Origin of the sequence: Actinospica sp., from assembly GCF_035552695.1 — a bacterium.
Taxonomy (GTDB): domain Bacteria; phylum Actinomycetota; class Actinomycetes; order Streptomycetales; family Catenulisporaceae; genus Actinospica.
On record NZ_DASZKT010000027.1, the window covers coordinates 1 to 43,420 of the forward strand.

43 protein-coding genes and 3 pseudogenes are annotated in these 43,420 nt (G+C 71.5%); 29 read left to right on the plus strand and 17 right to left on the minus strand.

Annotated elements, in window-relative coordinates:
* Positions 1-163: pseudogene (locus VG296_RS32710) on the plus strand (response regulator transcription factor); the annotation flags it as partial.
* A gap of 191 nt (positions 164-354) precedes the next feature.
* Here VG296_RS32710 and VG296_RS04365 read toward each other — a convergent pair.
* A pseudogene (locus tag VG296_RS04365) lies at positions 355-1,400 on the minus strand (MFS transporter); the annotation flags it as partial.
* A gap of 46 nt (positions 1,401-1,446) precedes the next feature.
* On the opposite strand from VG296_RS04365, the gene VG296_RS04375 reads away from it, so the two are divergent.
* Positions 1,447-2,226 carry a DUF2252 family protein gene (locus VG296_RS04375; RefSeq protein WP_325563305.1) on the plus strand — a complete coding sequence of 260 codons (780 nt, stop codon included), beginning with the start codon at positions 1,447-1,449 and terminating at the stop codon, positions 2,224-2,226.
* A gap of 68 nt (positions 2,227-2,294) precedes the next feature.
* Here VG296_RS04375 and VG296_RS04380 read toward each other — a convergent pair whose 3' ends face one another.
* Positions 2,295-2,852: a potassium channel family protein gene (locus VG296_RS04380; RefSeq protein ID WP_325563307.1), complete on the minus strand. Its 558-nt coding sequence runs from the start codon at positions 2,850-2,852 to the stop codon at positions 2,295-2,297.
* Between the two features lie 276 nt (positions 2,853-3,128).
* Here VG296_RS04380 and VG296_RS04385 point away from each other — a divergent pair, with 276 nt between their 5' ends.
* The 3 genes from VG296_RS04385 (at position 3,129) to VG296_RS04395 (ending at position 4,688) form a co-directional block, all read left to right on the plus strand.
* Entirely contained in the window at positions 3,129-3,386 is a 258-nt protein-coding gene (locus VG296_RS04385; protein ID WP_325563309.1) for a hypothetical protein, read from the plus strand.
* A 238-nt stretch (positions 3,387-3,624) separates the two neighbouring features.
* Complete coding sequence (locus VG296_RS04390) at positions 3,625-3,942, plus strand: histidine kinase dimerization/phospho-acceptor domain-containing protein (protein WP_325563313.1); 318 nt, start codon at positions 3,625-3,627, stop codon at positions 3,940-3,942.
* A gap of 8 nt (positions 3,943-3,950) precedes the next feature.
* Positions 3,951-4,688 carry a response regulator transcription factor gene (locus tag VG296_RS04395; RefSeq protein ID WP_325563315.1) on the plus strand — a complete coding sequence of 246 codons (738 nt, stop codon included), beginning with the start codon at positions 3,951-3,953 and terminating at the stop codon, positions 4,686-4,688.
* A gap of 102 nt (positions 4,689-4,790) precedes the next feature.
* Here the strand turns inward: VG296_RS04395 and VG296_RS04400 are convergent, their stop codons facing one another.
* Together VG296_RS04400 and VG296_RS04405 are read right to left on the minus strand one after the other, a co-directional pair.
* Positions 4,791-5,681 carry a glycosyltransferase family 2 protein gene (locus tag VG296_RS04400; RefSeq protein WP_325563317.1) on the minus strand — a complete coding sequence of 297 codons (891 nt, stop codon included), beginning with the start codon at positions 5,679-5,681 and terminating at the stop codon, positions 4,791-4,793.
* Positions 5,682-5,798: 117 nt separating this feature from the next.
* Positions 5,799-6,203 carry an Hpt domain-containing protein gene (locus VG296_RS04405; protein ID WP_325563319.1) on the minus strand — a complete coding sequence of 135 codons (405 nt, stop codon included), beginning with the start codon at positions 6,201-6,203 and terminating at the stop codon, positions 5,799-5,801.
* A 154-nt stretch (positions 6,204-6,357) separates the two neighbouring features.
* On the opposite strand from VG296_RS04405, the gene VG296_RS04410 reads away from it, so the two are divergent.
* From VG296_RS04410 to VG296_RS04450, 9 genes are all read left to right on the plus strand, one after another.
* Positions 6,358-7,692 (plus strand): hypothetical protein, encoded by a 1,335-nt coding sequence (locus VG296_RS04410; RefSeq protein ID WP_325563321.1) that lies wholly within the window; start codon positions 6,358-6,360, stop codon positions 7,690-7,692.
* A gap of 72 nt (positions 7,693-7,764) precedes the next feature.
* Positions 7,765-9,189, plus strand: coding sequence for a sensor histidine kinase (locus tag VG296_RS04415; RefSeq protein WP_325563323.1), 1,425 nt, complete (start codon positions 7,765-7,767; stop codon positions 9,187-9,189).
* Positions 9,186-9,623 carry a response regulator gene (locus VG296_RS04420; RefSeq protein WP_325563325.1) on the plus strand — a complete coding sequence of 146 codons (438 nt, stop codon included), beginning with the start codon at positions 9,186-9,188 and terminating at the stop codon, positions 9,621-9,623. The genes VG296_RS04415 and VG296_RS04420 overlap by 4 nt, the downstream gene beginning before the upstream one ends.
* Positions 9,620-11,146 carry a response regulator gene (locus VG296_RS04425; protein WP_325563327.1) on the plus strand — a complete coding sequence of 509 codons (1,527 nt, stop codon included), beginning with the start codon at positions 9,620-9,622 and terminating at the stop codon, positions 11,144-11,146. Before VG296_RS04420 ends, VG296_RS04425 begins: the two co-directional genes overlap by 4 nt.
* Positions 11,147-11,185: 39 nt before the next feature.
* Complete coding sequence (locus tag VG296_RS04430) at positions 11,186-12,238, plus strand: tyrosine-type recombinase/integrase (RefSeq protein ID WP_325563329.1); 1,053 nt, start codon at positions 11,186-11,188, stop codon at positions 12,236-12,238.
* A gap of 211 nt (positions 12,239-12,449) precedes the next feature.
* Entirely contained in the window at positions 12,450-13,433 is a 984-nt protein-coding gene (locus tag VG296_RS04435) for a GNAT family N-acetyltransferase (protein WP_325563331.1), read from the plus strand.
* 224 nt (positions 13,434-13,657) lie between these two features.
* Positions 13,658-14,875 (plus strand): MFS transporter, encoded by a 1,218-nt coding sequence (locus VG296_RS04440; protein WP_325563332.1) that lies wholly within the window; start codon positions 13,658-13,660, stop codon positions 14,873-14,875.
* A 174-nt stretch (positions 14,876-15,049) separates the two neighbouring features.
* Positions 15,050-16,450: an NAD(P)/FAD-dependent oxidoreductase gene (locus VG296_RS04445; RefSeq protein ID WP_325563334.1), complete on the plus strand. Its 1,401-nt coding sequence runs from the start codon at positions 15,050-15,052 to the stop codon at positions 16,448-16,450.
* A 52-nt stretch (positions 16,451-16,502) separates the two neighbouring features.
* Positions 16,503-17,873, plus strand: coding sequence for an MATE family efflux transporter (locus VG296_RS04450; RefSeq protein WP_325563336.1), 1,371 nt, complete (start codon positions 16,503-16,505; stop codon positions 17,871-17,873).
* A 31-nt stretch (positions 17,874-17,904) separates the two neighbouring features.
* Here VG296_RS04450 and VG296_RS04455 read toward each other — a convergent pair whose 3' ends face one another.
* Positions 17,905-18,351, minus strand: a complete 447-nt coding sequence (locus VG296_RS04455) for an RpiB/LacA/LacB family sugar-phosphate isomerase (RefSeq protein ID WP_325563337.1) — start codon at positions 18,349-18,351, stop codon at positions 17,905-17,907.
* Between the two features lie 71 nt (positions 18,352-18,422).
* Here VG296_RS04455 and VG296_RS04460 point away from each other — a divergent pair, with 71 nt between their 5' ends.
* Positions 18,423-19,424 carry an asparaginase gene (locus tag VG296_RS04460; RefSeq protein WP_325563338.1) on the plus strand — a complete coding sequence of 334 codons (1,002 nt, stop codon included), beginning with the start codon at positions 18,423-18,425 and terminating at the stop codon, positions 19,422-19,424.
* 29 nt (positions 19,425-19,453) lie between these two features.
* On the opposite strand, the gene VG296_RS04465 is transcribed toward VG296_RS04460, so the two are convergent.
* Genes VG296_RS04465 through VG296_RS04480 form a run of 4 tightly spaced genes read right to left on the minus strand, consistent with a single transcriptional unit; the run spans position 19,454 to position 22,493 of the window.
* Entirely contained in the window at positions 19,454-20,647 is a 1,194-nt protein-coding gene (locus VG296_RS04465; protein WP_325563339.1) for a pyridoxal phosphate-dependent aminotransferase, read from the minus strand.
* Between the two features lie 34 nt (positions 20,648-20,681).
* Positions 20,682-21,194: a GNAT family N-acetyltransferase gene (locus VG296_RS04470; RefSeq protein ID WP_325563341.1), complete on the minus strand. Its 513-nt coding sequence runs from the start codon at positions 21,192-21,194 to the stop codon at positions 20,682-20,684.
* Between the two features lie 45 nt (positions 21,195-21,239).
* Entirely contained in the window at positions 21,240-22,028 is a 789-nt protein-coding gene (locus VG296_RS04475) for a class III extradiol ring-cleavage dioxygenase (RefSeq protein WP_325563343.1), read from the minus strand.
* Positions 22,029-22,085: 57 nt separating this feature from the next.
* Positions 22,086-22,493 (minus strand): RNA-binding S4 domain-containing protein, encoded by a 408-nt coding sequence (locus VG296_RS04480; protein ID WP_325563344.1) that lies wholly within the window; start codon positions 22,491-22,493, stop codon positions 22,086-22,088.
* 56 nt (positions 22,494-22,549) lie between these two features.
* Between VG296_RS04480 and VG296_RS04485 the strand changes: the two genes are divergently transcribed.
* On the plus strand, positions 22,550-23,203 hold the full coding sequence (locus VG296_RS04485; protein WP_325563345.1) for an SAM-dependent methyltransferase: 654 nt from the start codon (positions 22,550-22,552) through the stop codon (positions 23,201-23,203).
* 43 nt (positions 23,204-23,246) lie between these two features.
* On the opposite strand, the gene VG296_RS04490 is transcribed toward VG296_RS04485, so the two are convergent.
* The 4 genes from VG296_RS04490 to VG296_RS04505 form a co-directional block, all read right to left on the minus strand.
* Complete coding sequence (locus tag VG296_RS04490) at positions 23,247-24,140, minus strand: arylamine N-acetyltransferase family protein (RefSeq protein WP_325563347.1); 894 nt, start codon at positions 24,138-24,140, stop codon at positions 23,247-23,249.
* On the minus strand, positions 24,137-25,270 hold the full coding sequence (locus VG296_RS04495) for a GH12 family glycosyl hydrolase domain-containing protein (protein ID WP_325563349.1): 1,134 nt from the start codon (positions 25,268-25,270) through the stop codon (positions 24,137-24,139). Before VG296_RS04495 ends, VG296_RS04490 begins: the two co-directional genes overlap by 4 nt.
* Positions 25,271-25,399: 129 nt before the next feature.
* Entirely contained in the window at positions 25,400-26,785 is a 1,386-nt protein-coding gene (locus VG296_RS04500; protein WP_325563351.1) for an MFS transporter, read from the minus strand.
* A gap of 85 nt (positions 26,786-26,870) precedes the next feature.
* Positions 26,871-27,515, minus strand: coding sequence for a DinB family protein (locus VG296_RS04505; RefSeq protein ID WP_325563353.1), 645 nt, complete (start codon positions 27,513-27,515; stop codon positions 26,871-26,873).
* 128 nt (positions 27,516-27,643) lie between these two features.
* Here VG296_RS04505 and VG296_RS04510 point away from each other — a divergent pair, with 128 nt between their 5' ends.
* The 3 genes from VG296_RS04510 to VG296_RS04520 are packed head-to-tail and all read left to right on the plus strand — an operon-like array spanning position 27,644 to position 29,746.
* Positions 27,644-28,141: a pyridoxamine 5'-phosphate oxidase family protein gene (locus tag VG296_RS04510; protein WP_325563355.1), complete on the plus strand. Its 498-nt coding sequence runs from the start codon at positions 27,644-27,646 to the stop codon at positions 28,139-28,141.
* A gap of 52 nt (positions 28,142-28,193) precedes the next feature.
* Complete coding sequence (locus VG296_RS04515; protein ID WP_325563358.1) at positions 28,194-28,604, plus strand: YciI family protein; 411 nt, start codon at positions 28,194-28,196, stop codon at positions 28,602-28,604.
* Complete coding sequence (locus VG296_RS04520) at positions 28,601-29,746, plus strand: RNA polymerase sigma factor (RefSeq protein WP_325563360.1); 1,146 nt, start codon at positions 28,601-28,603, stop codon at positions 29,744-29,746. Before VG296_RS04515 ends, VG296_RS04520 begins: the two co-directional genes overlap by 4 nt.
* Before the next feature lie 296 nt (positions 29,747-30,042).
* Here the strand turns inward: VG296_RS04520 and VG296_RS04525 are convergent, their stop codons facing one another.
* Positions 30,043-30,528, minus strand: coding sequence for a DUF3592 domain-containing protein (locus tag VG296_RS04525; RefSeq protein WP_325563362.1), 486 nt, complete (start codon positions 30,526-30,528; stop codon positions 30,043-30,045).
* Between the two features lie 369 nt (positions 30,529-30,897).
* On the opposite strand from VG296_RS04525, the gene VG296_RS04530 reads away from it, so the two are divergent.
* The 6 genes from VG296_RS04530 (at position 30,898) to VG296_RS04555 (ending at position 37,560) form a co-directional block, all read left to right on the plus strand.
* Positions 30,898-31,488 (plus strand): hypothetical protein, encoded by a 591-nt coding sequence (locus VG296_RS04530; RefSeq protein ID WP_325563363.1) that lies wholly within the window; start codon positions 30,898-30,900, stop codon positions 31,486-31,488.
* Between the two features lie 276 nt (positions 31,489-31,764).
* Complete coding sequence (locus tag VG296_RS04535; protein ID WP_325563365.1) at positions 31,765-33,234, plus strand: APC family permease; 1,470 nt, start codon at positions 31,765-31,767, stop codon at positions 33,232-33,234.
* A gap of 34 nt (positions 33,235-33,268) precedes the next feature.
* On the plus strand, positions 33,269-34,024 hold the full coding sequence (locus VG296_RS04540; protein WP_325563367.1) for a DeoR/GlpR family DNA-binding transcription regulator: 756 nt from the start codon (positions 33,269-33,271) through the stop codon (positions 34,022-34,024).
* 31 nt (positions 34,025-34,055) lie between these two features.
* Positions 34,056-35,576, plus strand: coding sequence for a GMC family oxidoreductase (locus tag VG296_RS04545; protein WP_325563369.1), 1,521 nt, complete (start codon positions 34,056-34,058; stop codon positions 35,574-35,576).
* A gap of 38 nt (positions 35,577-35,614) precedes the next feature.
* The gene (locus VG296_RS04550) at positions 35,615-36,628 is read left to right on the plus strand and encodes an SIS domain-containing protein (protein ID WP_325563371.1); all 1,014 of its coding nucleotides are present in this window, start codon (positions 35,615-35,617) and stop codon (positions 36,626-36,628) included.
* Complete coding sequence (locus VG296_RS04555; protein WP_325563372.1) at positions 36,625-37,560, plus strand: ROK family protein; 936 nt, start codon at positions 36,625-36,627, stop codon at positions 37,558-37,560. The genes VG296_RS04550 and VG296_RS04555 overlap by 4 nt, the downstream gene beginning before the upstream one ends.
* Before the next feature lie 249 nt (positions 37,561-37,809).
* Here the strand turns inward: VG296_RS04555 and VG296_RS32715 are convergent, their stop codons facing one another.
* Positions 37,810-37,947 carry an MGMT family protein gene (locus tag VG296_RS32715; protein WP_414641050.1) on the minus strand — a complete coding sequence of 46 codons (138 nt, stop codon included), beginning with the start codon at positions 37,945-37,947 and terminating at the stop codon, positions 37,810-37,812.
* A 702-nt stretch (positions 37,948-38,649) separates the two neighbouring features.
* Positions 38,650-38,961, minus strand: a complete 312-nt coding sequence (locus VG296_RS04560; protein WP_325563373.1) for an EthD family reductase — start codon at positions 38,959-38,961, stop codon at positions 38,650-38,652.
* Between the two features lie 164 nt (positions 38,962-39,125).
* Between VG296_RS04560 and VG296_RS04565 the strand changes: the two are divergent.
* Positions 39,126-39,481, plus strand: a pseudogene (locus tag VG296_RS04565) (transposase); the annotation flags it as partial.
* 26 nt (positions 39,482-39,507) lie between these two features.
* On the opposite strand, the gene VG296_RS04570 reads toward VG296_RS04565, so the two are convergent.
* Entirely contained in the window at positions 39,508-39,948 is a 441-nt protein-coding gene (locus tag VG296_RS04570; protein ID WP_325563375.1) for a hypothetical protein, read from the minus strand.
* Positions 39,949-40,221: 273 nt separating this feature from the next.
* On the opposite strand from VG296_RS04570, the gene VG296_RS04575 reads away from it, so the two are divergent.
* From VG296_RS04575 to VG296_RS04585, 3 genes are all read left to right on the plus strand, one after another.
* Positions 40,222-40,572 (plus strand): hypothetical protein, encoded by a 351-nt coding sequence (locus VG296_RS04575; RefSeq protein ID WP_325563376.1) that lies wholly within the window; start codon positions 40,222-40,224, stop codon positions 40,570-40,572.
* A gap of 144 nt (positions 40,573-40,716) precedes the next feature.
* Entirely contained in the window at positions 40,717-42,174 is a 1,458-nt protein-coding gene (locus VG296_RS04580; RefSeq protein ID WP_325563378.1) for an MFS transporter, read from the plus strand.
* Between the two features lie 75 nt (positions 42,175-42,249).
* Positions 42,250-42,696 carry a nuclear transport factor 2 family protein gene (locus VG296_RS04585; RefSeq protein ID WP_325563380.1) on the plus strand — a complete coding sequence of 149 codons (447 nt, stop codon included), beginning with the start codon at positions 42,250-42,252 and terminating at the stop codon, positions 42,694-42,696.
* Positions 42,697-43,420: the final 724 nt, after the last annotated feature.

Below are 43,420 nucleotides of genomic sequence, written 5' to 3' on the forward strand. Positions count from 1 at the left end.
GAGCGCACGCGAGCACGACGTGCTGGCTCGCGCGGCGGAGCCGATGTCGGCCGAGGAGATCGCGGCAGACCTTTACCTCTCGGTGAACACGGTGAAAACGCATCTGAAGAGCATCAACCGCAAGCTCGTGGCCAGCCGCCGCGGCGAGGCCGGGCGCCGGGCGCCGGGCTGCACCTGCTCTGAGCCCGGATCAGCTGGCGCCGGACCCGCGGGGTCAGTCCGGCAGTTGGCGGATCTCGGTGACGCGCAGCCCGAGCGCCTGGAAGCGGTTGAGCAGTCCGTAAAGGTGCGCGTCGTCGATGATCTGGCCGAAGAGTATGGTCTGGTTCGGCACGAAGACGCCGTCCAGCTCCGGGAACGCTCGCCGTGCCGCTCCTCCGGGAAGGCCGACTGCACCAGGTTGACCGACGGCGTCAGCATCAACCCGACCCCTACTCCGATCAGCAGCAGCCCCGGCGCGAACGCCCAGGGGCTCGGGAAACCGCTCACCATGCCGATGAGCACGCCGATTCCGGCCACCGCAACGGTGAAGCCCGCCATGATGAGGCCGCGTTGCGACCAGCGCCGGGAGAGCGGCTCGGCACGCAGCGACGATGCCAGAAGGCCGACGGTCGCCGTCGTGAAGATCACGCCGGTCTGGATGGCATCGTAGCCGCGCACCACCTGCAGGTAGGCGGCCACGGTGAACGAGCCTCCCATGAGGATCAGCCACTGGAGGTTCTGCGTGATCAGGCCGAGGTTGGAGGCGTGGACGCGGAACAGGGAACTGGAGATCAGCGGCTCCTTGCCGGCGCGTTCCTGGGCGCGCACCCGCAGCATGAACCACGCCAGCACGGCCGCTCCTCCCAGCATCAGGCCGAGAGTCAGCCAGAGGTTGGTGCTCGCGGCCAGGATCCCCATGACGACGAGGATGAGGCCGACCGCCGACAGCGCGGCGCCCCCGAGGTCGAACGAGTGGCGCGGATCGGGCGGGAGCGGGTCGGAGATCCGCAGGCTCAGCAGGATGATCAGGGCGATCACCAGGGCCTGGAAGCCGAAGGCCGCCCGCCAGCTGAGCGCCGAGGTGATGAGCCCGCCGATCAGCGGCCCGGCCGCGGCCCCCAGGCCGCCCATCGCCATGATGACGCCGAACGCCTTCGCCGGGACGTGACGTCCCTGCACAGCACCGTTGTCAGGATGTAGACCGGCGGGATGAGCAGCGCCGTGCCGACCCCCTCCAGGATCGAGTTGCCGACGGTCAGCACCCCGAGTCCGGGTGCGACCGCGCTCAGTGCGGCTCCGACGCCGTAGACCACCAGCCCGGCCATGAAGCAGCGCTTGCGGCCGTAGCGGTCGGTCAGCGTGCCGCACGGGATCATCAGCGCGGCCATGACCAGCAGGAAGAGCGTGATGAACAGCTGCCTCTAGTACGCGGCCGCCGACGCCGGCCAGCTGTCCGCGGACCTCGTGGCGCAGTTGAGGAAGCGCAGCAGGAAGACGCTCGACCGGACGCTGGCCAAGGCCCGCACCCGTGACCGATACCGGTCCTTCAACAAGCTGACGGCGATCGTGGACGATCTGCTGCCCGATGCGGCGCTGGAGCAGTTCGAGCTGCAGCTGCGCGGGCTGCTGGCCCGCTGCCAGCACACGCTCCAGCCCGACCTGCGGGTGCTGGTGCAGGCGTTCGAGTTCGTGGACATGGCGCGCAAGGTGGTCGGCATCGGCAGCGTGGGCACCCGGTGCTGGATCGTGCTGATGCGCGGAAGCGATGACGACGATCCGCTCTTCCTCCAGGTCAAGGAGGCTCAGCGGTCGGTGCTCGCCGAGTACGGCGGAATCAGCGCCTCGCGCTTCGGGAACGAGGGCGAACGCGTGGTGGCCGGGCAGCGCCTGATGCAGGCGGCCGGCGACATCTTCCTGGGCTGGGAGTCGGCGGAGGGGATCGACGGGAAGACCCGCGACTTCCACGTGTGCCAGCTCGCGGACTGGAAGGGGTCCTTCGAGCTCGATGGCGCGATACCGTCCGGAGTGGCCCAGTACGGCCAGATGTGCGGCTGGACGCTCGCCCGCGCCCAGGCACGCTCCGGCGACCGCGTGGCCATCGCCGCCTACCTCGGCCAGGACACCACGTTCGCGCACGCGATCGCCGGCTTCTCCGCGGCCTACGCGGACCAGAACGAGCGCGACTACGCCGAGCTCAAGAACGCCGAACGCGACGGCCGGATCACCGTGCAGTCCGGACTCTGACGCAGGTCAGACGCATGTCTGACGCGACTCGGATCGGCCTTGGGCGGAGCCGCGGCGCCGCGACGGGCTCATCCGCCGGAATCTCCGCGGCCCTCGAGCCGCCGTCCGGCGCCGCGCCGAAGACTGCCCGCCACCCCGCCGACCAGGACCAGATCGAACAGGATCTGGACGGTGACCACGATCCTCGGTCCCTGGCCGACCGGGTGGATGTCGCCGTACCCGACCGTGGACAGCGTCGTGATCGTGAAGTACAGCGAATCCGTCTTCGTCGACAGGCCCGCGAACGCGCCGGGGCCGCGCGCCGCCACGAAGTAGATCGCCGAGAAGACCACGAGCACCAGGCAGACGGCCACCGGCAGGCCGAAGCCCATCGCCCAGGGAACGCCCCGTGCGGCGGAGACCGCCTGGGTCACCGTCAGGGCCGCCACCAGGAGCAGCGCCGTGACCAGGAAGAACCACCCGAGGACCGGTCGCTTGCCCTGGAAGTGCGCGAACGGCATGACGTAGTACACCGTGATGAGCGCGGTGCTGGTGAGCACGCCGGCCACCCACGGCCTGGAGGGGATCAGGTGATGCAGCAGCCTGCGAAGCGTGCTCGCCGATTCGGAGCGGGAGGGTCTGGCCATAGCCGGGGCTCCTCGTCGACGGGACCACGTCATTCAGCAGATCCCATCGCCGCGGCCACCGCGACCAGGGCTAGCCCTGAAGGGTGACACCGGTGAGACACAGGCCTCGGTCCGCCCCGAGAGCAGGTGAATCCGGTGGGACCGGTGGGAACCGATCGCGGAAGCGGCCCCTCCTGGCCTGGCGAGAGCACGAATCCGCCTGATGCAGGAGTCCGTCGTGAATCTGCCCGAAATACCCGGCGTCGTCCTCGCTTCGTCGATCTTCCCGCGCGCGGAGTGCGCCTCAAGGCCGAGGCCCGGGGACTGTTCGGCAACCGGGGCGCGTTCCACGTCGTGCTCGAGCCCGGCTGGTGCCTGATGCAGAGCCGCCTGGTCGTCGGCGGGATGGCCGCGGCGCCGGACGGCGAGGCCACGAGGTTCGCCGCGCGCGGCGGACTGCGCTTCCCCGGCGGCCGACTCCTCGGCAAGGCCGTGGGCACCCGCGGCCCCGGGCGCGTCATCACCAGACTGCGCGCCCGCCTATCAGACGTTTGATCAAGCCATGGTCGTCAATATTCGAGGAGCTGTGAACAGGGTGGGAACCGGCGTTGCCCTCGCGGGCGCTCTCCCGGCGGCGGCGGTGCTCGGCAGCGCGCCGGCCCAGGCGCCACCGCGACCCGGCCCGGATCAGCGCTTCGGCGGCGCGGGCCGTTCGCGGTGCTCCCCTCGCATCTCGCCGTGATCTTTTCGCATTCGGCTGGCTGGGTTGCCCACGGGGAACTAGCCTGGTCGAGTGGTGGGAGATGATCGGCGGGGCGAGGCCGGCGCGGGCCTCACCGCCAACAGTGTCGAGTCGCGGGCGACGGTGGCCTTGGTGGAGGCCCTCAGCCCGCTCGATGCGCGCATGGCCGGGCTGCTGAGTGCCCTCTCGCACCAGCTGCGCAACCCGTTGACGACGGTGCTCGGCTACCTGGAGTTGGTGACGGACGGCTCGCTCGGGCCGCTGACCGTCGAGCAGCAGCGCGTGCTGCGCATCGTGGCCGCCGGGATGACGCGGCTGACAGAGTTCGTCGAGGACCTGGAGCCGGGAGCCTCGGCGGGTCGGGGGTGAGATAGCGGATGGACGCAGGGACGGAGCCGCGGCCGCGTACCGCGCTCGTGATCGAGGACGCGCCGGACATCTGCCTGCTGGTGTGCGACACGCTGCGGCAGGCGGGGTTCGAGGCGACCGGGGCCGGGAGCGGGGCGCGCGGGCTCGAACTGGCCAAGCAGCTCTCCCCCGACCTGGTGACCCTGGATCTGACGCTGCCGGACATCGACGGGATCGAGGTGTGCCGGCAGCTGCGGGCGGTCACGAACGCGTACGTGATCGTGCTCAGCGCGCGGGACGAGGAGACCGACCGGCTGATCGGGCTCGAGGTCGGTGCCGACGACTACATGGTCAAGCCGTTCTCGCCGCGGGAGCTGCGGGCGCGGGTCGGCGCGCTGTTCCGGCGGCCGCGGCTGGAGGATCCGGGGGCGGAGCCGCACGCCGGGTCCGTGATGCGGATCGGCGAGCTGCGGGTGGACCGGGAGAGCCGCGAGGTGACGCTCGACGGGGCGCCGGTCGGGCTGACCCGCACCGAGTTCGATCTGCTGGCGGCGTTGATGAGCCGACCGCACCGGGTGTGGGAGCGCGACACGCTGGCGCGGGTCGTGCAGCACACGGACTGGCCGGGCGACGACCACGTGATCGACGTGCACATCGCGAACCTGCGGCACAAGCTCGGCGACACGGGTCGCAGCAGCCGCTGGGTGCAGACCGTGCGCGGCGTCGGTTACCGGTTCGGCAACGGCGAAGGGACCGCCGCCGGGTAGCGGCGCGTGATCCGGGTGAACGGCTCCGCGCCCCGGGTCGGCTGCCCTGCCCTGCGGCCGGCCGGGGGCGCGTTCAATGATGGTTCGGAGCGGTGCTCGCCGTCACAGATTCTCGGCGGACTCCTGGGCCGTGACGAGCGTCTCGAGCGGCTGGGGTCGTTCGTTCGCGTGCCGCCGCTCGCGCAGGATCGCCTTCAGTACCCTGCGGCCGTCGCGCCAGGTGCGCAGATTGCTCTCGCCGTAGCGGCGGACGCGCTCGAAGGAGGCGACCTCGGCCACGCTCAACCGGGCCGTGCAGGCGTGCGCGGCGAGCAGCGTCTCGATTTCGAAGCCGTCGCCGAAGGTCGGTTCGGCCGCGGCGATCCGCGCCAGGTCGAGGGAGTCGACGCAGCGGGTCCAGAAGGCGTTGTAGCCGTAGCACAGGTCGCTGAATCCGGTGCGGTAGACGCGGTTCATCAGGAACACGAGCGCGGCGTTTCCGGCGCGGCGCAGCAGCGTCAGGTCCGTGCTGCCGCCGCCGGGCAGGAACCTGCTGCCCTTGACGTAGTCGGCTCCGTCGACGAGCACTGCGACGAAGTCGGTGATCTCGGCGGGGTCGGCGGACCCGTCCGCGTCGAGGGTGACGACGATGTCGCCGGTGGCGGCGAGGATTCCGCAGGCGAGCGCGTTGCCCTTGCCCGTGCCGGTCTGTCTGAGGACTCTGATGTCGGGGCGGACGCGGCGGGCGGTGCGGATGGTGCCGTCCACGGAGGCGCCGTCGACGAGGATGACCTCGTACAGGCCGATGGGCAGTTCGGAGAGCACGATCGGGAGGTTGCGCGCCTCGTTGCGGGCGGGTATCACGACACTGACGCGTGGTGCCGTCGCCGGCAGCGGGCGGGTGACGCCGGGGTGGTCGTGGTGTGCCAGCTCGCGGATGGGGAGCGTGGCGGCCGGGGACGGCGCGAACATCGGTGTTGCCGCTGTGACCGTAGCGGCCCTTCGTAGATACATGATTTTCCTTCCCGCCCGTCGGCAGCTCACCGGGGCTTTACCAGCGGTTAACTGAGCCTTTACGGAGAGCTTGCGTTTCGAACGTCCAGCGGCTTTCAAGCGTTGATCAGGGTTTCGTCAATCCGACCGCTGGCCGAGGCTGTTGCCGAACAGCCGGCGCAGCGCGGCGGCCACGGCGTCGGCCTCGGAGCGCAGCACGGCCAGTTGCGCGGGCGCGATCGGCAGGCCGACACCGAGCGTCGTCTCCAGCGTGGAGAGCAGCGACGGCAGCCGGCGGGCGCCGAGCATCGCGCTCGCGGCTCGCAGGTCGAACATGACGCGATTGGCCTCGGCGCTGTCCGCGGCGGCGACCGCCAGGTCGATGCGGTCCAGTCTGCCGGGCAGCAGTTCCAGGTAGGCGCTGACGTAGTGGCGCAGCGAGGCCTCGCCGACGTCCTCCCGCACCCGGGCCAGCTGGGCCCGGCTGACGGCCCCGACCTCGGGATCAGGGTCGGGTCTCGGACGGCGCGCGGGTCCGGTCATTGGCGCACGCCCTTTCCGTTCTCATGTTCGCAAGGGGCTACCCGCCCAGCGTCGGGCGGCAGTGCGAAGGGGAAGTCTGCGCCGGATCATCTTCTGCTCAAGAACCGCCCGGGTGTCACCATGGACATCTAGGTGTCTTGGGAAGGCTCCCCCAATGGCCGGCTGGGAACGCTGGAACGCATGGACGCTCGCGGATCTGCCGCGCCTGAATCGCGCGGTGCTCGCCGGCGCCGCGGCGCCGGACGAGTTGAGCGGTGCGTTCACCCGCGAGGTCCTCGACCAACTCCCCCGGCCCGAGGACTTCGAGGCGGTCGAGGCGCGGCGCGTGCTGGTGCTGCTCGGCCTGGCCGGGGCGTCGGTGGCCCGGCATTATCAGGAGCCGGATGCGGCGCGCAAGGCGCGGCCGGAGGAGTCTTTCCGGCGGTTGCGGGCGGGGCCGGAGGCGGCTCCGTTCGTCGAGTACTTCACCCGATTGGCCTACGTCACCGGTACCGGTCATCCGCCGCGCGACAGTTACGCGTCGCTCGTGCGGTGGAACGCGCCGACCACGCTCGTCGAGCACGACGGGGTGACCCTCGCCGAACTGCCGGGCGCGTTCCCGGACGCGCGGATCCGCACCTACACCGACGACCCGGGCGAGGTGACGTTCTTCGAGCTGCTGAAGAAGTCCGAGGCGTTGGAAGCCGCCGTGAACCGGGCGCTCGACCCGGTCGCCGACGGCGCGATCGACCCGATGAGCCCCGAGGGAGCGGCCCGGGCGCTGGATGCCACGAGGCTGATGTACGCGCTGATCGGGTTCAACCGGGACTTCGCCGTGCGCGATCCCGAGCACGGCGGGCTGCGCACCGAGCACTTCATGGACGTCTTCCGCCAGTTCGCCGTGCACTGGGCGATCGGCGACGTGCCGCCCACCGGCGCGCAGGATCCGGAGTTCCTGCGCCGCGACTTCCTGCTCGGCATCGACTTCCCCGACTACGGCCGGCACGTGCGCCACGTGTTCCCCGGCCTGCTCGGCGACGAGCGCGACGCGCTGGAACGCGACATGCTGCGCGAGCCGGTGCCCCGCAGCGTGCTGCGCGCGCTCGGCGCGGACGCGGCGGGCCTGGCCGGGCTGACCGGCGATCAGATGCGCGGCCTGCTCGGCGAGACCCCGGCGCTCGCCGCCTGGTACCTGCTGCTCGCGGCGAACGCCGTGTTCGGCGGCGTGCACCTGCGGCTGACCGAGAAGTACCTGTTCAAGCCGCAGCGTGCGCGGGACGATGCCGGGATCGGCGACCGCGAGCTGGTCTCCAACCGGCGCGGGACGACGGGGATGGAGGAACCGCTGCTCGTGCGGCTCGCCAGGGCCCGGCGCGAGCACGTGCTGCGGGCGGTCGGGAAGCTGCCGGAGCGGGAGGTGGCCGCGTACTGCGGGGTCGACCCGGATGCGTTCGCCGAACAACTGCCCACCGTCCGGTTCGCCGGCGAGGACCGGCAGTTTCGGCATTGAGGTTGCCGTGCGGCGATCGACGGAAGAGAGTGGATACGTTCCCTCCATCTCACGAGATGAGGCGACGCAGCCATGCGCCAGCGTCCCGGCACGACCGGAGCGCGGGCCGGCCTCCGCTCGGCGCTCACACCGACGGCGTTGGTCGTCGCCGCGGTCGTGGTCGTGTGCCTGCTCGACCTGGCCCTGGCGATCCGCGCGCACGACGACGCGTCGCACCGCTCCCCGCTGCTTTCGCTGCCGCCGTTCGCCGAGGCGCTGGCGCTCGGCGCGATCTGCCTGCTCGCCCTCGGCGCGGCCGCGCGCAGCCGCATGGCGCTGCTGCGCTCGGAGACCGCCCGGGTGAGCGCGGACGAGGACGCGAAACGCCTGCTCCAGGTCATCGACAACTCGTCCGCGGTGATCTACATGCGCGACGCCGACGGCCGCTACCTGCTGGTCAACAGCCGCTTCGAGCAGCTGTTCGGGGTCAAGCGCGAGGAGATCGTCGGGATGACCGACTTCGACATCTTCCCGCCGGAGGTCGCCGCCGACTTCCGCGCCAACGACCTCAAGGCGCTGGCCAGCGGCGGCGCGATCCAGGCCGAGGAGACCGCCCCGCAGAGCGACGGGCCGCACACGTACATCACCGTCAAATACCCGATCACCGACCCCTCAGGACGCCACTACGCGATCTGCGGGATCTCCACGGACATCACCGACCTCAAGCGGGTCGAGGAGGAGGCCCGCAGCCTGAACACGGGTCTGGAGACGCGGGTGCGCGAGCGCACGGCCGAGCTCGAGGCCTCCACCCGGGAACTCGACGCGTTCGCGTACTCCGTCTCGCACGACCTGCGCGCCCCGCTGCGCGCCGTGGCCGGATTCAGCGAACTGCTGCTGGAGGACTACGGCCGCGGGCTGGATCCGACCGGCCGCGACTACCTCGGCCGCGTCGTGGCGGCCACCTCCCGGATGAGCAGGCTCATCGACGACCTGCTCACCCTCTCCCGCGCCACCCGGGCCGAGCTGAGCTGGCGGCCGGTGGACCTGACCGCGATCGCCCAGCGCATCCTGACCGATCTGCGCGCCGCGGACACCGATCCGGACCGGCCGATGGAGCTGATCGTCGAGGACGGGCTGCGCGCCACGGGAGACCCGGCGCTGCTGGAGCTGGTCCTGCAGAACCTGATCTCGAACGCGTGGAAGTTCACCGCGAAGCAGGACAAGGCGCTGATCCACGTCGGCGCCGAGCGGCTGCCCGACGGCGCGTGCTCCTTCTTCGTGCGCGACAGCGGCGCCGGCTTCGACATGCGCTACGCCGACAAGCTGTTCGTGCCGTTCCAGCGCCTGCACTCGAACGAGGACTTCGCCGGAAGCGGCATCGGCCTGGCGATCGTCGGGCGCATCATCAACCGGCACGGCGGACGGATCTGGGCCGAGGGGCATCCGGAACGCGGCGCGGTGTTCCGGTTCGTGCTCCCCGAACGCCCGCCCGGGTCGGCGGAAGGCGGTCCGCGATGAACGACGCCCCGATCCTGCTGGCCGAGGACAACCCCGACGACGTGCTGCTCACCCGCCGCGCGTTCAGCAAGAACGGCTTCGACAACCCGATCATCGCCGTGCCGGACGGAGAGGCCTGCCTCGACGCGCTGCTGCCGGCGGACGGGCCCGCGATCCATCCCGCGCTCGTGCTGCTCGACATCAACCTGCCGAAGGTCGGCGGCCTCGAAGTGCTCTACCGGCTGCGCGCCGACCCGCGCACCCGCACCGTGCCGGTCGTCATCCTCACCACCTCGCGCGAGCAGCGCGACGTGCTCGAGGGCTATCGGCTGGGGGCGAACAGCTACGTGTGCAAACCCGTGTCGTTCACCACGTTCGTCGCCGTCGTACGGACGCTGGCGACCTATTGGCTGCGGGTCAACGAACCGCGTCCGCACACCGGCGCCGCGCCGTGACCACAGGGCCGCGTATCCGGGTACTGATCTGCGAGGACAGCGACGACGACGCACTGCTGATCGCGACCCAGCTGCGGCGCGGCGGCCTGGAGGTGGAATACGAGCGCGCCGAGCGCGCCGAACAGGTCGCCGAGGCGCTGCGCCAGCGCACCCCCGATCTGATGATCAGCGACTACCACATGCCGGGTTTCGGCGCCGAGCACGCGCTGGAACTGCTGCGGCAAAGCGGCTACGACCTGCCGTTCATCCTGGTCAGCGGCCGTATCGGCGAGGAACAGGCCGCGACGTTGGTGCGCGCGGGCGCCCACGACTTCGTCCTGAAGGACCGGATGACCCGGCTCGTGCCCGTCGTCGGGCGCGAACTGCAGCAGGCGCACGAACGCCGGGAGCACCGCGCCCTGCAGCAGCAGCTGCGGCAGGCCGAACGGCTCGACTCGCTCGGACGCCTCGCCGGCGGCATCGCGCACGACTTCAACAACCTGCTCACGGTCATCCTCGGCCAGACCGACCTCGCGCTGGCCGACATGGCCGACGACGACCCGCACCGCGAGGGGCTGACCGTGATCCGCGCCCTCGCCGAACGCGGCGCGAAACTGACTCGGCACCTGCTCGTCTTCAGCCGCCAGGAACCCCTCGATCCCGAGACCCTTGACGCGAACGAGGTCGTCGCCGACACCGAGCGCGTGCTGCGCGGCGCGATCGGCGAGGACGTCGAGTTCACCTCGCGCCTCGCGGACGGCCTGTGGCCGGTGCACATCGACCGCAGCGAACTGGAACGGCTGCTGCTGAACCTCGTCTCCAACTCCCGGCGCGCGATGCCGCACGGCGGCCGGCTCACCATCCAGACCGCGAACGTGCCCGGTGACGCGGCGATGGTGCGCATCTGCGTGGCCGACACCGGCGGCGGGATGTCCGAGGAGGTCAAGGGCCACGCGTTCGAGCCGTTCTACACCACGGACAAGGCCGCCGGCACCGGCCTCGGCCTGTCGACCGCGTACGGCGTGGTCACCGCGGCGGGCGGCGACATCGCGCTCTACTCCCGGCCCGGCGGCGGCACCACCGTGCGCATCGACCTGCCCGCCCACCGGGTTCCGGCCGGCGACCGCGAGGCGGCCGAATCCGGACCCGAACCAGGCCACGGCGAGCACCTGCTCGTCGTCGAGGACGACGACGCCGTGCGCGACCTCGTCGGCGTGATGGTGCGCCGCGGCGGCTACGAGGCGGTGTGCATGCCCACCCCCGTCGCCGCGCTGGAGCTGATCCGGCAGCGGGACGGGCGGCCGTTCGACGCCCTGGTCACCGACATGGTGATGGCCGGGATGAGCGGTATCGAACTCGCCCGCGCCGCCCGCACCCACATTCCCGACCTGCCGGTGCTGATCATGTCCGGGTACACCGCCGGGACGCTGCCGGACGGCGTGGCACTTCCCGAGGGGATGGCCCTGATCCGCAAGCCGTTCACGAAGGACGCGCTGATGCACGCCGTCGCCCAAGTGCTCGGCGGCGCGCCTGACATCGCGTGAGACACGCCGCCGGATCACGCTTGTTGGCACAATCGAGGCATGGAGTCCACGTCGGAGAGCAGGCTGTCGTTGGCCGAGGCGGTCGAGGAGTTCCTGCGTTCGCGCGCGGCCCTCAAACAGTCCGCGAACACGATCGCCGCCTACCGCCGCGACCTCGCCGGCATCGGCGCGCTGCTCGCGAAGCAGGCCGGCCGCGATGAGCCGGAGAACCTGGAGCTGGCGGCCGTGACCGGCCGGACGCTGCGGGCCGCGTTCGCCGCGTACGCCGAGCCGCGCGCCGCGTCCTCCATCGGCCGCGCCTGGTCGGTGTGGAACCAGTTCTTCACCTTCCTCGTCGCCGACGAACTCGCCCCCGGCAACCCGATGGGCTCGGTCGGGCGCCCCAAGGCCCCGCACCGCTACCCCAAGCCGCTGCGCGGCGAGGACACCCCCGAACGGATCCTGGCCTCCGCCGCCGCGCCCGCCGACCACACCCGCCGCCGCACGCCGTGGCCCGAACGCGACTTCGCCGTCCTGGCGGTGCTGCTGTGCGCGGGCCTGCGGTCCACCGAACTGCTGGAGCTCACGGTCTCCTCGGTCGGCGGACGGACCGGCGAGCGGATCCTGACCGTGCGCGGCAAGGGCGGCAAGGAGCGCGCCGTCCCGGTCGAACCGGAACTCGAGGCCGTCATCGACGAGTACCTGGCCTCCCGCGCCACCCGCTTCGGCGGCCGGGAACCCGGCCGGTCCGACCCCCTGTTCGTCGGCGGCGACGGCGCCCGGATGGGGCGAGGCGCCCTGCAGTACCTCGTGTCGAGGTCGTACCGCGAGGCGGGAGTGTCCGGCCAGGTCCCACGCGGCGCTTCCGTGCACGCCCTGCGCCACACCTTCGCGACACGGCTCGCCGAAGACGGCGCCTCCGCCGTCGAGATCATGCGGCTGCTCGGCCACGCCTCCCTGACGACCAGCCAGAACTACATCGACGCCACCGCACGCGAACAGCGCAACGCGATCCGCGCGTCGAGAACCTCCCGCGCGCTGCGCCGGGCCACGGGCACGGACTCGGCTGAGGGTGACGGCTTGTCAGCGCAGTCCTCGACGCAATTGCGTTGACCGCGATCCGTCCGGCCTCCTATCGTTGCCCGCGTCCGATACGACGCGGCCCGTGGTGGCACGGCCGCCCGAAGGAAGGAGGCCCGAGATGACGACACTTCTCCCGGCGCCTCCCTCCGCATCCGCGGCTCTTCCAGGAGTCCGCTAGCCACCGGACCGGAACGGCAGCGCCTCCCGCATCGCACCAAAGCACCGTGCCCCGGAGGCGACCTTGCATTCCCAGCATTCCCGCAGCATCACGTTCCGCCCGAGCGTCGAAGCCGACCTCGACCGGATCCTCCCGTTCGTCCAGCGCGACGCGGCGTGCCCGCTCACCGCGGACCGCTATCAGAGCTACCTCGCAGACGGCCAGTACAGCCACGCCCGCACGTGGATCGCCGCCGACGCTGCGGGCGCTGTGCTCGCCGTCGCCGTCTGGTGGGCCATGCCCGGGTCCGCGGAACCGGCCGCGCTCGACGCCGTCTACGTCCACGAATCCCTCGGGACCGGTGCGGAACGCGTCGCCCTCGCCGCGAACCTGCTCGCCGCCGGGCACCAGGCCTTCGCCGACGAATTCGGCCAGGCCGAGCCGCCCGAGCACCACGTCTTCATCCCCAGCGACTGGCGCGACCAGCCCGACGTCCTCAACGCCCTGACCTGGCGCCGCGAGGCCGTCGAACGAGCCGGCCTCGGCACGATGCTCGAGCGGCTGCGCTTCGAATGGACGACCGCGGACGGCCTCATCGAGCCGGTCACAGACCTGGAGTTCCGCCCGGAACCGGACGACGCCGTGTTCGTCGACCTGTTCACCCGCGCACTGACCGGATCTCTCGACACCACCTCCACCCGCGAAGCCGCACACATCGGCGCCGCGGAGCAGGCCCGCCAAGACCTCGTCCACCTGCGCGACAAGATGCTCGGCGAACGCTCGTGGTGGCGCGTCGCGGTCAACCGGGACGGCGAATTGGTCGGCTTCGGCGTCCCGTCGCGCAACCCGGTCCTCCCGGTCGTCGGCTACCTCGGCGTCCTGCCCGAGCACCGCGGCCGCGGCTACGTCCACGCCATCCTCGCCGAGATCACCCGCATCCTCGTCGCCGAAGCCGACGCCACCACCATCCGCGCCGACACCGACCTGGTGAACAAGCCGATGGCCGACGCGTTCCTGCTCGTCGGATACCGCAACCACGCCCGCCGCCTGGTGTTCTCGGCGAGCTGATATCCCGTAGCGCCACCGGCGCGGCGCGCACTACGTTGCCTGCGGAACACCGGACAGGGAACGGGAGTGGGCATGCGCCTCGGCACGGACACGGTCACCGCCTCGCCGCGGGAGCTTCGGGCGCGCTGACCGCGCCCGCCGCAGACCTCTGAGCTGCGTCACAGCTCTCTCGGCGAGACGGACACGGATGCAATCCGACCGTTCTCTCCACCGAGGAGCCATCTTTGCACGCCCGAAACTCCGCGCCGCTCGGCGCGGGATTCCGCACGCTGTGGACCGCATCAGCCATATCCACGATCGGCGACGGCATCACCCTGGCCGCCGGCCCGATGCTCGTCGCCTCCCTCACCCGCGACCCGGTGCCCGTCGCCATCGCAGTGTTCTGCCAGCAGGCGCCCTGGCTGCTGTTCGGCCTGATCAGCGGCGTCTACGTCGACCGGGTCGACCGGCGGCGACTGATCGTCGCCGTCAACCTCGCGCGTGCGGCCGCGCTCGCCGCCCTCGCGGCCGCCGCGGCGTCGAACGCCGTGAACCTCCTGCTGATCTACGCGGTCTTCTTCACCCTCGGGACCGCCGACACCCTCGCCGACAACGCCGGCGGCGCCCTGATACCGGCCATCGTCGCCAAGGACCGGCTCGCCGAGGCCAACGCGCGGCTGTCGCTCACCTTCAACATCGGCAACCAGTTCCTGGCCAAGCCGCTCGGCGCCTGGCTTTTCGCCCTGGCCGTCGGAGCACCGTTCGCCACCGACGCCCTGACCTTCGCCGTCGCCGCCGCGCTGATCGCGACGCTGCGGCCGATCCAGGCGACGGCGAAACCGGCCGTGGCCGCGGTGCGCACCAGACTGCGCACGGACGTGACGACCGGGGCGCGCTGGCTCGCGCATCACCGCGTGCTGCTCACGCTCTCGCTGAGCATGGGCATCGGCAACATCGCGTTCTGCGCCGCGTTCGCCGTGTTCGTGCTCTACGTCCGCGGACGCCTCGGGGTGACCGGCCTTGGGTACGGCGTGCTGCTGACGACGTTCGCGATCGGCGGCACCCTCGGCACCGTCTCGGTCCGCCACCTCAAACAGCGCGTGCGCGCTTCCACGCTGCTGCGTGTGGGCCTGTTCATCGAGGCGTTCACGCACGCCGCGCTCGCCGCGACGACCCACGTGTGGATCGCCGCCTGCGTGCTGGTCCTCTTCGGCATCCACACGATGGTGTGGGGTTCGGTCGCCTCGACGCTCTACCAGCAACGGGTCCCCGACGAGTTGCGCGGCCGGGTCGGCAGCGTCCGCTTGCTCCTCGACCTCGGCGGCGCCGCCATCGGAACGCTCGCCGGCGGATTGATCGCCCAGAGCGTCGGGCTGACCACCCCGTTCTGGATCGCGGCGGCGGTCATGCTCGTCGTCGCGGTCTGCGCCTGGAAGCCGCTCGGGCCCGCCAGGATCCAATAGCCGCCACCGGTCGGTCACCGCGCCCGCCCGCTCGACCGCACGACCGTCGAACGCAGTTACTCCCCCGTCGGGCGCAGCCCGGGGTGCGCGGCGGGGCCGAACGGGCGAGGCTGAAGCAAGCACGACGCGTGCGACGGCAGCGGGCGCGGTGACGGACTGGAGGCGGCGAGGGCGATGACGCAGACGCAGGCGGCGGGAGTGCCGCGGATCGTCGTGGTGGGGGCCGGGTTCGCGGGGCTGGCGTGCGTGCGGCGGCTGGAGAAGCGGCTGCCGCCGGACAAGGCGCACATCCTGCTCGTCGACCCGACCTCGGGCTCGCTCTACCTGCCGCTGCTGCCGCAGGTCGCCTCCGGGGTGCTCGCCGCGTCCTCGGTGGCGGTGCCGCTGGCGCGGCTGCTCAAGCACACGGTCCGGGTGCCCGGCGGCGCGCTCGGGGTGGATCTGGCCGCGAAGACGCTGTACGTGAAGAAGATCACCGGGGAGGACGAGGCGGTCAAGTACGACTATCTCGTGCTGGCGCCCGGCTCGGTCACGCGCACGTTCGACATCCCGGGGCTCGCGGAGCACGGGCGCGGGATGAAGACGCTCAAGCAGGCGCTGAACCTGCGCGACCACGTGATCGCGCAGCTCGAGCTCGCCGCCGCGGCCAACACCGAGGAGGAGAAGCGGCGGCGCTGCTCGTTCCTGGTGGTCGGCGGCGGCTACGCGGGCACCGAGACCTGCGCGTGCCTGCTGGAGCTGACCACGAACGCGGCGCGGCGGCTGACGGGCCTGGAGCCCGAGATGATCTCGTGGACGCTCGCGGACCTGGCCGACAAGCTCATGCCGGAGCTCGGCGAGGACCTCGGCGGCGTGGCGATGCGGATGCTCGCCAAGCGCGGTGTCACCTTCAAGCTCGGCACCTCGGTCGCGGCCGTGACCGACACCGAGGTGAAGCTGACGGACGGCACGACGATCCCGACCGAGACGCTCGTGTGGACGGCCGGGGTCGCGGCCTCGCCGCTGGTGCGCGGGCTCGGCGAGACCTTGCACGGCCGGCTCGTGGTCGGCGCGGACATGGGGCTGCCCGGCTGGGACGGGGTGTTCGCGCTCGGCGACTGCGCGGCCGTGCCGGACCTCGCCAAGCAGCGCGACGGCGTGCAGGGCGCGGTCTGCCCGCCCACCGCGCAGCACGCCATGCGGCAGGGGAAGGTCGCGGCGGACAACGTGGTCGCCGCGATCGGCGGCCGCCCGCTGCGCGAGTACTTCCACAAGGACCTCGGGCTCGTCGTCGACCTCGGCGGGCCGCGCGCCGTGGCCAGGCCGCTCGGCATCCCGCTCTCCGGGATCCCCGCGCAGATCGCCACCCGCGGCTACCACATCATGGCGATGCACTCGCTGCGCTCCCGGCTGCGCGTGCTCGGCAACTGGGTCAGCCACGGCGTCGCCGGAGACGACCTGCTGCGCGTGGACATGGGCATGGACCGGCCGCGCACCCTCGCGGGCTACGAGTTCACCGACATGTACCCGGACCCGGAGCACATCGCCGGGATCATCGAGGGCCTGGAGTCGGACGGCCGCGAACAGGTCGAGTAATAGCCGCCGGCGGTCTTCACTACTGTCGGCGGCGCCTGGCATCATCCATGGCATGGAAGCCGCCACCGACTCCGATCCCGACTCCGCCGAGACGGATGCCGTCGTCGACGCGTCGCACGTGACCGGGCGGCAGATCCTCGCCCTGGCGATACCCGCGCTCGGGGCGCTGCTGGCCGAGCCGCTGTTCGTGCTCGCCGACAGCGCGATCGTCGGCCACCTCGGCCCGGCGCAGCTCGCCGGTCTCGGCACCGCGGGCGCCGCGCTGAACACGCTCGTGAACGTGTGCATCTTCCTGGCGTACAGCACCACCGCGCAGGTCTCCCGGCTCATCGGCGCCGGGCGGCGCACGGAGGGCCTGGCGCGCGGGGTGGACGGACTGTACCTGGCGGCCGGGCTCGGGCTGCTGCTCGCGATCGTCGGGGTGATCGGCGCGGACCCGATCGTGCGCTGGCTGGGCGCCGGAGCCCAGGCCGCACCGTACGCGGCGACCTACCTGCGCGTCAGCGGGCTGGGACTGCCGGGCATGCTGCTCGTGCTCGCCGCCACCGGGCTGCTGCGCGGCCTGCTCGACATGCGCACCCCGCTGCTGGTCGCGGCCGTCGCCGCGGTCGCCAACACGCTGCTGAACTGGATCCTCGTCTACCCGTGCGGGCTCGGCATCGCCGGTTCCGCGGCCGGGACCGCGTCCGTGCAGACGGCGATGGCCGCCGCGTACGCGTACATCGTCGTCAAGGCGTGCCGCGCCGAGGGCGTCTCCCCGCGCCCGAACACGCGCGCCATCCGCGCGTCGCTCTCGGCGAACTTCGCGCTGTTCGTGCGCACGATCGGCCTGCGTGTCTACCTGCTCGCCGCCGTGTGGGGCGCGGGACGGCTCGGCACGGTCGCGCTCGCGGCGAACACCATCGCCTCGAACCTCTGGTTCACCCTCGCACTCGCCCTCGACGCCCTCGCGATCGCGGCGCAGGCCTTGGTCGGGCACGAGCTGGGCGCCGGACGCATAGAGCAGACCAGGCAGGTCGTGGCGCGGATGAACCGATGGGGGCTCGGATTCGGGATCATCACCGGCCTGGGCCTGGCCGCGCTCAGCCCGGTCCTGGCGGGGGTCTTCACCAGCGATCAGGCGATCGCGCACGCGCTGATGCCGGTGCTGATCGTCGCCGCGATCTTCCAGCCCGCGGCCGGAGTCGTGTTCGTGCTCGACGGGGTGCTGATCGGTGCGGGCGACGCGGTGTACCTGGCGTGGGCGTCACTCGCGTGCACCGCGCTGTTCCTCGTCGCGCTCGGACTCGTACTTGGCGGCGGTGGGGACCTGACCTGGCTGTGGCTCGCGGTCGGCCTGTTCACCCTCACTCGGCTCGGGTTCCTGTGGTCGCGTGCGCGCGGCGCGGCCTGGATGCGCGTCGGCGCGCACGTTCAGAGCTAGGGCAGTCGGTCGAGTCCCGGCCGGCATCGGGTCAGGGTTCGACGAGGCTGATCGCGGCGATGTCCCCGGTCTCCGGGCTCGGGTCCGTGTCGAACCAGGCCTCGAAGATCTCCGCCAGCACCTGCTCCGAGGTCAGGCGCAGGCTCAGGGCCAGCACGTTCGCGTCGTTCCAGCGCCTGGCCCCGGCCGCCGTCGCCGCGTCCGTGCACAGCGCGGCCCGGATCCCCGCGACCTTGTTCGCCGCGATCGAGACGCCGGTCCCCGTCCAGCAGGCCACCACGGCCTGGTCAGCGCGCCCCTCGGCCACATCGAGCGCGGCGGCCCGCGCGCAGGCGGACCAGACGGCCGCCGGGTCGGTCTCGGACGCGCCCCCGGCGAGCGCGCCGTGCGCGGTCACCGCGTGCCCGAGCGCGGCCAGTGCGCCGGGGATCGAACCTGCCACGCCGTCCAGGCTGTCGGCCGCCACCGAGATGCGCATACCGGTGAGCGTAACGCGCCGTGCGCTTCGGTAGGGTGTCCGACGTTCATGTTCAACGGAAAGGCACTGCCATGGCGGACGAGGTCGTCCTCTACACCCTCGGCGGAACGATCTCCATCGCGGGGACCGTGGGCGACGGCAGCGGGGTGGGCCTGGTGGCCCGGCTCGGCGGCGCCGACCTCGCCTCCGACGTCCCCGGCCTGGCGGAAACCGGCGTCCCGCTCAAGGTCGAGGACATCGAGCGCGTCCCCAGCGCGGACCTGACCTTCGCGCAGGTCCTCGACCTCGTGCAGCGCGCCTCCGCGGCGGTGCGGGCCGGGGCGGGCGGCATCGTCGTCACCCAGGGCACCGACACGCTGGAGGAGAGCGCGTACCTCGCCGACCTCGTCTGGCCGCACCCCGAACCGCTGATCTTCACCGGCGCCATGCGCAACCCGACCCTCGCCGGACCCGACGGCCCCGCGAACCTGCTCGCCGCCGTACTCGCCGCCGCCGAACCCAAGGCGCGCGGGCTCGGCGTGCTCGTCGCGTTCAACGACGAGCTGCACGCCGCGCGCTGGGTCCGCAAGGCGCACGCCACCAGCACCGCCACGTTCGCCTCCCCCGACGCCGGACCGATCGGACGGCTCGAGGAGGAGCGCGTCCGGATCCTGACCGTCCCGCCGCGCCGCACGCCGCTGCCGATTCCGTCCGCCGAACAGCTCGACCGGGTCCGCGTGGGGCTGCACACGGCCGTCCTGGACGAGCAGGGCGACGAGCTCGACGGGATCCGCGAGCGCTGCCAGGGCCTGATCGTGGCCGGGCTCGGCGCCGGGCACGTGACCCGGCGCCTGGTGCCCGCGCTCACCGACCTCGCCGCCCGGATGCCGGTCGTGCTCACCTCGCGCGCCGGCGCCGGACCCGTGCTGCGGCACACCTACAGCGCGCCCGGCTCCGAGATCGACCTGCAGAACAGAGGCCTGATCAACGCCGGCCTGCTGCACCCGTACAAGGCGCGCGTACTGCTGCGGCTGCTGCTCGCCGCGGGCGCGACAGGCGAGGAGATCGCCCGCGCGTTCGCAGAGCACAGCTGACGCGCGACGAACGCGGCTGCCGTGTTCGGCTAGCGCGCGGCGAGGGCCTTGAGACGGGACGCGGCGTCGGTGAGCACCTCGGGCCGCTTGCAGAACGCGAAGCGCACGTACGGCGCGCCCTGCTCGCGGTGGTCGTAGAAGACCTGGCTCGGGATCGCCACCACCCCGGCGCGGTGCGGCAGCGCGCGGCAGAACGCCGCGCCGTCCGCGCCCTGCTGCCCGGTAAAGCCGAGCGGCCTGATGTCCGCGGTGATGAAGTACGTGCCCTGCGTGCGCATCACCCCGAACCCGGCGTCCGCGAGCGCGGCGCCCAGCAGGTCCCGCTTGGCCTGCAGGTCCGCGGTGAACGACGCGAAATACTCCGGCGGCAGGGCGAGGGCCTCGGCGACCGCGTACTGGAACGGACCCGAGCTGACGTACGTGAGGAACTGCTTCGCGGCGCGCACCGCCGAGGTCAGCTCCGGGCTCGCGCACACCCAGCCGACCTTCCAGCCGGTCACCGAGAACGTCTTGCCCGCCGACGAGATCGACACCGTACGCTCCCGCATCCCCGGGAACGTCGCCAGCGGCAGGTGCGCGCCGCCGTCGAACACCAGGTGCTCGTAGACCTCGTCGGTGACCGCGTACAGGTCCCGCTCCACGCACAGCTCCGCGATCGCGGCCAGCTGCTCGCGCCCGAGCACCGTGCCGGTCGGGTTGTGCGGCGTGTTGAGCAGGATCAGCCGCGTCCGGTCGGTCACCGCGGCACGCAGTTCGTCCAGGTCCAGGCCGAAGCGGTCGCCGTCCGGGCGCAGGGTGACCGGCACGCGGCGCGCGCCGGCCATCGCGATGCACGCCGCGTACGAGTCGTAGTACGGCTCGAGCGCGATCACCTCGTCGCCCGGTTCGAGCAGCCCGAACAGAGCCGCCGCGATCGCCTCGGTGGCCCCGGCCGTCACCAGCACCTCGCGGTCCGGGTCGTAGTCGAGCCCGTAGTTGCGGGCGCGGTGCTCGGCGACCGCGCGGCGCAGCTCCGGGATGCCCGGGCCCGGCGGGTACTGGTTGCCGCGGCCCTGCGCGATCGCCCGCTGCGCCGCTTCGAGGATCGAGGCGGGCCCGTCGGTGTCCGGGAAGCCCTGGCCCAGGTTGATCGACCCGGTCTCGACCGCGAGCTGCGACATCTCGGCGAAGATCGTGGTGCCGAACTCGGCGAGGCTCCGGTTGAGCGGCGGACGGGCGGTCATCGGGCGGCTCCCTCATATCACCGTGAAGATTCCGTCACACTGTAGTAGGCGGGACGGTGAAGGAGATCCACACGTCGGCCGGGACCTCCGGCCTGTCCGGGACCGGCCGGTGCTCCAGCTTCCAGCCGTCCCCGCCCGCCGCCCGGGCCACCCGAGGCCAGAACGCCACGGCCGCGGTGTTCGCGTCCTGGTACGCCACCTCCCAGTCGCCGGGATGGCGGCGGACCACCTCGAGCGCCGCCGGAAGGCCGTGACCCTGCCGGCGTGCGGCGTTGACCAGGAAGTACGAGTTGAGCACGATCGGGCCGGGGCCGGTGAGGTTGCGCACGAGCGCGAACCCGGCCGGGTGCCCGTGCAGCCGGAACAGGTACGCGGCCCAGTCGGGCTCGGTGAACGCCGCGCGCAGCCGCTCGGAGCGGAACGTGCCGTCCGGGCGCGGGAGTTGGCGCGAGTAGGCGGACATGTCGTGCCGGAACAGCTGCCAGAGGCGTTCGAGCAGGGCCCGGTCGTCGTCGGATTCGGCGTGGCGCACGCTGAAAACAGTCATGGCGTCAGCCTATTGACACGAAATGGGAGGGGGTGTCCGAGAGGGTCATCCGACCTGGATGGAGCGCTTGGCCAGGCCGTTCCAGAACCCGTCGATGACGCTGCGCTGGGTGGAAAGCTCGGCCTCGCCGGCGCCGAGGGTGACGAACAGCGGCGCGAAGTGCTCGGTGCGCGGGTGGGCGGCGTGCGCGGCCGGAGCCTTGTGCTCGAAGTCTAGCAGGGCGTCGACGTCCCCGGCCGCGAGGGTCTCCCTGCCCCACGCGTCGAACTCGCTCATCACGGACGCGACCGATCCGTCGCGGCTCAGCGCCCTGAGGTTGTGGGTGAAGAAGCCGCTGCCGACGATCAGCACGCCCTCCTCGCGCAGCGGCGCGAGCCGGCGCCCGATCTCGTACAGCTCGGCCGGGTCGAGGCTCGGCAGCGAGATCTGCAGCACCGGCACGTCGGCCTCCGGGTACATCTCGACCAGCGGCACATACGCGCCGTGGTCCAGGCCGCGGTCCGGCACGTCCTGCACCGGGCGTCCGGCGGCCGTGAGCAGCTTGCGGACCTGCGCGGCCAGGGCGGGCGCACCCGGGGCCGGGTAGCGCACCCGGTAGTAGTGCTCAGGGAAGCCCCAGAAGTCGTAGACCAGCGGGATCGTCTCGACCGCGCCGAGCGCGAGCGGCGCGTCCTCCCAGTGCGCGGAGACCATCAGGAGCGCGCGCGGCCGCGGCAGCTCGGTCGACCAGGCGGCCAGCTGGCCGGGCCAGATCGCGTCGTCGGCCAGCGGCGGCGCCCCGTGGCTCAGATAGATCGCGGGCATCCGCACGGCATCCAGGCTCTGCTCACTCATGCCAGCAGGAAGACGCCGCGGACCCGGGTTATTCCCGGAACACGCCCGGGACCGGGGTCAACGCCCGTGCAGCCGGTCCACCTCGCGCCGCTCCCGCTTCGTGGGACGGCCCGCGCCCCGGTCCCGGATCGCGACCGGGCCGGCGAACTCGCGCGGCGGGGGCGGCGGGCTCTGGTCGACGTAGCACTGGGCCGCGACCGGCGGGCCGACCCGCTTGGAGATCAGCCTCGTCACGGTCACGATCCGCTCCCAGCCGTCCGAGCGGCGCACCCGCACCTGGTCGCCGACCTTCACCGGCTGCGCGGGCTTGACCTTCTCCCCGTTCACCCGCACATGCCCGCCCTTGCACGCGTCGGCCGCCTGCGAGCGCGTCTTGGCCAGGCGCACCGCCCAGATCCACGCGTCCAGCCGCACGGAGCCCGGCCCGCCCCCGTCCGCCGCGTTGCTCGTCCCGTTCTCGGCCATGCCCACGACGTTAACCGATACCTCCGACGCCGTGTGCGCCTGTAGCCTCGAGAGCCATGGACTGGAAGCTCTGGCACGACCGGTACGACGACCCGGCCTCCGCGTTCACGCAGCGTCTGGCGACCGTGCGCGAGCGCGTCAGCCGTGCGCTGGACGAGGCGCCGGCCGGTCCGCTGCGCGCGATCAGCCTGTGCGCCGGACAGGGCAGAGACCTGATTCCCGTTCTCGCCGGGCACCCGCGCGGCCGCGACGTGCACGCGCGCCTGGTCGAACTCGAGCCGGACAACGCCCAGCACGCCCGGGCGGCGGCCGCCGAAGCGGGACTCGGCCGGGTCGAGGTCGTCACCGGCGACGCGTCGCTCACCGACCACTACCTCGGCCTTGCGCCCGCCGACCTGGTGCTCGTCTGCGGCGTGTACGGCAACCTGCTGCCGGCCGACATCGAGAACACCGTCGCCACCTGCGCCGCGCTGTGCGCCACCGGCGGCACCGCCATCTGGACGTGCGGCCGCAAACCGAATCCGCCCATGGTGTCGCGGATCTGCGCCTGGCACGAGCAGTACGGCTTCGAAGAGGTCTGGCTCGAAGACCCCGAGGTGGATCTGTGTGTCGGCGAATACCGGTACCGGGGAACGCCGCGGCCGCTGCAGCCCGGCGTGAGCATGTTCGAGTTCGTCGGCTACGACGTCCTCTACCCGCGCCCGGCCTGAGAGGGCGATCGCAGCGACTGCGATTGACGGCTTGGTCGACTGGTTATCTGGCGGCGGCGCGCTCGGCGAGCCACTCCTCGTGCGCCGCGGAGACCCGCTTCCACAGCACCGCGCGCTCGGCCGCGTCCACGTCGGACAGGTGCAGGCCGAAGACGTCCGCGAGCAGTTCGTACCAGCTGTCGGGGGTGTCGATGGTCTGCTTCGTCACCCCGTCGCCGTCGACGCGGTAGAGCACTCGGCCGCGGACGATGTCCGTACCGCGCGCGTCGCGGCGACTGGCGACCGCCGCACGCACGAAATTCGAGTCCGGCGACGTGGACAGCCGGTGGTGCGCGGCGGCGAACGCGGCGACCCCGACCGGCTCCGGCGCGAAGACCATCGAGACGAACGACTCCTGATTCGGGTCGTGCACGAACCGCCATCCGCCCGGGCGCCCGGCCCACGGCTCGAAACCGTACGTGAACGCCCCCTGCGTCGCCACGGTGCCCGCGCGCAGCACCATCGGCTCGTACGGCGCGTCCCCGAGCCCGCAGTCCACGAACCAGGTCTCGCCCTCGCACAGCACGGTCAGCACCTGGTGATTGATCGTCAGGTCGGTCGAAGCCTGGTCGCGCTCGGCGCCGCGCACCTCGCCGAGATGCCGCGTCACGTCGTAGCCGAGCGTGGCCAGCAGCGTGCCGAGCGCGCCGTTCATGTGAAAGCAGTACCCGCCGCGCCCGCGCGCGATCCGCGCGATCGCCTCCGCCGGATCCACGCTCGTCGCGCGCTCGAGCTGGATCTCGAGGTTCTCGTACGGGATGCGCTCCATATGCGCCCGGTGCGCCGCGAACAGCCACGCGAGGTCCGGCAGCGCGGGCCGCTCCAGTCCGAGCCGGGCCAGGTATCCGTCGATGTCGGCCGTCGGATCCGGCCGCACCGCGCCGCTGCGAGGAGTCACACCGTCGAGCTTAACGGTCTTGGCGGCGGCGCTGGCGAGGGTGTGCGCGACGGCGCGGGAGTGGGCGGCGGTGGCGGCGTCGGGGTGCTGGTCGGGGAGGGGGTCGGCGACGGTTTCGCGGTCGGCGTCGGGCTCGTCGGACTCGTTGGCGTGGGGCTGGTCGGTGTCGGTGTCAGCGTGGGCGAGGGCGTCGGGGTTCCGGTGCCCGTCGGCGTCCCGGTAGCGGTAGGCGTGCCCGTCGGGCTCGGTGACGTGGTCGGCGTCGGTGTCGGCGTCGTCGTGGGGCTCGGCGACGGCGAGCCGGTGCCGTTGCTGCCCACCTGGACCGAGAACGAGCTCGTCGCCAGCCCGACCCCGCCCTGCCACAGCTCGAAGCCCGCCTCGACGGCGATCAGATAGCACGAGTCCGAGATGTACCCGCGGCTGACCGCGTCACGCGCGATCGGATACAGGTCCAGGCCGGTCACCGACGTCGCCGGGCTCGTCAGCTCGTAGCTGATCGTCGGCTCCGTGGTCTGCACGCCCTCCCACACCGTGTAGCTGGTGCCGTCCAGGCTCACCCTCGTCGCGACGGTCGTCCCGTAGGGCTGCAGCGAGCCCTGATGGCCCAGCCAGACCATCACCTCCGCGCAGTCCGGCGCCCCGCGCGTGGTCGCGGCATGGTTGAACCAGATGTCGTACGCGACGTCGTACATGTTTCCGGCGCCGGTCGGCTGCGTCGTGGTCCAACTCGTCGTCACCTCACCGGGCGTCAGGTTCGCGACCTGGATCGGGTTCGCGCCGAGCGCCCCCATCGAGCACGAACCCCAGTGGCAGCCCTGGTAGATCGACGGATACCCGCCCGGGGCGCCCGGCGGATTCGCCATGTCCGAGGTCGCCACCGCGAAATCCGCGGCGCCGTCCGTCGTCACGCACTCGTTCGCGCCGGAGTTGTACTCGTCGTTCTGCACGATGTACGCGCCGCCGGCCACCGAAGCCTGCTGCCCGCCGCACAGCGTCGTCGGCTCGGCGTTCGCGCCCTGCGACGGCAGGAAGAACAGCGAGGCGGCCACGACCGCGAACGCACCGACGATCGTCGCGCACGCGGCGATCTGCGGTCGGCGCGCACGCCTTGGCCTGTGCGTTCTCATCTGCCGTCGCCTCATCCGCTCGATCATCGACTCTTGATCCGGACGGTAACTCCGGGCGGGCGACAATCAAGCCCTGAACGGCGCGTCACGCTCGCAGATCACCCGAAGGGACGGTATTGCGTCAGTACGTTAAGCCGTGAGAGTGCTGCCGACGTCCCGCGGCAGCAGCGACGCCTCCACCGCCGGGATCAGCAGCGCGGCGGCCACGACGATGAACGCGCCCTGATAGTCGTCGCGTACGCCGAGCGCGAGGGAGAACCGCAGCGCGAGGGCTCCGCCGGCGGCTCCGAGCCCGATGGCGAGCTGCTGGATCGCGGAGGAAAGCGTGTTGGCGTCGGCCAGTTCCGCGGCGTCGACGTCGGCGAACGCGACGGTGTTGTAGCCGGTGAACCCGATGGAGCGAAACGCCCCGCTCGCCACCAGCAGCGCCACCGTGAGCACGATCGGCGTGTCCGAGCGCAGCGCGGCGATCAGCGCCGTCGTGACGACCGATCCGAGGACCGCGCCCAGGACGACGGTGCGAAAACCCAGCCGCCGCAGCAGGGGCGTGGTCGCGGGCTTGATCCCGAGATTCCCGGCGAACAGCGCGGCCAGCGCCTCGCCCGCGCGCGCCGGGGTCCATCCGAACGCGTCCACGAACAGCAGCGGCACGAGGAACGCGACCGCGTTGATCGAGATCCGGAACACCGAGCCGCCCGCGTGCGCGAACCGGAAGCTGCGGATGCGCAGCGCGTCCAGCCGCAGCAGCGGCTCCGCGGCCGTGCGCAGACGCCGGACGGCGAGCGTGCCGGTGACGATCGCGACGAGCAGGCAGCCGGCCGCCGCCACCGGATCCGAACCGGGGATCGCCACGATCGACGCCGCGGCGGTCAGACTCCCCAGGCAGGCGGCACTCGACCACCATCCGCGCACGTCCAGGCGCCGCACCGGCCCGCGCTCGGCCGGGATCGCCCGCACCAGGCACAGCGCGATCGCGCCAAGCGGCACGTTGAGCAGGAAGATCCACCGCCAGGACGCGTAGGTGGCCAGCAGGCCGCCGACCACCGGCCCGAGCAGCGGCGCCGCCAACGCCGGCCAGGTCAGGAACGCGACCGCGCGGATCACCTCCTCGCGCCGCACCCCGCGCAGCACGACGAGCCGTCCGACCGGAACCATCAGCGCGCCGCCCACACCCTGCGCGACGCGCGCCGCGTTCAGCGCCGCCAGCGACGGAGCGAGCGCGCACACCGCCGAGGCCGCGGTGAACAGGATCACCGCCACCGCGAACGTACGCCGCCCGCCGAACCGGTCGACCGCCCAGCCGCCGACCGGAATGAACGCGGCCACCGTCACGAGATACGCGCTGATCGGCACCGCCATCGCCACCGACGACACGCCGAACGCCGAGGCCACCCGCGGCGCGGCCGTGGTCAGCGCCGTGCCGTCGAGCAACTCCATGAACATGGCGCCGGCCACCAGCAGCGCCGTGGGCCGCGAGAGCGCACCCGGCTCGCGTGATCGCGCGGATATTCGCATGAGGTGCAGCATCGCACGCGACCGCGGGCGCGCGATCTTCGCGTCCGGACTATGAGTTATGACTGGGGCTACCGCTCGACTGCGGCTACGGCTGCGCGGGGCCGGGCGACGACCGTCCGGGCTGCGACGGTCCTGGCTGTGATGGCTCGGACTGCGACCACGCCCTCGCCGCCCGCTCGATCTTCGCGCGCCGCGCCCGCACCGCCTCGTCGCCCTCGTCGTACCTCGCGGCGCTGTTCGAGTCCGAGCCGACTGTGCCGTCGAGCTGCTCGCGCAGGATGTCGGCGTGTCCCGCGTGCCGCGTCGTCTCACCGAGCATGTGGATCATCACGTTGAACAGCTTCACGCCCGGCTCCGGCCACCACGGCACCCGCCCCGGCGCATCGACGGCGAGCGCCCCGATCGTCGCGTCCGCGTGCTCCCACACCCGCCGATACAACCCGACCACCTCCTCGCGGCTCTCGTGCTCCATGGCCCAGTGCTCGTTGCGCCACGCCGCCTCCTCGTCCCACCGCGGCACGGTGTCCGGGAACGGCCGGTCGAACACCTCACCGAAGTACCTCGCCCCCGAGTACGCCACGTGCTTGACCAGCCCGAGCAGGTTCGTCCCGCTGACGGTCAACGGCCGACGGACGTCGTACTCCGAGACCCCGTCGAGCTTCCACAGCAGCGCCTCGCGCATCCACCGCAGCTCGTCATGCAGATACTGCTTCGCGAATTCATCGATCACGACGCCGAGCCTGCCAGAGAAATAAATTCTGGAGATCGGCGCGTACGGTGTCGAGAATGTGGCGCCGGCTCCGTCCCAGGGGTACGAGCGGCCACAACGGGCCACCGGAGCAAGGAGGAGGCGCCACCGTGCAGCCGAGTGAGATCGCCGAGGTGCTGAACCGTCCGATCAGCCAGGAGTTGCTGGCCCGCGACCTGACCCGCCTGGCGTACGTCGCCAAGGACGGGACGCCGCGTGCGGTTCCGATCGCGTTCACCTGGAACGGCACCGAGATCGTCATGTGTACGACGAAGAACGCTCCGAAGCTTCCGGCCCTGCGCCACAATCCGGCCGTCGCCCTGACGATCGACACCGAGGTGCACCCGCCGAAGATCCTGCTGATCCGCGGTCGGGCGGAACTGGACGTCGTCGACGGCATCCCGGACGAGTACCTCCAGATCAACGGCTCCTACAAGATGACGGCCGAGCAGCGGGTCGAGTGGGAGGCCGGGGTCCGCTCGCTGTACGACGGCATGGTCCGGATCGTCGTCGTCCCGACCTGGGCGAAACTGATCGACTTCGACACGACCCTCCCCAGCGCGATCGAGGAGCTCGTCCGTCAACAAGCCGAACGCCAGCGCGGCTGACCACGCGCCCGCGAAGTGCCTACGAACTGCCCACGAGATAAGGAGAAGATCCGTGAAGTACCTGCTGTTGAAGCACTACCGCGGCGGCCCGACCCCCGCCGTCGACTACGCGCCGATGGACCAGTGGACGCCTGCGGAGGTCGACGCGCACGTGCAGTTCATGCGCGATTTCGCGGCCCGCCTGGAGGAGACGGGTGAGTTCGTCGAGACCCAGGGACTGGCGCCCGGCGGGACGTTCGTGCGGTCCGATGGCGAGGGGCGTCCGCCGGTGACCGATGGCCCGTTCGCCGAGACCAAGGACCTGATCGCCGGCTGGTACGTCATCGACGTGGAGTCCTGGGATCGCGCGGTCGAGCTGGCCGCGGAGCTGTCGTCGGCTCCCGGGCCCGGCGGCGGCCCGATCCACGAGTGGCTCGAGGTCCGGCCGTTCTACGGCGGGTGCTCCGCGACGGTCACGGAGTGAACGAAGCGCTGCTGCGGGAGCTGGTGCCCGTGGTGATCGGTGTCCTCGTTCGGCGTGGAGCCGACTTCGCCTCGGCCGAGGACGCCGTGCAGGAGGCCCTGATCCGGGCGCTGGATACGTGGCCCGAGGATCCGCCGCGTGACCCGAAGGCATGGCTCGTCGCCGTCGCGTGGCGCAAGTTCCTCGACGCCGCCCGCGCCGAGGCGTCGCGGCAGGGGCGGGAACTCGCCGTGCAGGTCGAGCCGCCAGCCGGTCCGGCGCCCGCCACCGACGACACGCTGCGGATCTACTTCCTGTGCGCGCACCCCGCCCTGCCCTCGGCCTCGGCCGTCGCGCTGACGCTGCGGGCGGTAGGCGGGCTGACCACCCGGCAGATCGCGACGGCATACCTCGTCCCCGAGGCGACCATGGCGCAGCGGATCAGTCGGGCGAAGCGCCGGATCGCGGGGCTGGGCTTCGAACAGCCCGGTGACCTCTGGACGGTACTGCGCGTGCTCTACCTCGTCTTCAACGAGGGGTACAGCGGCGACCTCGACCTGGCGGCCGAAGCGATCCGCCTTACCCGCCAACTCGCCACGTTGACCGACGAGCCCGAAGTCGCGGGGCTGCTCGCGCTCATGCTGCTCCACCACGCGCGCCGCGCGTCCCGCAGCGGCCCGGGAGGTCGCCTAGTGCCGCTCGCCGAGCAAGACCGCTCGCGCTGGGACACTCGCCTGATCACCGAGGGCGTGGCAATCCTGCAGACCGCGCTGGCCCGCGACCGGCTGGGCGAGTACCAAGCGCAGGCCGCGATCGCCGCACTGCACGCGGACGCCCCGAGCACCGCCGAGACGGACTGGGCGCAAATCGTCGAGTGGTACGACGAACTGCTGCTCCTCACCGCCAGCCCGGTCGTGCGGCTCAACCGCGCAGTCGCGCTCGGGGAAGCCGACGGCCCACAGTCCGGTCTGACCGCGCTGGCCGACGTGCCCTCCGACGTGCCCCGTTACACCGCGGCCGCGGCATACCTCCACGAACGCGCCGGCCACCTCGAGCAAGCCGCCGATCTGTACGCCGAAGCCTCCCGCGCCGCCACCAGCATCCCGGAGCGCGACCACCTCACCCGCGAGGCCGCCCGGGTCCGGCATCTACTGCGCCCCTGACTGAGCGTGGCATCGCCGGCCCCGTAGCTCCGTCCGGCGACCGCTGCCATCAGCATCACCTTCGGCCCGGACGGCGGTTTCCATCCTTGCCGGTGCCCCGGCGCCCTCGGCGCGCCAACTTCCGTACCGATCCCCGGCCCCCGGAGCGTCCTCCGGGCACTGCAGTCATGTGCGACATCCCGTTGGTTCCCCGGCGGTCTCGGCCCTCGGGTCGACCCGCCCGCTCGGCAGCGTGACGGTCCCTCGTGTAACTGGGTGACCTTGGTTGTTCCACCCGAGGTACCACTTCGTGGAGGTCAGGTGGGGGACCACCACCTTCGAAGTTCTACGAGATCCGCCGGGGAACTCTCTTGTGTGAGGCTGATCTGACCCGTCAAAACCAAGACTCCGGCTATCAGGAGCGCAAGGCCGACGAGGATCGGGATCACGTTCAACATGGTGAGTACGGGCGCGCGGCGGGTGGCGATATCGATCTCGGCCGGCTTGGCCGGGTTGTAGTACACGGTGGCGGCGGACCCCACCCGGCCGGCCGGCGGGCTCGACGCGCTGCGGGTTCGGCCGCGGGTGACCGTGCCGTCCTGGACTATGAACTCGACGATGCTGTAGTACGTCGTGCTGTCGGCGCTCCGGGATGCCACCTGGTGCCCGACGATCGTTCCGGCCGTCGCAATGGCCCTGCGGCGAAACCGGCTCTGGCCCACCATCCTCCAGAGCCCGAATCCGGCAAATATGATGCCGAACGCGAAAGGGACGACGGCATCGCTGGCTGGCGTATGGTTCATGACTCCTCGGGCATCGTGTCGGGTCGGGTCGAAACGTCGGGCACCGACTCCGCGGCACGACGGGCGTTGTGGGGGCGTGGTCAGCAGGATATGTACCAGGCTCCGCCGATCTAGACAAACCTGGCGATGGGCCGGGCGACGACTGTTGAGGCGGCCTGGACCCGGACGAGCTGCCGGATGCCTGGCGCGGCCTGATGGACGCCCGCTCGGCGTGGCTGCGAGTCGACCCCCGAGTAGTAATGGACGAGAAGTCCCGACAGAGCTCTGTCACCATGGCACTGACCAGTGCGAATACGAATGCCATTGACTGAGCGCATTACGCGGCGGGCGCCGGTGACCACCACGCGGCTCGAGCACGACGTGAAGGCGATGATCGAGGACATCGCGGATCCGGCGATGCCCACCACGGGGGTCATGGTCACCACGGCGGGGTACCAGTCGGGTGCCGGGAGCGTCGCGGACACCTACGGCATCGTGATCCCGGAGCTGCGTGAGCCGCACGACCGAGACGTCGAAGGACGCCTCATGGGAGTGCAGCAGTCAGTACGTAGCAAGGTCGCCCGGCTCAGCGAACTGCACGTTGACGCAACGGCCCTGCCGGCTACCGGATCGCAGCTTCGCGCCCTCAACCAAGAGCTCGAGATCGAGACACCGGACGGCCGGCGCTGCAAGGTCTTGGACCTGCTTCAGGGCGGTGAGCTCACTGCCCCGCCCGAGGCGCCGGCCCTTGCGCACCGCGTGACGCGCGCCTTCGATCAGCCCGCCGTGCTGCTGGTCGGAGGCGAGCCCGTGGCGGCAGTGCGGTCCGTCTCCGGTGTTGTCCGGGAACTGCCGATCGACCCTTTCGACGTCACCGTCGGCGGACGCGAGCGGCTGGCCTGGATGGTCGAGGACACCCTGGGCGGCGAGCGCATCTGCTGGTTTACCGCAGACGGCGCGCTCTACCCGACCAAGTCCTAACCGCCCTGTGCCGCGGAACGACGGCCGAGGTCTTCTACCGCCGGCGGCGGGCTCGCCCGGCGCCATCCCCGGCCCGGCGGTCGCCGAGAAGTCCGTCGCCTCCCGCCCGGGCCGCGGCGTACGCGAGCGTGGAGCTCTCGACTCTCGACGTGAACATATTGCTGAACAGAAGCGTTGACATCGAACATTTAGAATGTGAAACTCAACACGACTGGTGTTCGGGTCGTCCGCTTGGGCCCCTCGCCTCACTCCCCCGCAGTCGTGGAGGTTCTTCCAATGGCAGTCACGGATCCGTCCCAGCCCTCCGCCCAGGCCGCGCCACGCGGTGACGAGGCGATGGGCGTGGTGCACAGCGAGCTGCGCAGAGGGTCGATCGGCCTGGCCGGTGTACTGATGCAGTCGGTCGCGCAGATCTCCCCGACGCTCGGCATCTTCTACACGATCGCGTTCAACACCGGCCAGGCCGGGAAGGCGGCGCCGCTGACCTACCTGGCGGCGTTCGCGATCTGCCTGGTGATCGCGGTGCCGATGACGGCGCTGGCCCGCCACCTGCCGTCGGCCGGCGGGTTCTACACCTACGTCTCCCAGGGCATCGGCCCGCGCTGGGGGTTCATGACCGGCTGGCTCTACGCGATCATGGTGACGATCGTCCCGGCGGCTCTCGCCGCGTTCACCGGCGCGGTGCTGCACGACGAGCTCGACGCGAAGTACGGCTTCGGCCTGCCGTGGTGGGCGTACGCGCTGGCGATCTTCGCGGTCTGCCTGGCCTGCGGGTACCGGGGCATCGTCATCTCGGTGCGGTTCCTGGTCACGATGTCGCTGTTCGAGATCTGCGTCGGGCTCGGGCTCGCGCTGACCGGCGTGTTCAATCCCGGCCCCGGCGGCGTCAACGCCTCCGGCTTCAACCCCGGCTCCATCGGCTCGTCCTCGGGCTTCTTCCTCGCGATCGTGCTCTCGATCTTCGCGTTCACCGGGTTCGAGTCCGCCGCGGCGGTGGGCGAGGAGTCCCGCGACCCGAAGCGTCTCGTGCCCCTCGCCATCGCCGGCTCGCTCATCCTGATCGGGGCGTTCTACGTGTTCTGCGCCTGGGGGCTGCAGACCGGCTGGGGCACCGACAACCTCACCGCGCTCGCGAACTCGCCCACCGCGCCCGCGTTCGTGCTTGCCGACCGGCTGTGGAGCGGCGGCTCTCTCATCGTCCTGATCGCGCTGGTCAACTCGGGGCTCGGCGTGTGCATCGCGTGCACCACGAGCTCCACCCGGACCATCTTCGGCATGGCGCGCACCGGGGCGCTGCCCGCGCCGCTGGCCGCGACCAGCCGCAAGCACGGCACCCCCGTCACGGCCGTGCTGCTGCAGACCGGAATCGCGGTCACCATCGCGCTGGCCGTCGGCCTGCCGCTCGGCCCCTACAACCTGTTCAACCTGCTCGGCACCACGGGCACGTTCGTCTACATCCCGATCTTCATCCTGATGAACGTCGCCGCGTTCAAGTTCTTCCGCGACAAGCACCGCGACGAGTTCAGGATCCTGACACTCGTGGTCGCGCCGGTGATCTCCACCGCCGCGCTGATCGTGATCGGATACAAGAGCATCGTGCCGCTGCCGGCCTCGCCGGTTGACTACGCCCCGGCGATCGCCGCCGGATACCTGCTGCTGGGTGCGATCATCCTGTTCGGCCGCAATCTGCGCCCGGGCCGCCGGCAATGGATGGCGCACGCGGGCGAACTGCCGGAGCTCGACTAGAACCCGCCCCGCACACCGATCACAGGAGGAACCGGTGCAAGCCCAGGAACGCCAGCAACAGATCCTGCAGCTGCTCGAGGCCCGCGGGAACGTGAGCATCAGCGATCTGAGCACGCGGATGTCGGTGTCGGACATGACCGTCCGCCGCGACCTCGCGCAGCTCGAGGAGGACGGACTGCTCCGGCGCACGCACGGCGGGGCCACCCGCACCGCGTCCGGCAGCTTCGAGCCGCCGTTCGCCCTGCGGGCCAGGACCAACCTCGAGGCGAAGAAGGCCATCGCCGCCGAGGTCGCCCGGCAGCTGGTCGACGGGCAGACCCTCGTGCTCGACGGCGGCAGTACCGGCACCGCGATCGCCGAGGCCCTGGTCGGGCGCAACCTGACCGTGTGCGCGCTGAACATGCGGGTCGCCGAGATCCTCTCCGGCTCGCCCGCAACCCGGGTGATGGTACCCGGCGGGGTGATCCGCCCCGGCGAGCTGTCGCTGACCGGCCCCGCGGCCGAACGCACGCTCGCCGACCACCGCTTCGACACCTACGTCATGACCGTCTCGGCCATCGAGGCGTCCGCCGGACTGACCGAGTGGAACATCGAGGACGCCGCCGTCAAACGCGCCGCCCTCGCCTCCTCCGGCCGCTGCCTGGTGGCCTGCGACTCCTCCAAGTTCGGCAACGTCGCCTTCGCGCGCATCGCCGGCCTGGAGGCCGCGGACCTGTTCATCACCGACGCGCACCTGGCCGCCGAGCACCGCGAGATGCTCGCGGCGGCCGCCGTCGTGACCATCGCCTGACCCCCCGTCACCCCGCGAAGGAGGCACCCCCGTGACCGAGCCAGAACTGCCCGAACACGTCGAGACCCTGGTGGTCGGAGCGGGCACCGGCGGCGCCGCCCTGACCGGCGTCCTGGCCGCGCACAGCGGCGAATCGGTGCTGCTGATCGACGCCGGACCCGACTACGGACCGTACGGCGCCGCCGGGTGGCCGAGCGACATGCTCGACGCCAAGTCAATCCCGCTCTCGCACGACTGGGGGCTCGTCTCCGCCCGACCGCAGAGCCTTGATCTGCCGAGGGCGCGCATCGTAGGGGGCTGCTCGGCGCACAACGGGTGCACCGTCTCGCGCGGCGCCCGCGCCGACTACGACGGCTGGGCCGCCGCGGGAAACCCCGGCTGGCGGGCCGAGACCGTCGAGCCGCTGCTTGACTGGGCCCACCGCGGCCTGCGGGCGCGCCGCTACCGCATGGACGAACTCACCGTCGCCCAGGCCGGGTTCGTCCGAGCCGGGGTGCGCGCCGGACTGCCGTTCGCCGACGACCTCGACGAGCTCGAAGCCGGGGTCGGGATCGGGCCGATGCCGGTCAACATCGTCGACGGCACGCGCTGGAACGCGGCGTTCGCGTTCCTCGACCCGGTGCGCGCCAGGCCGAACCTGCGCATCGCAGGACACGTGCACGCGCGCCGGATCATGATCGAGCACGGCGTCGCGGTCGGCGTCGAAGTCACCGGCCCCGACGGGCGGGTCGCGATCATCCGGGCGCGGCGCATCGTCGTGGCCGCCGGCGCCTACCACTCTCCCGCGCTGCTGCAGCGCTCCGGCCTCGGCCCGGCCGGCCTGCTGCGCCCCCTGGGCATCGAGGTCGCCGCCGACCTGCCGGGCGTCGGGGGCAACCTGCTCGACCACGCCTGCGTCGAACTCGACTTCCTCGGCCGCCCCGGACTGCTGGACGCACTGGCCGCCACGGCGTGGAACCCGGACGAGCAGACCGTCGGACGCGCCCGCTCCAGCCGCTGCGACAACGGCCCGTACGACGTCCACGTGTTCATGGTCGCCGGCGCCAACAGCGGCCACCCCGGCCTGCCCCCGATCAGCCTGTACGGCGGGGCGATGCGCGCGACCTCCCAGGGCCTGGTCGCGATCACCGGCACCGACCCGCACGCGAACCCGAGCGTCGACCACCGCTACGGCACCGACCCCGAGGGCCACGACCGCGCCGTGCTCGGCGAGGCCCTCGCCCTGCTGAGCGAGATCGCGGCCGACCGCGAGCTCGCCGACATCCTCGGGCCCGAGCACCGGCCCGGACGCGACGCCCTGGCCGAGATCGTCAGCTACTGCCACCCGGCCGGCACCTGCAAGATGGGCCCGGCCCACGACCCGTCAGCCGTCGTCGGAGCCGACGGCGCGGTGCACGGCGTCAACGGCCTCTACGTCGCCGACGCCTCGATCATGCCCGAGATCACCCGCGGCAACATCAACCTGCCCACCGCGATGATCGGCGCCCGGATCGCCGCCGGCCTGCTCGGACTCGACCCGGCCCAGGCCGCCGCCACACCCTCCGCCCTGTGACGGCGCCAGAGACCAGCCCCACCCAAGGAGAACGACCGTTGAGCACCACCGGCTTCGAACACGACATCGCCGACCAGGCCGACGCCCTGCGCGCCTTCGCCGCCTCGACCACCGCCCGGGAACCGGCCGCACCACCCGCGCCGCCGTACGAGCGGATCGTGCTGACCGGCATGGGCTCCTCCCACTTCGCCGCCCTGCCCACCTGGCGGCGCCTGGTCGAGCACGGCCTGCCCGCGTGGTGGGTCGACGCCGGCCAACTGCTCGACGCACCGCACCTGGTCAACGACAAGACCCTGCTGATCGCGACGTCCCAGTCCGGCGCCAGCGGCGAGATCGTCGCGCTACTGGAGTCCGGCGTGCGGCCCGCCTCGCTCACCGCGATCACCAACGACGAGACCAGCCCGCTCGCCAAGGCCGCGCACCGGGTGATCGCCCTGCACAGCGGCAGCGAGGCGACCGTGAGCACCAAGAGCTACATCAACACCCTGGCCGCACACGACCGGCTCGCCGCCACGCTCCTGCACCAGCCCGGCGACGAGATCTCCGCGGCCATCGCAGCTCTCGAGCAGTTCGACGGAGCCGACGCGCTCGCCCCGATCGCCGCCGGCCTCCTGCACGCCGACAACCCGCGCCTGGCCTACATCGGATTCGGCGACCACGGGGCCACCGCCCTGTACGCCGGGCTGATCACCAAGGAAGGCGCGAAGATCCCGGCCGAGGGCTACGTCGGCGGCCAGTTCCGCCACGGGCCCTTCGAACTCGCCGGCCCCGGACTGACCGCCGTGCTCCACGGCGCCGCGGATCCGGCCGCCAACCGGCAACTGGCCCGGATCGGCGCCGACCTGCTGGCAGCCGGATCCACCGTCGTCGCCGCGGCGGGCCTCGACCTGCCCGGCGCCACCGTGCACCTGCCCCCGCCCGACGCCGGGCTGACCGCGCAACTCACCCACGGCGCCCTGGTCGCCCAGCACCTGACCGTCGCGATCGCCCGCGCCCGCGGCATCACCCCCGGCGCGTTCGCCTACGGCAGCAAGATCACCACGGCGCTGTGACCACAGACCCGTCACCCCGCCCGCAGCCCCGGCCAGGACCCGGGCCCCAGGCGAGCATCGGCGTCGACCTGGGCGGGACCGGCACCCGCGTACTCGCCCTCGACCCCGACGGAACCATCCTGCACCAGGCGAGCTTCCGCACTGCCCGGCACTCACCCCCCGAGCCGGTCGGCCAACTGCTCGCCGCGATCAGCACGGCCGCCGAGGCCGTGCGCGCGAGCGTGGGCGCCGAGGTCAGCGGAGTCGGGATCGGGGCCAGTGGCCCGGTGACCGCCGGCGGCATCATCGACAATCCGGCCACCCTGCCCGCGTTCACCGGCCTCGACCTGCGTGCGGCCGTCCTGGACACGCTCGGGCTGCGGTGCGTGATCGAGAACGACGCCGCGGCCGCCGCGATCGGCGAGCACACCCACGGGGCCGGGTACGGCAGCCGCAGCAGCGTGACCGTCACCCTCGGCACAGGCATCGGCGTAGCGGTGATCACCGACGGCCGCCTTTTGCGCGCCGGTGACGGCTCCCATCCCGAAGCCGGGCACATCGCGGTGCCCGACGCCCCAACACCCTGCTACTGCGGCCTGCCCAGCTGCTGGGAACAGGCGGCTTCGCGCACCGCCCTGGAAGCGATGACCGGATCGGACCCGACGAGCGCAGCCGACGCCGCCCGCCGCGGCGACACGCAGGCGGCCCGGATATTCGAGCGCTACGGACGCCAGGTCGCCGCCGGCCTCGGCACGCTGCTGACCCTCTTCCGCCCGGACCGCGTCGTCCTCGGAGGCTCCGGCGCGCAGTACCTCGACCTGTACGCTCACGCCATGCAGGCCGGGATCGAGCGCAACGCGCCCTACCGATGGACACCACCCGTCCTCCCGGCCCGCCTCGGCGACCTGGCCGGAGCCGTCGGCGCCGCCGTCCTCGCCCGCACCGGGGACTGACCAGAGACGCGATACTCCGCACGCCCCCGGTGCGGTCCCGATGCGCGCCCGCCAGTTGGGAGTGAGCCTCGCCGTCGGGCCGGGCGCCGTCCGGGAAGCGGCGCTCCAGCTACGGCAGCCCGTACGGAATCAGGAAGCGCACGGCCGCGGCGAGCGCGGTGGCGGCAAGACTCCGCCCGCGACCGGGCAGGCATCGCCCGCACCGCAGCCTGGACATGTATAACGCTGCGGGCGGGCTCCCCCGCCGCGTCAGCCGGTGGAGCCCGCGCCGCGCCCGCCCGCCGTCGCGCCTTCCGGGTCAAGCAGGATGCGCTTGGCCTCCGCGCCGCCGACGTAGCCTCCGGCAGTCCCGTCGGAGCGCACTACGCGGTGGCAGGGCACGAGCACGGGCAGCTCTACAAGGCGAAAGATCGCGGGGCGGATACCGGGAGGTCGGACGGGCCGCGGCGGCGGTCCAAGACACGCAGCCGGGGATCGCAGAGAACGCCGACGCCGAGCGCGCCTGTGAGAGCACAATGCTCCGCTATGACCGTCGATGATCCCCGTGTTCTGATCGCCGAGCTTCGACGCCTGCGCGAGGAGTTCGGGCAACGCGCCGCCCGTCCGTCACCACAGCATGGGGGAAGAGCGATGCCCGCCTCGTACTACCGAGCCGAGAGCGAGAACGGCGACGGCATCGACGACCCGTCCGAGGACGCGCTGTTCATGATGATCGACGAGCTGAACCACACCGATAACAGCACGGGCTGCCCGCCGGGGCCTCGCACTTCGGGCAGGCGTTGCGCTCGACTGCGTCCGCGGCCTGATCGGGTGTCAGATCCATGGCGAAAGTCGTGCAGAAGTGTCTCTCAGAACGCCGGAGTTCTGAGAGACACTTCTGCGAACGGAGACCCGGATGAACCGGACGCGATCCGGGAGTCTCGCAGAACTCGCACAACTGGTCATTTCTGCGAGCGGCCACTCGGACCCTCGCGTGTTGGAGCCCTGCGTTTGACGCTCAACGAACCGGCAACAGCGAACGGCGTCCGCCGATAGCCGGACCTGGCCGCAACGGCCGACCGAACGCGTCCCGGAGCGTACCGGCGTGCCTCAGCCGGTGCCGTCCTGCACCGGATAGTGGATGACGACCGCACCGCCGGTGGCGTAGTTGGCGGCATCGGCGGCCACCCGCTGGCCGTGCGGCGACGCCCGCGCCGCGGCCATGGCGGCGGCGTCAGCGAAGTCGCCTTCGAAGACCGCGAAATACGGCGCTTCTCCCGTGGGCGCCGCCACGTCGAAGCTGTAGCGCCACGCAAGCAGGCCGGGCCAATTCATGATCAGCGGAAGGTGGTTGGTCACGTAGTAGTCGCGGAAGTGGTCAGGGTCGGCGGGCTTGGAATACAGGACCACCAACTTATGCATGACGACCTCCGTCCAGACCAGGGTCGACGGTCTTGCCGAGAAGCGCACGCACACAGCGGCCAGTCTCGTTGTTGACGATGGTGAAGTTGCCCTCAGGAAAACTTGGCATGGTCGAATTGTAGTGTCGGTCGCGGCCCGGCGGGCGGCTTTCGTGATCTTCACCGATGCCCGGCATCGGAGTCAGACCGGAGCCCGCATCCTCGCCGAGATCGGCGACGCCACCGCCTTCCCGTCGGCCGCGCACCTGGCCGCTTATGCCGGACTCGCGCCCGTGACCCGCCGCTCCGGCAGCTCCATCAAGGGCGAAACACCCGCCATGCGCGGAAACAGGGCACTGAAACGGGCCCTGTTCCTGTCCGCCTTCGCCTCGCTCTCACACCCGCCTTCCCGCGCCTACTACGAGCGGAAGATCAGCGAGGGCAAGCGGCACAGCCAAGCGCTGCTGTGCCTGGCCCGGCGCCGCTGCGACGTCCTCTACGCCATGATCAGAAACGGGGCGCTCTACCAGATACCAGCCTGACACCACCCGTTGCATAAGTAGCGGCGTCAACCAGCGTGCGAAGCGTCCTCCTCTTCGCACGCCCGCTGATAGGCGTGCCAGAGCCCTACATCCTCCGCATCCCAGACAGACTCGAGCTCGCCGTCATCGAACACCACGCAGCCGAGTGCGTCAGCCAGACGCACGATGCGCCCAACAACGTCATCACCGCTACTGCGCACGAACAGCCGGATCCACTCCACCGGATCCTGTTGGCCGATAGCCGGCTCGATCGACCAGGTCGAGAACCGGATCCAGCCGTGAGACGGATCAGACAGCTCCGCCTCCGGCTCGACCTCGCGAACCCGCGCCGCGACGTCCCCAACAGTCCCGAGCCGCTCACACGGGACAGATGGATCAAGCTCCAGCAGCGTAGCCGCGCCAGGGGACAGCCTCGTCAGCACAAGGCCCCAACCTGCACTGCGAGCGGTCACCCCGAAAAATCCCACTGTGCCACCCTGGGACACCGCCCTGAACAAGGACCAGAAGCACGAACGCGCCCGCATACCTTGACGAGAACCATAGAGGCACGCCCCCCGTCTGCTCTGATCCGGCGCCCAGCGGCGGCTTCCAGCATGCCAGCGGGGCACCGGGGTGGGGCATAGGCCGAAAGTCCCCGGGACTTTCGGCCCATTCCCGGCCGGCTCGGCGGTACGCAACACTGGCGAAGCAGGTTCGGCGGGGTGTGTCCCGGGCCGAGTCAGACCGGGGAGGTGGACCGCGTGGAGAGAGCCGTGGTGCTCCTCATGCACCAGGGCAAGTCGGTCACCCGCGAGGCCGCGGACGCCACCGCGCGGCTCGGGTACTCGCTGGTGGCGCTCAGTTCGCGGCCCGAGAGGCCCGAGGTGCTGGCGGAGACGCGGAAGTACCTCGCGGACTGCGTCGCCACCGACGCGGACGAGCTGAAGCCGCACGACATCAAGAACATCGCGGGCGTCTTCGCGGACCGCGGGTACGGACCGGAGACCGTCGAGACCAAGATCCGTCTGCTCGCCGGGCACAGCGCGAAGCTCGAGCTCGAGATCCGGCGGCTGACCGCCCGGCGCCACTACGTCGACAACCGCGTCGCCTAGTGGCAGGCCGTGCGCGACGGCGACGACACCGCCGCACGCCGGCTGGCCGAGAAGGGACAGGAACTCAGCGAGGACCTGACCTAGCGGCATCCGACCAGCTCCCGCACCGCTTCTCCTCCCGTTCCGCCGATCCTGGGAACCGCCATGCCTTCTTCCGGAAGTCTCGGTCGCCAAGACCCGTCCCCCGCTCCGTCCACGGCGCCCTCGGTGGTGTTCGCGCTCGTGGCCATCGCCCAGTTCATGGTCGTGCTCGACACCGCGATCATCACCGTCGCGCTGCCGGTCATCAAGCGGCAGCTCGGCTTCGGCGACGACTCGATCCAGTGGGTCTTCACCGCCTACGTGCTGACCTTCGGCGGCTTCCTGCTGCTCGGCGGGCGCGTCGCGGACCTCTTCGGGCGCCGCCGGACGCTGGTGGCCGGGATGCTCGCGTTCACCCTCGTCTCGCTGCTCATCGGGCTCAGCTCGTCGGTCCCGCTGCTCATCGGGCTGCGCGGCCTGCAGGGGCTCGCCGCCGCCTTCATGTCCCCGGCGGCGCTCTCGATCGTGCTGGTCACGTTCCCGGAGGGCCGCCGCCGCGCGCGGGCGCTCGGCTACTGGTCGATGGTCGCCACCGGCGGCGTGCTCACGCAGTACGCGGGCTGGCGCTGGGACTTCTTCATCAACGTCCCGATCGGCCTGGTCATCAGTGTCCTGATCGCACGCCTGGTGCCCGCGCACGCGCACACGACCGCGCGCCGGACCCTGGACACCCCCGGCGCCGTGCTCGCCACGCTCGGCCTGATGGCCGCGGTCCTCTCCTTCAGCCAGGCGCCGTCCTGGGGCTGGGGCGACCCGCGCACGCTGGCCGGACTCGCGGCATGCGTGCTGCTGCTGGCGGCCTTCGTCGCCAACGAACGCCGCGCGGCGAGCCCGCTGATGGACCTGTCCATCTTCAAGATCCGCAACGTCTCCGGCGCGAACGCCGTGATGGCCGCCGTGTTCGCGGGAAATCTCGGCATGTTCTTCCTGATCACCCTCTATCTCCAGGGAGTCGAGCACTACAGCGCGGTCCGCACCGGCCTCGCGTTCCTGCCCTTCCCGGTGATCCTCGGCTTCGTGTCCACGCGCATGGCGCACCTGGTCGGCCGGTTCGGATTCCGCCCGTTCCTGATCCTCGGACCCGCGATCGTCACCGTCGGCATGACATGGGTCTGCTTCCTGCCCGTGCGCGACGACTACCCGCTGCACGTGCTACCCGGCCTGCTGATCATGCCGATCGGCTACGGCATGAGCTTCGCCCCGATGTACGCGGCGGCGACCGCCGGCGTCCCGCAGCGCTACGCGGGCCTGGCCTCCGGTCTGATCACCACCTCCCAGCAGATGGGCGGAGCGCTCGGCGTGGCCGTGATCTCCGGTACCGCAGCCTCCGTGACCGCCTCGCTGACCCATGACACGCCGCCGCAGGCGCTGACCAGCAGCTACGACGCCGGCATGGCCGTCTCGGCAGGCTTCACGCTCCTTGCGGTGCTGGTGGCCGTCATCGTCATCCGCAGCCCTGCGCGGGTGCGCACCGCGCAACATGACGCGCAACAGACCGCCCTACAAACTGCCGAGTGGTAGCTGACGCGGGTGAGTACGAGTACGAAATCGCACTGCTATGAGTTGTGAGCCACGAGCTATGAACAAGGAGCTGCCATGACCGCGAGCACCACCGTCGACCGCTTCCGCACCGCCATGGAGAAGGGCGACCTCGCCGGCCTGGAAGAGCTGCTCACGCCGGACATCCGCTTCTACAGCTCCCTGAAGTTCCAGCCCACCGAGGGCCGGGACATGGTCATGGGCCTGTTCGGCGTGTTTGTGCGGACGCTCGAGGACTTCCGATACATCGGGTCGTACGCCGGATCCTGCGAGACCAGCGCGGACGGGAGCGAGGCCGAGTCCGCCGTTCTGGTCTTCCGGACCACCGTCGGCGGCAATGAGCTCCACGGCATCGACCTGCTGCACTTCGACGAGGAGGGCCTGATCAAGGAGTTCACCGCGATGGTGCGCCCGCAGTCGGCGGCGGAGGCGCTCGGGCAGGCCGTGGTCGAGGGGCTCATCGCGGACGGGCTCGTCCCGCCGCCCGCGCCGGCCGCGGAGTGACGGGGGGTCAGCTCCCCCTGGTACGACGGATCAGCTCCCCCTCGTACGGAGGCATCGGTCAGCTCTCGGCCGGATGAAGGATTGCGTCACCTGGCCGGGGGCCGTCCGCATGCGGCGGCGGGCGGAGGGGGGCGGAACGTTGGCTCTTCGTCAGGTAGCACGGGCGTTTCCCCATCCTCGGCGGCGTATGAGACACGTACCGCCTCCCGTGCCTCTCGGAGGGCAGTTGTCACGCGTTCGGAGAGCGTATACGAACCCAGGATCGCGGCCCGAGCGCCGCGCGCGACGGCCCGTGGAGCCTCCGTACGCCGGGAATGCTCTTGGCGGAGGCGGGATCTGACGCCGCATCCGGCGGCCGGGAAGGCGCAGGCGGGGCGCTCGTGGGCGCTGGGACAAGCCGCCGGGGCGGTGGGGCGCCGGGGCGGCCGTCGAGGGCTGTGACCTGCGGATTGACGGTTTTGCGCGGGCCCGCTGACAGTTTCGTGCGGCTCGGTATGGCTCTGAGCTGGGCGTTGTCAGTTGATGCGGGAAAACTCTGACGGTTTATTTATTAATGCGGCTGCGGGCTCCGCAGGGCGGCAAACCGTGTCATTTCAGGGCTCTGACCTGCGGATTGACAGTTTCATGCGGGCCCGCTGACGACTTGGCGCGGTTCGCGACGCTCCGAGCTGGGCGTTGTCAGTCGGTGCGGTCCGCCGCTGTCAGTTTCGCGCGGTTCCCCGAG

Bases quoted from the DNA above. Each gene is read 5' to 3' on its own strand.
- VG296_RS04380 (WP_325563307.1), bottom strand. From the start codon at position 2,852: ATGGCCAGACCCTCCCGCTCCGAATCGGCGAGCACGCTTCGCAGGCTG.
- VG296_RS04395 (WP_325563315.1), top strand. From the start codon at position 3,951: ATGGACGCAGGGACGGAGCCGCGGCCGCGTACCGCGCTCGTGATCGAG.
- VG296_RS04400 (WP_325563317.1), bottom strand. From the start codon at position 5,681: ATGTATCTACGAAGGGCCGCTACGGTCACAGCGGCAACACCGATGTTC.
- VG296_RS04405 (WP_325563319.1), bottom strand. From the start codon at position 6,203: ATGACCGGACCCGCGCGCCGTCCGAGACCCGACCCTGATCCCGAGGTC.
- VG296_RS04410 (WP_325563321.1), top strand. From the start codon at position 6,358: ATGGCCGGCTGGGAACGCTGGAACGCATGGACGCTCGCGGATCTGCCG.
- VG296_RS04415 (WP_325563323.1), top strand. From the start codon at position 7,765: ATGCGCCAGCGTCCCGGCACGACCGGAGCGCGGGCCGGCCTCCGCTCG.
- VG296_RS04420 (WP_325563325.1), top strand. From the start codon at position 9,186: ATGAACGACGCCCCGATCCTGCTGGCCGAGGACAACCCCGACGACGTG.
- VG296_RS04430 (WP_325563329.1), top strand. From the start codon at position 11,186: ATGGAGTCCACGTCGGAGAGCAGGCTGTCGTTGGCCGAGGCGGTCGAG.
- VG296_RS04445 (WP_325563334.1), top strand. From the start codon at position 15,050: ATGACGCAGACGCAGGCGGCGGGAGTGCCGCGGATCGTCGTGGTGGGG.
- VG296_RS04450 (WP_325563336.1), top strand. From the start codon at position 16,503: ATGGAAGCCGCCACCGACTCCGATCCCGACTCCGCCGAGACGGATGCC.
- VG296_RS04455 (WP_325563337.1), bottom strand. From the start codon at position 18,351: ATGCGCATCTCGGTGGCGGCCGACAGCCTGGACGGCGTGGCAGGTTCG.
- VG296_RS04460 (WP_325563338.1), top strand. From the start codon at position 18,423: ATGGCGGACGAGGTCGTCCTCTACACCCTCGGCGGAACGATCTCCATC.
- VG296_RS04465 (WP_325563339.1), bottom strand. From the start codon at position 20,647: ATGACCGCCCGTCCGCCGCTCAACCGGAGCCTCGCCGAGTTCGGCACC.
- VG296_RS04470 (WP_325563341.1), bottom strand. From the start codon at position 21,194: ATGACTGTTTTCAGCGTGCGCCACGCCGAATCCGACGACGACCGGGCC.
- VG296_RS04475 (WP_325563343.1), bottom strand. From the start codon at position 22,028: ATGAGTGAGCAGAGCCTGGATGCCGTGCGGATGCCCGCGATCTATCTG.
- VG296_RS04480 (WP_325563344.1), bottom strand. From the start codon at position 22,493: ATGGCCGAGAACGGGACGAGCAACGCGGCGGACGGGGGCGGGCCGGGC.
- VG296_RS04485 (WP_325563345.1), top strand. From the start codon at position 22,550: ATGGACTGGAAGCTCTGGCACGACCGGTACGACGACCCGGCCTCCGCG.
- VG296_RS04495 (WP_325563349.1), bottom strand. From the start codon at position 25,270: ATGAGAACGCACAGGCCAAGGCGTGCGCGCCGACCGCAGATCGCCGCG.
- VG296_RS04500 (WP_325563351.1), bottom strand. From the start codon at position 26,785: ATGCGAATATCCGCGCGATCACGCGAGCCGGGTGCGCTCTCGCGGCCC.
- VG296_RS04525 (WP_325563362.1), bottom strand. From the start codon at position 30,528: ATGAACCATACGCCAGCCAGCGATGCCGTCGTCCCTTTCGCGTTCGGC.
- VG296_RS04530 (WP_325563363.1), top strand. From the start codon at position 30,898: ATGATCGAGGACATCGCGGATCCGGCGATGCCCACCACGGGGGTCATG.
- VG296_RS04535 (WP_325563365.1), top strand. From the start codon at position 31,765: ATGGCAGTCACGGATCCGTCCCAGCCCTCCGCCCAGGCCGCGCCACGC.
- VG296_RS04560 (WP_325563373.1), bottom strand. From the start codon at position 38,961: ATGCATAAGTTGGTGGTCCTGTATTCCAAGCCCGCCGACCCTGACCAC.
- VG296_RS04580 (WP_325563378.1), top strand. From the start codon at position 40,717: ATGCCTTCTTCCGGAAGTCTCGGTCGCCAAGACCCGTCCCCCGCTCCG.
- VG296_RS04585 (WP_325563380.1), top strand. From the start codon at position 42,250: ATGACCGCGAGCACCACCGTCGACCGCTTCCGCACCGCCATGGAGAAG.